Raw genomic sequence first — 57671 nt, forward strand, 5'->3', positions numbered from 1 at the left:
TCTCAGCCTGAATGGATTTTACTTGCGTTTCTTTTGCGATTTTTTTAGCAGATTTCACGGGCTCATCAATAGCCTTATTATTTATCAATAAAGGTGATAAACCGGTGACAACCGTTTCTAAAGTAGCCACATCACTTTCTAAGTTATTCACTCTGTCTACTAATATTTTATTTTCATCAGAGGTTAGTTTCGCGAGTTTAGATACCGTCGCCCATTCTTCATTTAGCTTAGTGTTGATACTAGCTTCGCTAGCTACTGCGTCATTATTTTTCAATTGACTTAGCTCTTCGGCAGTATAGCTAGCCGCTTTGTGTAGCATGGTTTTGACGGTCTTTGTTTGCAATGCTAAGTAGGCAATTGCAACAATACTGACAATAATAAAAAGTGTCTTCATATTTTAGCCCTATATATTTGACGTGGCTTTGCATGGTTAGGCGTAATACTTGAGTGCGAAGTCACGCCTTGTTTGGCGAGTAATATTGCCAGCCATGCTCGAAGTGCAGTCGAGCTTGGCAAACCTACTACCGTGGTCATAAATGCCATTGAAAATTGTGTGGTTAATATCGTAATTATTTTGTTTACATTTTGTGGGGTTAAGCTTTGTTCTGCCAATGCACCTATCCCCAAACTGATCCCCAATAAGGTAAATGTTAAAGCCAAAGTAGAAATACCGTTGGCAGCTTGTGAGCCCACCTGTGCCCAAAAAACAGTCTTTTGTTTTTTACTCACTTTCATGATGGCGTATACTGAAACGATAACTAAGCTCGCAAACAAAACACTAAACGTGACCCCAAAGTAGCGTTCCATCCATGCAATAATATCGCTGATTTCCATTTTTGTGATAAAGCTAATAAGGGCGAATATAATCGCCAAACTACCTATAATCGTGCCAATAGTATTGCTGACTAATTTCGCTTGGTTCACAGGACTAGATGCTTGTTGCTCGCCTAAAGATAAGTCTTTTTGTGCGCTCATTTTCGAAAACTCATGCTTGTATTTAGCACCGCATCAGTAGTGATATTGACTTCATTTAACCAATGCTCACTGGCGCTTTGTTTGTTCTCTGCACCGGCATGTACTAAAAACGTGAGTTCATATTCGTTAAAGGCTTTTTGCACAAACATAGACGATGAAGACATTAAACGTTCATCGCGCATGACCATACGTTCCATGTCAGTCAACTGACGCTGGCGTTTTTTTAGCTGCGCTTGACGTTGCTGAAGATCTAAAGTGGGTGAAAGTATATCTTCTATAAGTGCTGCACGCTCTCTTTCGAGGTTTTGCAGGCTCAAGGTGTTTGTACTCGTTTTTGATGCTGCACTTGCCAAACCGCTACTAAGCACCGTCAAAGTAATAAGCGCAGCGCTAAAGACACATACGCTTTTAGTGAATGCGCGAGTAGATGTCATATTTTTTAAAGTTAACATGCGTATTCCTTATAGAAAAAGTGAAACTGAATTTGCTGGCGTGGTGAATTGCTCTGCACTGGCCGCATCTGCTTCTTGCGCGACGCTAATCGCAAACTCGAGTGACTGGGCATCAAGAGCAACAATCTTGGCCATATAACTTAGCATTAAGGCTTCTTGGTCTAGAAGTGACTGCTCTGACGACGCTTGCATAAGCAATTGGCGCATATACTCTTGCGTGCTCACTTCAACTCCATCAACGGTAGCCGCTAAGTTTGCTTTATGGGCATTAATCGCCGCTTTTAATTGCTCTATTTTTTGTAAGTTACTGGCAAACTCTTGTGCGTATGGACTTTGTTCGTTGTAGCCATCCTGCAATAAAGTTTCATCAACCTGCTGCATCACCTTTTCCATGCGGGCTCGCGCGGCTTCTTGGCTTAATTTAAGCTGAAAAGCAGCACTATTTGCTTGCTGACTTGATTGCTTATATAACTTAGCTAAGACTGCCTGGTACACATCCATTTTGTCTTCAAGCTGAGATTGACGTAATTGTTGCCCTGCATGCATCAAATCAAGAAAGGCTGATTTAAGTTGAATAAGGTCTACTTTTTCATCAACCATAGTGTCATCGCTAGCGTCTGCAATTAAGGCTTTTAACGCTTTAATTTGCTCACTCTTTGCGCTTATCTGCTTTTCTATGTTAAATAACTCAAGGGCCATCGGAGACATTCTAAAATCTTGTTGTATTCTTTTTTCTATTAGATTCGCTGGGAGCTCAACTAAAGCATCGGCTGACACCGGTTGCCAATTTCCCTTAGTCGTTTCGCTGGCATAGGCATTTGCACTGAGCAAAACACATACACTGATACTAGCTACGAATAGACGACATTTATTTGCGAAAAGCAGCGAATTGTTATTTTGTTTATTCATAATTAATCCTAATCAATTGACCATTTGCGCTGGCGAGTAATTTCAGCGCGCAAGGTAGGGTTGATATTTAAGGAGAGCAGTTGGTGATGTGATAGCGAATGCGTGTTCACTAAAACATAGGCTGTATCCACAAAAGAACTGTAGTCTGCAAAGAGTAAGTCTTGCTGAGGAAAAGAAGATCTAAACGTCTCTAGCGTGTTGCGTGCAGAGTCCATATCGCCTGCTTTAACATAACTAACAAAAGCTAAAGCCGTAAACTGCATTGCCGTTTCAACATCAGGATGTTGGGGAGAATACTGAATATCAGAGACACAGTGCTGCGCCGAATGTGCAAGCGAGAGATATTGGCTGAGTGTAGGATTCGTATTCGCCCTTTGCTGCGACTGCACTTGTTCTGTACATTTTGTATCAATGCGTTCAAGTACACTTATTTGCGTGTTTAATTCGCTAACACTCGCAGGCGTAACCGTTGTGCTGCAACCACTGACTAAAACAAAAGCGCTGAGGATTAATGTTTTTAGCGTATAGCGCTTAAGGTTAGCCAATAAAGTCGTCATTAAGCTAATCGGGGTTTGTGAAAAAATAAAATTCATCGCCATCTCCTAAATGTGCTTACACTTAGGTATAAAACGATTTGGCTTCTTTTTTATCTAGTAGTAACAATTTTTGCAAAGATCTTTTGCAATTAATGGATCTAGCAAGCACCAATAAGTATCGGTGACTATTTTCAATTGCCTTAACAGCATCATGCCAAATGTCTTATCAGCTACTATACTGCATAAATTATAACCAACTAGTGATAAAGACTTTGACTACGATCAATATTAACTTCCGCGATTAAAGTAGGCTAAGCTTTTAAAGGCTATTAAAAAGCGTAGATATAATATTAGGATTTACACTACTAAATGTAAGATAACTAATTTATCTAAACAAGCTTGTCATAGTTCAAAATTCCATAAATTGAGGATTAAATAATGGCGACTATCACCTTTCATGGCGGCGCGCAGGAAGTCACAGGCTCATGCCATATGCTTGAATCATCAAGTTTTGGGCGTATTTTACTGGATTGTGGAATGCATCAAGGCGGACATGGAGTCGACCGTATTCAAAAAGAATCTTTTGATTTTTCCCCTTCTACGGTGGATGCTGTTGTTTTGTCACATGCTCATCTTGATCATAGTGGTTTGCTTCCAAAACTCGTCAACCAAGGTTTTACTGGAAAAATTTATTGTACTAAGGCAACGGCTGGTTTGCTTGACGTCATGCTAAAAGACTCAGCAAATATTTATTTAGGTGACTTAGAAAAAGAAAACCTGCGAAGAGCAAGAAGAGGCAAAGCACCTCTTCCCCGTGAATACACAGAAGAAGATGTTGAAGAAGCGCTAAATTTGTGTCGTGGAATTGACTATAAAAAGAAGCAAGAGGTGTTGAGGGGCTTGCACGTGCAATTTCAAGATGCTGGGCATATATTAGGTAGTGCAATTGTAGAGCTTTTTATCGATGAACATCACAGCCAAAAGAAACTTGTATTTTCAGGTGATTTAGGGAATAAAAATGCTGTGTTGATGAAAGACCCTACTGTTATCAAAGAAGCTGACGTGGTGCTCATGGAAAGCACATATGGCGATCGAAACCATAAGAAAATTGAAGATACCTTAGAGCAATTGCGTGAAATTATAAGAGACACACAAGCGCGAGGGGGCAATATTATGATCCCCGCGTTTGCGGTTGGGCGTACACAAGAAATTTTGTTCTATTTAGGTATTTTGCATAAAGAAGGTTTATTGCAAAATTGGCAAGTCGCACTTGATAGCCCAATGGCAATTGAAGTGACGCGGGTATACGACCAATGGTTTTGTTCATTAGACCAAATAGAAATACAAGGGGCTAGCCCCTCGTCTAAATCTATATTAAAAGATTTTATTCCTAATCTATATTTGTCGGTCTCAACCGATGAATCAATTGCTATTAACCGTATTAAAAAAGGCGCAATTATCATTGCAGGAAGCGGAATGTGCACAGGGGGAAGAATTCGTCATCATTTTAAACAACGTATTTGGGATGACCGAAATACAATTATCTTTTGTGGATATCAGGCAAACGGTACCTTAGGGCGTTTATTAGTTGACGGTAAAAAGCATATAAAAATGTTTAGTGATGAATTTGTTGTACGCGCCCAAATAGAGACATTGGGCGGCTTTTCGGCTCATGCTGGGCAAGCAGAATTAATTGAATGGTTGCAAGGTTTTAAAAATAAGCCAAGTGTTGCACTGGTGCACGGCGAGCCCAAAGCAATAGATGCTTTGGCTAACCGTATATGGGAATTGTTGCATATTAAAGTAACCCCCCCCAACTTGGCGACACTATGGTTTTTTGATTAAGTGTCCTGTTGGCTTATTATAACTTTTGTTTAACTTGATTTGATAAGAAGAAAATGAATGAATAATGTTAGCCGCTTAAAGTTAGACGTTTTAAAAGCTCATAAACCGAACGCTTATGAATTTTCTATAGCTTTGTCTGCACTAAACCCAGCTTGGAATATCAAACTTGAACTTGTTGAAATAGATGAAAGCACAGAGTCTATCTACTTAGACATTACCGGCGAGCATGTGAATTTTGACCAAATACAATCCAAATTGAACGAGCTGGGAGCAACCATACATAGCATTGACGTAGTAGAAGTCTATGGCAAGAGCTAAGTATAATGGGAGGCTTACCAAATGTTAACTAAATGGCTTGAACTCATCCGTTTGAGCCAGTCTCAGTCAATTATTCGTCGATATTTTATTGTCAATGGATTTGATGGGGCACTTACCATGTTCGGTTTAATTCTTGGCTTTTTATTGAGTTCAAATATTCAAGTGCCAAGTGTTATTAACGTTTGTTTAGGAGCGGCAATCGCTCTTAGTGTGTCAGGAGTAAGTAGCGCTTATGTGAGTGAGCGAGCTGAACGTAAATTTTTGTTACGAAAGCTCGAAGACGCCATGCTAACTGATTTAAGTAACTCTTCTCACGCTCACGCGGCAAGCTTTGTGCCCATTGTTGTGGCATTGGTAAACGGTTTAGCTCCTTTGTTTATTTCTTTTTTGATTATGCTGCCTCTTTGGTTAAATAACGCAGGCTTTGTGTGGATAAGCGCTCCTTTGCACGCAAGTCTTGGGATTGCAGGACTATTATTATTTGCTTTAGGTGCTGTTCTTAGCAGTATTGCAGGTATTCCTTGGTACCTTAGTGGACTAAAAACCTTAGTGATTGGATTTTCAACAGCATTTCTAATTTATCTTTTTGTCGGTGGCCAGTAATGCAAGATAATGATCGAAAAAAGGATTGGCACTGCATAGGTGTAGAAGAATGTCTAAACGCATTGAGTTCAAATGCCAAGGGATTGTCTACATCTTCGGCTTCTCAAGCTGCTGCTAAATATGGACCAAACCTACTTCCAGAAGCTAAACCAAGAAGCATAGTGATGCTTTTTTCAGACAGTTTAAAGAAATTATGACCATCATCCTTATGATTGCTGTAGTTATTTCAGCTGCTTTAGGTGAGTTTACCGACGCTATAATTATCTTAGTTATTCTTTTTTTAAACGCGGCGTTAAGTACTTTTCAAGAATTTAGGGCACAACAAGCATTGTTAGCCTTAAAAAAATTGGCAAGCCCTCAAGTAAAAGTAAAACGTGACAATTCTATTTATCAATTACCTACCGAATGCTTAGTTCCGGGAGATATTGTTTTATTGGAACAAGGTGACATTGTACCTGCTGATATGCGTCTTATTAATGTACAAGGATTGCAGATAGATGAGTCTGCCCTAACGGGTGAGTCGGTGGCTGTCACTAAACAAGTTGAGTCAATAAAAACAGCAAAGCTACCTTTGGGTGACAAAACAAATCTTGTTTTTAAAAGCAGTATAGTGGTATTGGGGAAAGCAATCGGTGTTGTAACTGCTACAGGCATACAAACAGAAATAGGCCACATTGCTAATTTACTTACCGAAGAAAAACAAGCCAAAACCCCATTGCAAATCCGGTTGAGTGTATTTAGTAAATACCTCGTCATTGCTATTTTATGTGTTTGTACCGTGGTATTTTTTGCAGGCATTGCCCAAGGGCAAGCCTTTTTCTTGATGGTGTTAACATCATTAAGCTTAGCTGTAGCCGCGGTGCCTGAAGCGCTACCTGCTGTTATTACCATTTCCTTGGCTATTGGCGCAAGCAAGCTTCTTAAGCAGCAAGCATTGATCAGAAACTTGCCGGCAGTTGAAACTCTTGGTGCAGTTACCTTTATTTGTACTGATAAAACGGGTACTTTGACTGAAAATAAAATGGTCGCTAACCAAATATTTGATGGAACAGAATGCTTTGACAAGTTATCTGAGGACCATTATTTGCTCGGTGTAGGTTTGGCAATTAGCAATGATGTTGAAATTAACAAAGAACAAACTGTAGGCGAAGCGACGGAAATTGCACTTTTTAATATTGCTCATATTAATCATTTTGAAAAATCAACATTATTAGCTGATTTTGCATTAGTAGATGTACTACCTTTTGATAGTGATCGTAAAAAAATGACGACAATCCATGCTCATCAACAAGGGTTTGTTTCGTTTACTAAAGGCGCACCTGAACGCATTATAGCTAGTTGCAAGGGTGCAGAGTATGGTGCCAATAAGAGTGATTTTAACCAACCTCGTTTGCTCCACAAAGTCGATGAGTTATCTTCGCAAGGGAACCGAGTTTTAGCGCTAGCGATGCGACGGTTTGACATGAGACCTAAAAGTAATGACATTGAGAGTATTGAGGAAGACCTGACCTTTTTAGGACTTGTTGCTATTTCTGACCCGCTACGAAGTGAGGTCCCAGATGCAGTTAATCAATGTATTAGTGCCGGTATAAGGCCGGTTATGATTACTGGTGACCACAAAGGAACCGCTATTGCGATTGCCAAACAGCTAGGGCTAGGAAACGGCGATATCGTTTCTATCAATGGTGATGAATTACAAAGTTTATCAGATGCTGACTTTGCTGCAAAAGTTATTAAAACAAATGTATATACGCGTGTGTCTCCTGAACAAAAATTGAGAATTGTAAGAGCTTTGCAAGAGCAATCACATTTCGTGGCGATGACGGGTGATGGAGTTAACGACGCACCCGCTTTACAACATGCAAATATCGGCGTGGCGATGGGTAAAAAGGGAACTGATGTTGCTAGAGGCGCAGCAGATATGATTTTACTCAATGACGACTTTTCAACCATCGTCAAAGCAGTTGCGGCTGGTCGTAGAATTTACGACAACATTCGTAAATTTATAAAATATACAATGAGTTCGAATTCAGGCGAAATTTGGACACTGCTAATGGCACCAATACTAGGCATGCCAATCCCTTTACTACCAATCCATATTTTATGGATAAATTTGGTTACAGACGGCCTTCCTGGTTTAGCGTTTAGCGCCGAACCGGCTGAAAAAAACATCATGCAAAAAGCCCCTCGAAAACAAAACGAAAGCATATTTGCACATGGTATGTGGCAGCATATTCTTTGGGTGGGATTACTGGTTGGGGCTTTGTGTTTAGGCACCTTGCAATGGGCGCTTAGCCATGAGCTCGCGTATTGGCAAACAATGGTATTTTGTGTGTTGGTGTTTGCACAGTTGTTTCATAGCTTAGCCGTACGCTCCGATACCGAATCATTTTTTACCCAGGGTTTGTTTTCTAATGTGTACCTTTTGGCCGCTGTACTTCTTAGTGCTGCTTTACAGCTAGCCCTAGTTTACACTCCTATTTTTAACGATCTATTCAGTACTCAAGCTTTGCCGCTCTCTCATTTGTTTCTGTGCGTAGCAATTGCTTCGATGGTATTTTTTGCGGTAGAAATAGAAAAACTGCTGATTAGGCGCCAACTGATCTATTCATCGCATAATTGGCTTACAACTTAAAAAAGAATTTAGTTTGTCTAAGTCTTAATTATGAACTGAAATGTAGCATATTGTGTTTATTTAGGTATTTTATTATTTTTGCCGATTTTCTTGTTAGAAATGCAGTTCAATTAAGTAAAACATTTCTACAAATTAATCGTTATTACGCATTCCGCTTTTTAATGAAATTAAATATTGTAAGAACGAAATACGCTTATTTGGACAGGGTCAATTCATGGCTTAAAAGTATCACCTTGTTTTGTTTTTGTGTTTGGCCTATCCAGGTTTGTATATCGGCAATAGTATGTGCCTTGCCTTGCTCGTGTAAGCGCTGCATATAGCTGTTTAATGAACTTAAATCTGCCGCATCACTCGGGTTTGCAAAAGCAAGTAATGTATAGCGACGGGTTTGGCTTTGATTTGTGGGTAGGGGAATTTCCCACAGCTGCGATGATGCCTTCGGGGAAAAAAGTTCGCTGTCCTGCTTAAGTTGTTTTTCGGCAAAATCACCCAGAACATCGAAGCTTAGTTCAATAATCGCTTTTGTGTCACTGAGTAACCATAAACTAGCGATTTGTTTATCACTTAAGAGAAAAAGCTGACAAAGGTGCGTTAAGTTTACGGCATTGACCTGCCCTATTTTAGTTACTCGAGTTTCGTCTATTAAGCTTGGGACTGCATTTGCACAACTGCTTTTGTTCTCTGACAATAACGCAATGAGTGCAAATACGACCGGTTGTGAACTAACTATACGACTGCCTTCTACCTCGCTTTCAGTTGTAATTAGCGTAACTATAACACTGATAGCAAACACTACCACTAGTAAGGCAGAAGCAATGATCAAGTAAGGCTTGTTAGCTTTTTGAGCTTTGTTTGTTGGTTCTGTTAATGACGGCGCAATACTATCGGCTTCAATCAACACAGGCTCATTGTCAAAGTCCGACTGTTTTATATTTACTTCAGTTGCAACTTGGTTTTCGCCTTCACTATTTAAATCAAGGGGGAAACCGGCAGATTAAACACAGAACATATATGCGAAATGTCGCTCACACTTTTTATTGGGGTTAGCTTTATAGCTGCATCAGGCAAAGGCTCGCGTAAATTTTGTTGTGGCGCAAGAAAACACAGCTGTTTACCTTCTGACCGCCACTGTGCAATCTGACTAGTTGCAAGCAAACATTTTTTAGCGAGCGAATCGATGGGTAAAATAGCAAAAGAAAGTGTGTCGATACACCCTGTCGCAATAAATATTAGGTCGTTTTTTTGCTCATCTTGCTGGGAATCATCTTGTCGGTGCATTGCCAAGCAATCATTTTCGAATAAATAATGCGCTAAAAAGACAGCTAATTGCCAACTTATTCCTTTATCTATATCACCTGACAAATTCACTCGGTAGGCCTTGCCACCAAATAAGCGCGTTATTATGCCTTGGGGTTTTTCAACAAAGGCCTGATACTCGCTATTAATACCCGCAACTTGTGAGGTACTACAAATAGTGGCAACAGAACTAAGCTCATCACTTTTAAGCGCAGTAATAGACTGCACCTCTACCAAGCCTTTGGTAGTTGCTATGTATACTTGAGCACGTCGTCGATTAAACGCCTGTCTATTCGATGACTTACCTTCTTCTAACACCGCAAATCCGAATGTAGTGGTTATTTAGCAACACTAATACCTTATGTATGTTGTCAATTGTCAATCGTTAAGCCGAGGTTAAATATAAATGACTTTCATCGTTCACGATAGTGCTAACAATGACATCATTGGCTTTTACAATGCCTTGATACTTAGTGGGGTTTATTTTTGAAAGGCTTATCACCTGTATCTGTTGTGCTAATTCACAATGTAAATACATCAATGATTGATCCTGACCTTCAAAGGCATTTTCTAATGTTAGTACAATATATACGTCGGTTGTTATCGCTTCACTTTCTTGAATCAACTTAATCTCAAAACCATTACCCTTACGAGTATAATTAAAAATGTTGCTGGCTGCGCGATCTGGTGAACTACTTGCCGCAATTTGGCTTTGACTCTGCATGGGGCTTAGTGTTGCTAAGACTTGTTTGTACCGGCGAAAATCACTTAAAGAGCCGTTTATCTTGAGCATAAGCGCTTTGCTTGTTTGGCAATTAGGCGTCAATATGGCATCTACAATGCTTTGCATACTAACTCGCTGACGGTCGCTTTTATCAGAGTTTGCGTTTGGCGCATCAATATCATGCACTAAAAGTAAGCCTTGAAGTTGCTTGTTCACGATAAAAGCACGCTGCGTAAAATTCATATTAATTGGCATCCTGTAAATAAAGACGGGTAAACTCACTGCTAAATATGAAACGGTCAGCCCTATAATTCGCATCTGACTGCTGAGTATTTTTTTTAATTGCGCTAAGCAATTGTTTAATCAATTTATTCAGATCAAATAAATGTTCAGCACAGCGCGTATATTCATGCTCGTCAAGCATGCTTTTCGAAGTAAAACCATCACGATTAATCTTTTTATAGGCTAGCTGAGATTGATTGATGAGCTCTTTAAACCAAGGATAGCTAAGTTGCCACTGAGCAAGCCTAGCTTGACCGAATTCCAGCGATAAGCAGTCATTTCCATCCAACAAGGCACTAAAATCTTCAAAATACATTTTGTATTTAGGCAACGAAGGCATGAGTTTTAGTAAGATTAAACAAGCCTGAGCCGGTGCCCTAGGCAACAATATATGCACTATTGCTAACAAAGTCTGCTGATTACCCGCCATTAGTCCAATACTTGCCTTATAGATCTGCAAGTAATCTTGTTCGAATAAAGCGTTAAATTTATCTGTGGCAATATTCGTATATTGCTGTGTGCGGGTGCGTTGAATTAGTTTATGTTGAACACTAGCAAAGGATTGAAAACGCAACCAAGTTAAAGAAAGTGGCACCATGAACTTAGGATAGGTCGCTGCCAACTCAATTAATTCTGAGGCCTGTTTATTTAATGCTTTGGGAGCTTGGCTTAAGGATTTGATATCAATACTATGCTCATTTGCATAAGCCGAACTCACTTCAAACAGATTTTGCGCAAAGGCGATATCGTTATCACTACCTAAGTCTGTATCAGATTGCGCGTATCGGTGATGCAAACTTGTATCGGTAATCGCAAGGGCCTGCTGATAGGACAAACAGTCCTTTAACACACTAGAAAATTTGGCATATCCCTCTTGCTCATTGTGCGAAAGCCAAAACTGAAGAATACTACCGTCGTTCACTATGCTATTGCCATCGCTATATTGGCCCTGAAAAAAGGTCTGCATCATACGATATCTTAGTTGCAATTTAGCGGGAGGTAAGTTGTCTCCTAGATAGGCATAGATTTGTTTTTGTAAGTGACTCGAAAATTCGCTTATGGCGTTGTGCCCTTTTCCCAGCAAGGTTTGCTCTGCACCAAGTAGTAGATCTGGGATCACGCACACCAACCACTCCATAAAACAAGCCAGAATATTTGCTCTTGATGCATGTATTTTAAAACTATGATCATAAATATTGAGTGATATTCCGGGACTTGAAGACTGCGCTGAATCACCGCTACTATCGATGTCATTCGCTGCGTTGCTTGAACCACAGAGAGTTAGTGATATTGCGGCTAAATTCTGGTCTACCGTCGCACTAAGCGCGTCTTCAAAATAAGCCCTAAATGTAGATGATGAGTGACACTGCCTTATCCAAAAGTAATTCAAAAGCGCTTGCTGAATAGAAGCACTACTGTGGCCTTTGGATTGTAAAAATATGATTGACCACAGCAGATGACTAAGTTCATAACAAAGCTTACTGTAGTGTCGACAGACTAAGTGCTGGGCCAAGCTATCTACGCTTTTGCTCGTAAACTTAGGACTCCCATTTTTATCGCTTACTTCTCGCAGTAAGTCAAAATCACTTTTTAATTGCTCACTTAGACCGTAATTAACGATTGACGATTCAGCGTATTGACCTAGTGCATGCATATTCAACTGCCATTCTCTTTGCTGGCGTCTTTATCAACAATACTAATAGCATCGTTGATTGCGGTTGCTTGGGCGGCATATCGTATATTTTGGGTGTCGTAGTCACTTAATTGGAAGGTGTATTGAGCGTAGCGAATCTCACAAGGTAAAAATAGCGGGACCTCTCCTAGCAGTGCTTGTGAATCAAGTACGAGTTCAGCGCGTTTATCTTTTGAATCAATTGGTGATACGCTCGAATACTCACCTAACAGCAAATTACAAACTGCAACATATCGCGACTTTTCACTGCTTTTTGATGATTTTATAGCGTTGTCACCAGGAAGTTTTCCGATTTCACAAATATGCATTTTTTCCAAAACACTATCAAAAACAAGACAGCACTTAAGTTGCGTACAGACTAAATTAGTCCGCGTAGCGAGAGAATTGTCGGGCCAAAGCTCATTTAATGTTTGTTTATCTAGTAAGGTCATTGGCTTAATATTGACCGCTAATTGTAAAATTGTTTCTTGTTCATTTAATGACAAATCTAAACGTGTTGACAATAAATCATCACTTCCGCCTAGTTGCAAAGTATCCTCATTGTGCAACTTGTAGGGTTGATGAGCCTTAATCAAGGTTTTGTTGATATAGCTACCATTCTTACTACTATCGACCCAAACAAAACCTGAAGCTTGTTTTTGTAAATAACCGTGGCGTCCTATTCTAGATATCGCTTTATGATTGAGGTAAAAAACGCCATCCTCGTTACTTATCCAGGTATCACTGTCATTAGCAGGTCGTCGCCCGATATGTACCGTTTTGTTAGCGCAAATCATCAGGCTAGTGGGGTCTTTGTCACTTGTAATTACCACCGCATAACAAGTTTGTGCGGCCTCCTTCTTGACCTGCTTAATCAGTTTGCCAATTGCTTTACTCTGTTTTTTTAATGATGTCTCACTGCGGATAAGCTCATGTGCGTGATACAACAGGCGTAAGGCATCAATAGGTTGCTGCTGGCGATAATGACTCATGGCATGCGCCAACTGGCTACGTACTTTTTGCTCATTATCAGATAAGGACTTAGACGCGCTTTCAAGTGCTTCGATTGCCTTGACTAGTTTATTGGCTTTTTTATTCGCCGTGTTTGCATGCAGCGCCTTACTAACAAACAATTTACTGGTATTAATGTCACCTGCGTCAAAATAAAGTTTAGCTTTGGTGGCTAATTGCTCTGACTCTTTTTGTAAACTTCGCCAATATGAATATTGAGACGCCCACTTCGTACGCAAACCATAGGGAGTAAAAGACGCTCTTTCATAGGTTCTCAGCCATCTATCTGCGTCTCGCTTTTTAGCGCAAGCAAGTAAATAGCGCTGCAGATATTGCCTACGAATAAACAAAGCAATAAAGACAAGAAAACATAATATAATAAAGGTTCTTGTAATTATCGAAGGAACATAAGGCTGGCCCTCACGTTTGATTGAAAAATGCATATTGGCGCGTTTATCATTAGCATGCTTAGCTTGAGTTGTTTGCCTATAATGTATTGCGCTAGGCACCTGCTGCTTGTTAAAAAAGGTCGCTAGCATTTGCTTTACTTGGCTGGCGCTCATAGAACTTCGTAGCGTATACTCACTAGATGTTAGTGGAAAATAACGATTTATAAATAGGTAAGATGTCGAGGATTCATTTAACACCAGTTGTGTGTTTTGATTATTCGCTAAAACCAGTGTTGTTAATCCATTTAATTCATCAAACAAAAAGTCTTCAAAGTGCAGTGTAAACTGTTGCTGAGGCACAATGGCACTTAGCTTGCGTGCAACAACCATCCCCATATCTTGCCCTAATGCAAAAAGACTGCTTTGACTGGGTTGTTCAAGCATACGTAAACTATCAGACAACAATACTTGCAATGATAAGGGGTCAAGCAAACGTAGATATAGCGTTAAATTATCCTTATCTCCACCAAATGCATACAAGGCGACCAAATGAACATTTGGCGCAGTATTACTTGTAGTGTTCATTAATTGTGTAATATCACTTTGGCCGCATAAATACCGCTCACACGAGCCCAATACTTTTTCAGGCTCAATTACTGTTTCTGCGCTACGCGCAAGGCTCATTGCTAGGCCATTTTCAATGTGAGCGTAATCTGCATTTAGTCTTTGTAAAGCGCTTGATAGCTTTTGTGTGAAAATAATGGGTGGCGAATCTAGTGTTGATTTAGGTAGCAGGTCAGCCTGCTCACTTTGCGTCACTGCATCTTCTATCGACTCAGGTACCAGCATGATTTGCCAATTACGCGCGAAGACCTTGGTGTTTATTAACAAGCTAAATCCAATTACTATTATAAGTTTAAAAAGCCCAATAAATGTTCTTTGGGGTATTGGAAGCTTAATGTCATGCCTAATCATTAATTATCTCGAGCAAGCGGAATCCTGTGGTCGGCGTTTTTGCGTTTTTTAATAACCTTTTCAGGGGCTGTTGGGAAATTTCACTCTGCTGACTTAACCATGAACCTCCAGCAACAATCGCCTGGTCACAGCGCTGTATAAGTACGCCATCTGCGCTTTTTTCCTGCCAACAGCTATCTAGCCATTCTTGTACATTACCTAAACTATGATACATGCCATCTTGTTTCAGGCCAACTGCATCAACAGGCATAGTAACACCCGTATATTGTCTGGCAAGCTTGTGCTCACAGTTTTTACAATGTATCGCCACACCCTTGCTAATTTGCGCTTGAATATTGGGATGCAATGCCAACCATTGATTTCTACTTGGAAGTGAGAAGAGTTTGTTAGTCTTGTTATTTAGCCAAGGAATGAATTGCTCTGTCACTTCGTACCAATCAATGTTGACCTTGGGATAATTGCTTTTTTCAGCAAACGCTAAGGACTTAATTGCGCTAGTAGAAAATTGTTTTTTGTGTTTGCACGCACCTTCTTCAACACACATAGCATAAAACGCATTGCTGACTTCAGTTGTCATCACTTTGGCATTGGGGAGCGTGTCCATAATTCGCCATTCAATTTTTAGTTCTTGACTAGGCTTTGAGATACTCTGAGTATTCTCGGAGCTGTTGGTGAAAGTCGTATTTGCGAAACGGTTGACGGCGCCTTTTAATAAATACGCGCCGTGACTCACTGAAAAATTAACTTCACTAAAATGCTGTGTAAATTCTGCATCCGTCGCTGAACGTGCTTGTTTTGCAGCCATTTCTTCGGTAGCAAGTAAACCTTCTGAATTTTCTTGCAAGCTTTGCTTCGATAATTCCTGACTAATCTCTTGTTTTCCATTAAGTGCGGCCTCCTTCCCCTCTTTTAAGAGGGTAGAGCTTTCTTTTTGTGTAAATGACTCATACGGACTCGGTACCGTAAACCAATAAACTAAAACAATCACGATGGCTAACAAAGGGAGTATATATTTAAACAAAAAGCCTTTGGGCACAGGAAACGAAGATTTTAGGGAAGACGGCGTTTTTCGAGTTGTTATTGCAATCGTTTGATTAACTTCCGGAGCACTAATTTGTTGCAGTATTCGTGATTTACATATGTTTGCGTCAGGACGGCTACTTGGATCTGGGGATAGTAGTTCAGTGATGAGACGACCTGCCCACTCAGGTGCTATGTTTTCAAGATCCCCTGCTATGGTAGTTTGTCCCCTCTGCTGACTAGTTTCAGCCTCGTCCAATACAAATTTACCTGTTAACAATCGATACCACAAAAGGCCCAAGGAATACATGTCACTTTTTGCCGTAATTGTCCTAGATTGTACATTTTGTTCCAAGATCGCTCGTTTATGTTCAGGGCTAGCATAATCTAACGTCCCGCTCATATATTGATTTGCGTCGTCAATACACGTAATCGATAAGCTTGAAAACTGGCTTGCGAAAGGACTATTTTCAAGAATAAATGCGCTACCAAAATCTGCTAGCAAGGCATTATTTTTTTCATCTAATAAAATATTATGCGGCTTTATATCTAGGTGTAGCACCCCTTTAGAGTGCAGTGCTTGCAAAGCATCAATCACTTGATTAACCATATGCAAACTTGTCACAAAACTTAAGCGTTGCTGATGCAAGGCCAACAAGTCGTTAAGGCTATGGGGATAATGTGGCATCACTAAAAAGGGTCTTTCGCTAGCTTCTTCTGGTGGCTCGAGTTTTTGATGATTACTAGGAGCATCATTGATCAGCCCAAAATGGACAACGTCGACGATATTTGCATGGGCCGAAAAAGCCTGTAATAGCTTCGCCTGATTGATAAAGGCGCTTACCTGTGTGTTTAAACAGCTGCCAGCATAAAGCTTGAGCACTTGCTGTTTATGCGCGAGCTCATCTTGTACTAGATACAAATGACTAGTTGCCGTGGTGTTGAGAAGCTTCACCACGCTATATTGGTCAATGCGTTGACCTTGAATGTAAAAATCTATAGTCGACATTTGTTGATGTTTGTAAATACCTTCGCATATGGCGTCAATAATCAGCCATTTTCTTCACATAAACCGGTAATGAGCTTTTATGCAGGTTTTACACCAACAAAGTAATTAGTTAAGAAAATCATATGCCAAAAAAGCACTTTTATTGGATTTTCTATGCTTTTGATGGGATATTCGCCGGGGGAAAGGAGAGGATTAGCGTAAACCGGCTAAACTAATTTTATTAGTCGCTGGGGGAGCATTAAAAACTTGATTCCCATTTTGCTACTAAGGATTGTTTTATTGCTTGGTTTTTCAGAATATTCTCTTCTTCGCTTACGTTTATCAAAGTAGCCTTCGTTTGACTAGCAGATGAATGTAGTGACATTGATGAAGAGAGGGGTTTAGACCTTGCACGTAATACATTATGCATTCGCAAGTTTACAAGACGCTGCCTTTGGTCATCTAAGTCCGTCAAAGATTCTTGTGCGTTAAGCAAAGTCTCGTTTGTTTTGATGGATTGCCCAGCTTTGGTCGACGTACTTGCCGTAAGTTGTGGGTCTAATGCAAAAAGGATAAACAATAATATAAGACCTGCAGTACCCAAGTAAGTAAGTAGCTTGCGTTTTTTGGCACGTTTGCTATTAGCAGACAGTTCTGGACCTTGCTTGTAATCAACAGGTCGCTTATCGACAATTTTCTGGTAAGTAGTTCGAGTAGGTTGTGGGTGAGCAGCCCTTTCACTGTAGCTATAATTCATTTTTTTTGTTCTCATTATTTATTTGGCTAAGAGAAGCTTGCCATTGAGGTGACAGTTTAGTTAAGCGCATCTGTCGTCCTGAAAATTTTGTTTGTATCGCTAATAGTTGATTGAAAGATATTTGAGGACTAACCGCGACGATAAACTCGTTGCTTGCTGAAAGCTCACTAAAATCAACCAAGTTGCCTTGAGTCGTAAAAAACTGTTCATTCCAATAGAGTAAAATGCTGTCTTGTTTTGCTGCTGCGGCCGTTTGCAAATGATCTTCTTGCGAATGGCCTTGAGAGCTCTCAATTGTTAGCTCTATTTGTTCTGAAATATCGACAGCTTCATTACGTGTTTGTGTGCTTGTGGCCGCCAATTCGGCTTCCTGATTTTTATCTTCATTCGGTAAGGTAAGCGATACCAAGGCAATAATGAGGAGAGCAAAAAACGCCATCGATAAGCCCAAGGCTACTTCGGTCATTGCTTGAGTAGAGGTATCTTGCATATTAGTAATGTCGTTGACGCTGTGCATTGCTATATCTCGCTATGGCGTGCCCTACAGTCTCACGCATGGTTTATAAGTATCGAAAACACATCTTTTAAAACTAAGTCTCAAATATGGCAATTGTCACTTTTATTTGTATACTCAATGCCGTCAACTTAGTATGCTAAAAAACAAGCTAGGCATATTTTGAGGCTTTATTGATGCCATGTGCCCTTATGTCGATATGCCTAATTTGGAGTATGAAACGATTAAACGGATTTTTGCTCGCCTTATGAATAAAAGTCCTAAACTAGTTCTAAAAAGACGCTTCTTAGTGCACAAAGGTGCATTTTTCACTTGACTATAACGGATATAAAAATGATAAACCGTAGTAGTTCTTACCCAGTAAAACCCTCCTATATGCCGTTTAAGCCTGTAAGCCTACTCACCATTTTTTGCTTAATATCGCTCTGTTTGAGTGCTGTAGTACATATTGCTCAAGCTAAACAATAAAAGCATTCTCCCTTAAGTTTGGTAGGCGAGGTGAGAACGCCAACGATGCTATTAACCGGAGAAGCGGACTACCGCACACCCATTAGTGAATCTGAACAATATTATCAAGCCTTAAAGCTTGCTGGCGTGCCCACCGCAATGGTACGTATACCTGATTCTGGACATTCTATAGCGGCAAAACCAACTCGCCTGATTCAAAAAGTAGGCAACATTTTGGCTTGGTTTGAACGTTATAAGAACAAACCACAAGCGTAAAATAAAACATATCTAATGGGCCGAAGAAACCCTCTTAGGCCCTACTTTTTTACGACATGCCACAGTACTTTTATATAACAATTTTCGTCAATTTTTATGTCTCTTTTACCCATGACATACACTGTAATTTAATACAAGTAAATCTAGCCCAAGTAAATAACAAAACGCCCCATCCTTTACATTTCATTTACATAATCTACTTTTACGATTAGAGCAATCGCTTTTTTTGTATATCACTAACATTATAAACTCCATATACTGCGAGGCAGTGCTCTAGGTTAACGACCTAAAGACGAAATTTGTAAAGTATAGGCAGGGATCACAACCAAGCCTATTGCCATATACAATTATTTTACATTAACTCACAATGTTAAGGACACTTTGTCATGACAAAACAACTATTTTCGCTAAGTAAGTTAGCTGCCATTACCTGCATTTGTTTAACGGCAAGTAGCACTTTTGTACTCGCCCAAGAAATTTCAAAACCAAAAGGGGCGACTGGCAGTGGCCCTAGCAAAATGGGGCAAGCTAAATCAAACCAATTTTGGTGGCCGGATCAACTCGATCTTAGTTCACTAAGAGATCAAGACCAACGCTCTAATCCGCATGGCCCCGACTTTGATTATGCAAAAGCATTCTCAAAGCTTGATTTGGACGCCGCAAAAAAAGATATCGATACCCTACTCACTACATCACAAGATTGGTGGCCCTCTGATTTTGGTAACTACGGGCCCTTTTTTATTCGCATGACTTGGCATAGTGCAGGCACTTACAGAACCTTAGATGGTCGCGGTGGAGCAGGCGGTGGACAACAGCGCTTCGAGCCTTTAAATAGCTGGCCCGACAACGGTAATTTAGATAAAGCCAGACGTCTACTATGGCCAATCAAACAAAAATACGGTGAAGCTTTATCTTGGTCTGACTTAATGGTGCTTGCGGGTAATGTCGCACTTGAAAATATGGGCTTTGAAACCTATGGCTTCGCAGGCGGACGGGCCGATGATTGGGAACCTGATTTAGTATACTGGGGACCTGAAATTGAAATGCTCGCCAGCGACCGTGAAGATAAAGATGGAAAATTAGAACGTCCTTTAGGCGCCACTCACATGGGCCTGATTTATGTAAACCCAGAAGGACCCAGAGGTGTCCCAGACCCTTTAGGTTCAGCTAAAAATATTAGGGTTGCCTTCTCGCGCATGGCGATGAACGACGAAGAAACCTTAGCCTTAATAGCAGGAGGTCATACATTTGGAAAAATGCATGGTGCGCACAAACCAGCAGATTGCTTATCAGCAGAGCCTGCTGCCGCAGGCATTGAAGAACAAGGATTGGGTTGGAAGAATAAATGCGGTAAAGGTCACTCTGAAGATACCGTTACCAGCGGACTGGAGGGTGCGTGGACGCAAGCGCCAACTCGCTGGACTTCGTTGTATTTAACAAACCTACTGGATTTTGAATGGAAACAAACAAGAAGCCCGGCAGGCGCGATCCAATGGATACCCACCGACGAATCTTTGCACAAAGTAGTCCCTGATGCACATGTTGAAGGCAAGTTTAATCCCCCGGTGATGACAACCGCTGATTTGGCCTTAAAGTTTGACCCTGAATATCGTAAAATTGCTGAACGCTTCCGCGCAGATCCAAAAGAGTATCAACTCGCTTTTGCAAAAGCATGGTATAAACTGACGCATCGAGACATGGGACCAAGTAGAAACTTTTTAGGCGATGACGTCCCCAAAGAAGTCATGATTTGGCAAGATCCCATCGATGCAGAAACCCAGTCTGATATCGATGATGATGCAATTGAAGCTTTGAAAAGTAAGATATTAGATTCAGACCTTAGCGTATCTGAATTAGTTAGAGTGGCATGGGCTTCAGCTGCAAGCTATCGAAATACAGATATGCGTGGCGGCGCAAATGGTGCTCGCGTTGCCCTACTCCCGCAAAAGGAATGGGCAGTCAACAACCCAGATGAGTTAGAGAAAGTATTGAAGGTATTAAGAGAAATCCAAAAAGACGCATCTAGCGGTTTCTTTAATAGCGATAAAGTATCTCTTGCTGATCTTATCGTGTTAGGTGGCGCTGCCGCTATCGAGAAAGCAGCAAAAGATGCAGGTCTGGATATAAGCGTACCGTTTAATGCCGGGCGCGGTGATGCAACACAAGAGCAGACCGACATTAACGCTTTTGATTTGTTGAAATTATCATCTGATGGTTTCAGAAACTACTACAACGCTGAAGAAAGCTATAAATCACCGACCGAAAGTTTAGTGGACCAAGCCGATAAGCTCGGCCTAAGTGTTGCTGAAATGACTGTGTTAGTGGGTGGTATGCGGTCACTAAATGCAAACCACGGGGGAATACAGCACGGCATTTTCACCGATAAACCAGGCACATTAAACAATGACTACTTTGTCAATCTACTTGATATGTCAACAGTTTGGAAGAAAGCAGACCAAGCTGGTTTATACGAAGGCTTAGATAGAAAAACAGGTGAAAGTAAATGGACCGCTACCTCTGTTGACTTAATCTTTGGCTCTAACTCAGAATTGAGAGCCGTTGCTGAGGTATATGCCTACGACAATGCTCAACAAAAGTTTGCACAAGACTTTGTAAAAGCGTGGGTAAAAGTGATGAACGCTGATAGATAAAGCGAGTACCCGATAATGCGGCTTGCCTAAACAGTAAGCCGCATATTCCTGCAACATAAGTTCAGCCAATCATAGTTTACGTATATTGTCTTTACTGTCTCTATCAATAAAGCGTACAAAGGGGTCAACGCCTATGTATGCAGGTTCAACACCCTCGTCAACTCCCTTATCGACATTAATTACTAAGGTATTTTCCCCATCAAGCAATCGATGCTTTTGACGGTATAAAATGCGTGTATTGCTATCAAAATCATCCGGATCATCACTAAAAACGACGATATCAACGAAATCATCGAAAGGTACTTTTTGTTCATTCCCTTTACCGTCAGCAATCAAGCGTGATGTATTTATATTAAGTGAAATTTCAGACTTCTCGGCTTGCCAATTAGCATCTTCTAGTTTGATATTATATAAATTGATCTGCTTAAACTGTTGCTCAATAGAATTATGGTCTTGTTGTGCTGCCACCTCTTTTATTGCCCCTAGTAAATCTAAGGTGGTGGCACGGCGTCCATCGCTAAATTTAAAGGTATCGACAAGGCTTTTTACAGCAGTATTTATTTTGTCAGCGCCCACTCTATCTGCGATTGCCATCATCACAACCGAGCCTTTATTATAATGAATATAGGCTTGGTTTTCGGCTCGCATCAAAGGCATTTCTTCTAAATACTCGTTTGCTCGACCGCGTAAATAGGTATCTAATTCGTAGGTTAAAAATTTACGCATTTTGCTTTCACCATACTTTTTCAACATCAACTGTAAGGCAGCATATTGGGATAGTGTCTCTGACAATACCGCACTTCCCTGCACATTGGCTGCATCTAATTGATGACCAAACCATTGGTGAGCAACTTCATGAGCGGTAATATAATAAACAGAGTCAATTTCATCGCTATTTCGCAAATCGCTAATAAAGCCGATACGTTCAGAGTACGGCACGGTATTGGCAAAACTTTGTGCAAACTGCCGATAACCAGGAAATTCAATGATTCGTAATTGTTTGTGCTGGTAAGGACCAAAGGCTTGACTAAAGAAATCAATAGAATCTTGGGTTGATTCAATCATTCTATCGACATTCCACGCATGGTCTTTGTGATAATAAACCGCTATCTCAACACCATTGTGAGGGAGCGTTTTGACTTTTAGTCGCCCCGACATGATGTTATAGAAATTAATCATGGGCGAGTCCATCTCATATACGAAGTAATTTCTATCGCCCTCTGCCCAATAATCTTTCAAATAACCAGGTGCAATAGCAATTTGGTCGGAACTTGTCGAGAGCGTCGCCTTAAAGTCAATCATGGCCACATGTTCGCCAAAAAAGCTCTCGTAATATCGGCTTTCATCTTCCAGTTTATAGGCGCGTTGAGGAGGCGGTAAATCTTGATTTCGACGATCATGTTGATCAGTCAGGTAACTCGCCTTACTTACACCAAAATACGGGAAAAGCGCATAATTGTCTATAAATGTGCCGTTTTGCAGCAAAGTAACGTCTTCATCACGGTCTTTAAAGCCCATATGTTTGCGCGCAATTCGCATCACTATCTCGACTTTTTCGTTTGCTGCCAATGGCGTATCAAACGACATCCACGCTGTTTTGAAGGTGTTGTTATAGTCACTAATTTTTGCGCCCTCAATTTCAACAGCACTGTATCTAGGGTAATTTATTAAAAAGCGTTGCAGGGGTTCTTTCTCTTTGTTGGTCAAGGTCAATTTTGCAACAAGCTCAAGCTTTCTGCGTTCAGGAAATATCGCAACGTTAAGGTCAACGGCAGTTACCGTTGGAATAGGATCTTCACTATATTGGTCGTAGGTTTTTTCATAATCAGCACGAATTTGTTTTAGCTCCTTTGCGCTTACAAACTCATTTGTTACTTTTGTGTTGTAGTGAATAACAGTCCCTAAACTGATAAAAGCAACGGTGCCAAATACAACCGCTGTTTGTCCGCGCCGACCAAGGCCATAGCCAATTGAGTAAATTCGGGACTTTATATTTGTATCAGCCCCTCGTTGCCACAGTGCATAACTAAATGCCGATAAAACTAAAGCAAATGCTCCCCAATAAGCCATATAATAGTGCTGGGTTTGCATAAGCCAGCCGTAGCCATTCATATCTGAATACTGCAATATTGGCGCAGCACTATAGTTAAACATGTTGTGCTCAATACCAATTTGATTAAATGCTAAGGAAACAAAGAAATACCCGACAAAAATCAGCATGCCTACATATTTATTAGGACTTATTGCTTGGATGAAGAAAGCCAGTATAACCAAGTAAATTTGCGGCAAAACCGTGAAGTAGAGCAAGCTGACAAAATACTGATAGAAATCGAAATTTAGATAACCTTTACTGAGCTGATTAGCAAGCGTAGCGACCATACCCACGAGCATTAAACTGACAATAATCAAACAAACCGCAAAAAGTTTAGACGACCAAAAGATAAAGTTATGCACGGGCATGCTATCAATAATGTCACCCATTCCATTTGTGCGTTCACGCCAAACGACTTCTGCGCTATAAAATGTAATCACAATAACAACCGCTAAAGAAAAGGCAGCTTGAATGAGTTCGACCATATATTGTGTTAACGGCCAGTTGCTAGTGCCAAATGCACCTTGCGGACTCACAAACTCTTTGACAATAATGACCGCCGCGATAAGCAACAACACAACAAAACCTGGGCTTAAAATGACTTGTTTAATTTCAAACATAACACGCGTTTTAAATTGGCTAAGCCCAGCCCCTAATCTATATTTGTAGCGAATATTATTGTCTAGCGCTTGGGTAAAGCCATAGCTTTTTTTCACTCTATTTTCTTTTCTGGAGTATAATTTAAGCGGTGACATCACCCGTCCTAAACCAAATAAAATCGCGATACTAATACTAAGCCAAAGCAAGCGGTTGATCAGAATATTGCCAGATAAACTTAACAGTTCAGTGTTCTTTTGCACCGGCGACCAATAGCGCGTAGCGTCCATAAAAGCGCGTATACCGAAAGGATCCCCAATAGCTAGCATATCTCGTTGACTGGGGTCATTGAATATAGCCCCTGACGCACCGTGTAATACAAACAACGCTAAAGCGAATAAATACACAGCCATCATATTTCTAAACCGTAAGGCGGCGGCATAAAAAATAGCGGAAAGAATAAATGTAGTAGGGATTGTGAAGTATAAATAAGGAAGTAGATAAGCCAAAACATTGATACTGCCTAAACGTTCAGAATCAAGCCAAGGCATTAAACTACCAACAAATAGACCCAAAGGGACCATGAGCGAAACGGTGAGCACCATTAGATAGGCACCAATAAATCGACCACCTTGGTAGGCAAATGGTGCAATAGGTTTCGTATAGAGAATTTCACTCATTCCCATGGCGTCATTTCGCACTGCAGTACTCGCAACAAAATTGACCACCAAGAACATCGCAAAGATACCAAAAATGAGCATGATTTGCGCGGTCGAGAATGTGCCGTTTGCATGCACATTGCCGCCGCTGGCCACTTGAATTTGTTCTACGGCTATCACTAAAAAAGGTAATAGAAAAAAAATAAGGCTAGTCACTATAAATGACGGCTGTTTTGAAAAATAGCGCCACTCAAAACAGAGCATATTTACAAACATCATTGACTGTCCTTATATGTGCGTGCTGTTAGCTTCGCTTGACTTATTGTGCGCTTGCGACATTTCTTCGCCAGATTGGTTTTCTAAAGTATTGTCTCTTTGCCGCTTTAATACATTGAAGTATGCGTCTTCGAGGGTTGCCGGCGCTGATTCGAAGCCCTCAGGTGCACTTTTGGACATGACATGCAAAACGGTACGTCCAGCAAATAAACGTTTTGATATAACATCGTACTTGTCTTCATAGGCTTCCATTTCTTCGGGCAGTATCGTCTTGCGCCATACTTTACCTTGTAGCGAATTAGTCACTTCCACAGGATTACCCTGCAATAAAATTTTGCCTCCACCTAAAATAGCCATATTAGGACAAAGTTCAGACACATCGTCTACGATGTGCGTCGATAAAATAATGACTTTATCTTTACCTAAACTAACCAACAAATTATGAAAGCGGTTTCGCTCTTCTGGATCAAGCCCCGCAGTGGGTTCATCAACAATCAATAAGTCTGGGTCGCCCAGCAAGGCTTGTGCAATGCCAAAACGCTGCCTCATCCCCCCTGAAAAAGAACTAACTGCATTTTTCCGATGGGCAAACAAATTAGTGTGGGCGAGTAGACCTTCTACCGCTTCGTGTCGTTCACTTTTTAGCGTAATACCTTTTAAAATGGCTAAGTGATCGAGCAAGTCATACGCACTAATACGAGGATAAACACCAAATTCTTGCGGTAAATAACCCAAGCGTCGACGCAATTCATTAGACTGCTCTATCACGTCGATGTCGTCAAACTTGATAAGGCCATCATCAGGTTGTTGCAAAGTTGCTATCGTTCGCATTAGTGTAGATTTACCTGCGCCATTAGGCCCTAACAAGCCAAACAAGCCTTTGGGGATATTAAGTGATACGCCATCTAAGGCTTTAATGCCATTTGAGTAGGTTTTATTCACATCGGTGATAGTGAGCATAGAATTTCCAAGAATAAGGCCAGTCACAAAAAGCGTTTTTTAAACGCCCTACTTATAAGCTCTAAGGTAACAATGCAAAGAAGGAATGGAAAGTAGCATTATGCCTAGAAGTGTTTCGAAATGTGTTTGCTTTTGCATCTAAAGTCACATTGCTTAGCTTATTTAGCGGGCAATGTACTTAATCGGTCATTTCTCCACGCAACGCTCTACCCATATCGTGCCGCATTTGCGCTAAGTTAAGGTCATTTTTACTTAATAAATAATGTAATTTCGCCAAGGCAGCTTCAGGCGTGATGTCTTTACCTGAAACAACACCGGTTTCCTCAACGTATTTGCCGTTAGCATAGCCCGACATATCAACCGTACCGCGAATACACTGTGTACAATTAACCACAATAATACCTTGTTGAGTAGCTCGTTCAATTTGCGCCAATAGCTGTGGATTTTGTGGTGCATTACCCACACCATAGCTCAGTAAAATAAGCGCATTTACGGGTTGTTGAACAATGTTTGTAAGCACGGTGCTACTAATACCGGGATACAAACTTAACATCCCTACTGGTTGGCTCTTAATAGGGCTTACGACTAATTCAGATCCAATATTTTTTAATTTAGGGATACGGGTATTAACTTCTATATTTATACCCGCGGTCAACAAATGCGGGAAGTTAGGTGAGCCAAAAGCATCAAAACCATCAGCGTCTACTTTACGCGCACGGTTGCCGCGAAACAATTTGTTGTTGAAAAATAAGGTCACCTCACCAATAGGATAATTTGCCGCGATGTACAGGGCATTTAAGAGGTTGGCTTGGCCATCAGAGCGAAGCTGTGCTAGCGGTATTTGCGAGCCTGTAATAATAACCGGCTTTTGCAAACCTTCAAGCATAAAGCTCAATGCTGAACTAGTGTAGGCCATAGTGTCTGTGCCATGCAATATGATAAAGCCGTCGTATTTTGCATAATTGTTTGCAATATCTTGGGCGATTGTCTGCCAGTCAGCTGGCACCATGTCACTCGAATCGAGTAAATTATCGTATTCATGGATAGTAAAATCAGGCATTTCGCTGCGGTGGAACTCGGGCATCTTTGCCAGGGTCTCGCTCAAATAGCCGGCAGCGGGCACGAAGCCCTTAGCAGAGGGTTTCATGCCAATGGTACCGCCAGTATAGGCAATGTAGATGTGCTTTTTTATGTTCATAAATGTCATACCTCGCAGATAAGGTGAGCGATGCTACTTAACAAAAAGCGTCTTCATGGCTTGTAGACTTGCTTCATCAGCTTTATTTACCGGACCTAAATTAACCCATTTAGCCAACACAGATTCGGGACTTATTTCACTTTCACCTTGTAGTTTTGAGGCCATTATCTTCAATTGTAACTCTTGCCGAGACGATTCTTCCCCAATCGGCATTTCAACAAAGGGAACATTTAACAGAATGCTTGCCACTTGGCATAAAGCAAGTCTGTCTAAATTAGTGAGCAATTCGTGCTCTGAAACTTTTCCTGTTACCCAAGTTTTATACTTGCCAAGTAGATTCTCATAGGCTTCAGGTAACTCTTGACTGCTGTAATTTTCTAAGAAGGTAAATAGTTCACTTAAAGCCGATGCCTCTCTCACTTCTCGTAACGTAAGCGACGTTTGTTCATAAACATCATCCAATTTGCTCAACTTACCTTGTACTTTCGCCGAATTTCCTTCGTCAGTTTCATTAGCGATAGCGAGTAACTTTGCTCGCTCTTGCTCATAAAATTGTAAATCACTTAGGGATTTGGCCGATTTCACCTTTGTGATAATGCCATTTATCTCTTTATCAATGGCAGCATACTCAGCTTGTTGCGCATCACGCTTTTCGTTAATACTTCTGTGATACCTATTGAACAATGCATCATTCGCTTGTCTAAATGCTTGCCATAATGCATTGTCAGTGTTTTTACCTGCAAAACCTATTTGCTTCCATTTTTGTTGTAGGGACTTTGCTTTTTCAATCGCATCTAACAAGGCCTCGTCATCTGTAGATTCTTGGTCTAACTTTTGCGCTTGATTCACTAAATTTTGTTTTTGGGTAGCATTTTGCTGCTGGGCCTCTGAAATTACTGCACTAAGAGGCTTAAGAACGCGACTAAACTCACGTTTAACCTTGTTGACAAGAGGCTTTTCTAGCTCTCCTACCGCACTGAATTTTGATTTCAAGGCACCCATTTTTGATGCCAATTCAGAAGCTGGTAAATTCGCATCTAAGGCTTTCGCTTCTTCGATTATAGCGAGCGCCTTTTGATAATTTTGCTCGCGCTGTCTTTCTAATTCAGCAAAAAAAGCCCTGCAAGGTACAAATGCTTTTTCTATAAAAACATCAAAGGCTTTATTGTCGGCTTCGTCTTCAGCGGTATGAAGCTGGCCTAAACTATTCCATTGTTGACGCAACTCTTTAACGCTATGGGCACGTTCAAACGGGTCTTCAAACTGGCTATTGGCTAAGGTCTCGGCTTGCTTTAACAATGCAGGTTTGCGAGGTTGTGCAATGTATGCCTGCCAATCTTGGAGTTTACTCACTTCCTCATTGGTGTCTTCAAACGCTTTTTGCAAACGCATTGATGCATTTTCTGAGACTGATTGATAAAGCTTTTGCACCTGATGAAACATCGCCATGGCGGCCTTAAACTTACCATCTTTTATCATTCTATTGATGGCTTTAAGTTTACTTTCACATTTCGCTTCTAATTGACGGTAATACTCATTCAAGTGCTTCACTAAGCGATTTGCAGTGCTTAACACATGCGAAAATTCTTGCGATGTTTGCTGCGGCAACAAGCCTTTAGCCTCAGTTTTCAATGTAGAGAAGGCATTCTTGAGATCATCGATTTGCGCTTTGAGTGCTACGATTTCCTGTTTAGATACTGTCGATGGTTTCGACGCCGAAACGGGATTTTTGTCTTTATTTGCTAATGAGGATTCAATTTCTGTTTGTTCAGAACTTTCTTGTGCTATCGCGCTACCATCTTGATAGTTGCTGACAATATCATTGAGTGTTTCGATTATGCTTCGACCTTTTTGCGCAAACGCACGCACATCAAACACACTCGATAACTGTTTTTGCTGTTGTCTGATAGTGTTATTCAAGCGTTCAATATGATGCGCATGCGCTTGTGTCTGTGCACGCTGCTTTACGCCATCAAGTTCATCACTTGCATCGCTCAATGCCGAGGATAAAATTTTCACCTCTGCATCAATATTATTGCTAATACTGTCGCTATTTTCTACTGTGTGAACCTGCGCTAATAAGTCAATTTGATTTTGAACTTGTGCGCACCTCTCTTGGATTTCGCTAATATCGTTGGTCGTTTGCTTCAACAACAATTGCGCTTTATGAGTCTCTTCTAGCTTACTCAACTTTTGCTGAACATCTACTTTAAGACCCAAGTATTTTTCTGTTAATGTCGCTTGTGATAATTCGTCTAGGTAATGAAAATCGGCCTTAACTTGGTCAAATTCGTTGCTAAGTTGCTCGTATTGGTGACTAAGGTGTTCATAGTCTTGGGCGTCTTTTAAGGCAAGAAGCCTAGAATTGATCATCGTAACTTGTTGCTTTATTTTGATTGGTTTTTCGACAATCATGCTCAACTTAGTTAACTTGTCATCAATCCTTTTGGCTACATTTTCGCTTTCAGTCGATTTACCTAGCCTGCTTAATAGTTTCGCATCATCAACTCTTTCAACAATCTCTAGTTGCTGAGACTCACTTGCATGTTCTAAGAAAAAACGGCGAAGATGATTGCTATTGTTCAAAGAGAATAAAATCTCTATGCATAAACTGTCGTGAGCTTGTAGGCGTTTACTAGAAAATAACAATTGCTCAAGCAAAGGTTTGTTCTTACTTTCACTTACATAAGTCTTAAACAAGTCCTCTGACACTGCGTTAGCGTCTTCAAGAAGTGTTTGACACATATGTTGCGCTTGCTTCTTAATACGCGTTGAAGCCGATGATTCAGACGACTTCATCCATAAGGAAAAAGAGTTAAGTTTATGAAGAGCGGCGAGTGAAACCTCATCATTAGCGTCGTTAAAGGCAAGTTCATGTAAAATTCGTTTGTCTTTTTCTGCTTTCGCGTTTAATTTTTCAATGCTTGCAATTCGTTTATCGGGGTCATTGCTTTTATAATTTGGGGAAAATAACTGACTAAAAATCATCCTGTTTGAACCGCGCTATATTTGTTTCGTTAGATTGTGCTTGTTTAAGCTCTTGTTGTAATTGTTGACGTGATTTCATGACGATATTGCCGTCTTTTCCAACAGTCATATGCTGATCAGATTGCTCTACCTTTGCTTGGTAAAGCAACACCGCCTGCATAACTGTCTCACGTTGTTCATTGCTTAACTCGTTGCCATCAAGCCATTTGCCAGTTTCTATTGCTTGTTTAAATTTGTTATAAACGTCTTCAGTCATCATCGCTAAAAGCTGTTCAACCTGCATGGGGTCCCCTTATCCTAAAAAAAGATTTACAATAGCGCGTGATACTAGAGGATATGTCAGCTATGCGCATTCGTGTACAACTCAACTTCGTTTGGCGAGCGTAATCCTTACTCGATTTACCGCATACCAAATAAAACCAATCGTCGTCACGCCTATCGAAGCATTGTACATCATAATGCCCTTTTCACCTGCAGGGAAATCACCTAAAAACACAAAATAACACCCTATGATGAAAAGCAACATTGCCAGCATTGATTGATTTTGGATTTTCTGTAATTTTTTATACCTTTGCATAGACAGTTTACGTCTAATGTCATCAGCGCTGGCTTGACCAAATTCGTAGTCACAATGTGAGCAACTTTTCGCTTTGTCTGAGATTGCTTTATTACAAGCGGGGCAATTTACAATAGCCATACTATTTTTCCAAATTTAATAACAGAGACAAGCGCTTTGCTAGCTATAATAGGCAGCTATATGGCTACCCATAATTGTAGAAGCATTTGCCTTATTTATTTACTCTGCTCCAGTACTCTTTAATTGAGTCTTTCATTTCTTTACGAAGCAACAAGATACCTATTAAGTTAGGTAAGGTCATAACAACTATAGCAACGGCCGAAAGCGTCCAAACTAAGGTGGTATCTGAAACAGCCGCCCATAAGAAACCAAATACGTAAACAACACGATAAGGCATTACCGAGCTAGGCCCTAACAAATAAGTCATGGCTCGGTCACCATAGTATGACCAAGCGATTGCGGTCGAAAAAGCAAACAATAGCAGACCAATAGATACAATATACTGGCCGTAGCTACCAAAAAATCCTTTGGTAAAAGCGAGCGTGGTGAGTGTTGCTGAGTGAATCAATGATTTACCTTGTACGATAATATTGTCGCGCTTAATACTACCGTCAACAATGACCAATGTGCCGCTAAACAAATCTTCTAACGAGCCTACGTGGTAGCTTACTTCTTCAGCAAAAGAACGCGCATTAATTAAAGTGAATCCGCCTGTTACTGCGACACCATTGACTACCCGAATCTCTCCATTAAAGGGCTCTACGTTAGTGCCGTCAAGTTTGTTTAAGTACTTAAACACATTGCTAGCATCTTCGCTATCGTCTTGCGATAGTTCACCTTGCACGTAATACATATCAGAGCGTTCAAATACGTTTTCATGTTTCTCGCTCCACACGCCTGAGCTTAAAATCACAAGCCCAGTAATCGTACAAATAATAATGGTGTCGATGAAAGGCTCTAATATAGAAACCATGCCTTCAGATACGGGCTCGTCTGTTTTTGCAGCAGCATGGGCAATAGGGGCTGAACCTTGGCCTGCTTCGTTAGAGAACAATCCGCGGTTTACGCCACGGTTAAAAGCATATGCAAATGTTGCACCCAAAAAACCGCCAGCGGCAGCTGAACCGGTAAAGGCATCAGTAAAAATTGAAACGAAAGCAGGGCCAACATTTTCAATATTAGCAAAAATAACCGCAAACGCACCGATTAAGTATATAAGAGCCATAAGCGGCACTACTTTAGACGTCACTGCGGCTATGCGAGTAATACCACCTAATATTACCAAACCAAGTAAAACAGCTAATACACTACCTACTAACCAAGGCTCAAAACCAAAAGTAGCTTCCATCGTAATCGCAATACTATTACTTTGCGGTAAATTACCTGTACCAAATGAGCTAATGACCGTCGCGATGGCAAACACAACAGCCAACCATTTCATATTGAGGCGCTTATCCATATAGTACATAGGGCCACCTGAATAAGTACCATCAGCAGTTTTATCCCGGTACTTGTGCGACAGTGTGACCTCAACAAACTTTGTCGTCATGCCAAAAAACGCTGTCGCCCACATCCAAAACAAAGCTGCAGGACCACCTAAAAATATAGCCAGTGCCACACCACCAATGTTACCCGTCCCGACAGTACCTGACAGCGCCGTGGTCAACGATTGAAAATGTGTGGTGTCACCAGGTGCATCTTTTTTATCAAGTTTTCCTGATACGACTTTCCAAGCGTGCTTAAAGTAGCGTATTTGAGGGAATTTTAAATATATCGTAAAAAAAGCACCTGTTCCTAATAATACATAAGGGAACCAACTGGCGGATCCTAAAAAGCTATCTAGAAGTTTAAAAAAATCGTGTAATACATCCACTTTGGTTTTCCTTTTTATTATTTGCGTAGCGAAATTAAGGTTACGCTTATTGTTTTTATACTAACATTTTCAGTTGTCGTACTTTTTATTTTAATTTTTTTACTACCGCAGTAATTGCTACTAGCACGTCTTCGCCCAATTGACAGCATCGCGGTATTGACCAGCCAAAACTCGGGTCTGGAAGATTCGCATTGTCTTTAAAAGGCATTTCAAGCGTATAAGCAAGGCAGTCGAATTTATGCCCTACTGCGTTACTGGCTACTGTTAGGTTTGCTTTTCCTGGTTCGTCTTTATCATAACCGTGAGTATCTTGAAACTCAGGGCTTACTGCTAACAAAGCCTGTTTAAAAGTGTCTTCGAGCATCTTTAGACGCTCACTGTAGTTAGGCAGACCTTCACTACCTGCAACAAAATTATATGGTAGAGCTTCATCACCATGCACGTCTAAATACATATCAACACCGGTTTGCGACATTTTGTTGAGCACGTGAAAGACCTCGGGGCTTTTGTCCGCGCTTGGTGACTGCCATTCTCTGTTTAAATTTACACCTAATGCATTTGTACGTAAATGACCTCTTGCTCCACCATCGGGATTCATGTTCGGTACGATATAAAATATACAATTCTGTAAAAGCGATTTAGCTACGCCATCATCTTCATCTAGTAAACGATCGAGCAATCCTTCCACAAGCCATTGCGCCATGGTTTCACCAGGATGTTGGCGTGCTGTTATCCAGACTTTATGCTTGGCAACAGAAGCTGCTTCAAGTTCGCTATCGTTGACATCAGGCTCACCAATAACGAGTAAATTTATTTCTCTTCCATCAATGGTGTGACCAAGTAACTCGTGACGACAATCAAAACTCATTTGCGCATTGGCGATTAAATCTAAGTGTCGCTCGTAACTGTAGGGTGCAAAATATGCGAAGTAGACGCTGTCATACTCAGGAGTAAATTCAATAACAAGCTGATCACCTGTAAACTGAGTATCTACTCTAAACCATGTTTCTCGATCGTAAGATGCCACTGCTTGATAATCTTTCCAACCATCCGGATAAGCCGATTTAGCGAGATCATTAATGTGTAATTTGTGCTCAACAAAAGGTGTAGAATGCAGTTTAAAGTGAAACCATTGATAATAATCTGATTGATTGTCTTTGTTTATGGCAAGGTGAATGTCACTAGGCGACGCTAGCGACAATACTTTTATATTACCACTGTCGAATTGACTGTTGATAAACATAGGCTGGTCCATTCATTGTTATTATTCTTTGAGTGCATCTTAGCAAACAATATAGAATTGCAAAACCTGAAATAAAAAAAGCCACTTGATTTAACCAAGCGGCTTTTATTGCTGCTGTTTATGCACTCATAGTTAGCTTAAGGCAAAATAGGCACTGTTAACTCAGCCATGTCGTTAACCACGTGCATCACCTGGCAACTATAGCCAAATTCATTATCGTACCAAACGTATAAAGTCGCACGGTTTTCAGCAACAATTGTTGCTTGCGAATCAACAATTGCTGGCGCCCGCGTGCCGACTAAATCAGTAGAAACGATTTCAGTAGATGCAGTGTAGTCAATTTGACGTTGTAAATCGCTGAACAAAGAAGTGTTACGCAAAAACGTGTTTACACTCTCCTTATCCGTACTGCTTTTTAAATTCAAATTTAGAATCGCCATTGACACGTTTGGCGTGGGCACACGAATCGCGTTTCCTGTTAATTTCCCTTCTAATTGCGGGTAAGCTTTGGAAACTGCTTTTGCTGCGCCTGTTTCAGTAATCACCATATTCAAAGAGGCAGCTCGTCCTCTTCTCTCAGCTTTGTGATAATTATCAATCAGGTTTTGGTCATTGGTAAACGAATGCACAGTCTCAACATGACCACTCGCAATACCATATTCTTCATCCAAGGCTTTTAGCACCGGCGTTATAGCATTTGTGGTACAACTCGCTGCAGACAAAATCTTGTCACTTGCCAAAATATCGTGATGATTAACGCCATGTACGATGTTCTTTATGGCACCCTTACCAGGGGCAGTAAGCAACACTTTGGCCGCACCTTTAGCTAATAGATGTTGTGACAAGCCCTCTTCGTCACGCCACATACCTGTATTATCGACGATGATCGCGTTATTTATACCATATTTTGTATAATCTACTTCGCTAGGATGATTTGCATAAATGACTTGAATAAATGAGCCATTCGCTTTTATTGCTTTGCGCTCTTCGTCTATTGTGATGCTGCCATTGAAAGGACCATGTACTGAATCGCGGCGTAATAAGCTTGCGCGTTTGGCTAAATCACCATCTTTACCGCCGCGTACTACAATAGCTTTTAAACGTAATTTGTTTGCTTTTCCTTGACGTTCTATCATCAACCTTGCTAATAAACGTCCAATCCTACCAAAACCATACAGGACAACATCTCTAGGTTCATGTTCATCTAATTTGTCAACCACGGGGCTAAGTTTAGCGCGCAAAAACTCATGCAAATCCTTGCTTTCAAGTGTGTCTTTCGCGTAGTTAAATTCATAAGCTAATTTACCAATATCGATTTGGCATGGTGCTAAGTTCATCTCGCTTATTGCTTCTAAAATAGGCCAACTCTCGCGCAGGCGAAGTTTAACACCTTCAAATTGGCGAACGCTGCGATGCGCTTTTATGAGATCAATCACGCTTGCATTTAATAATGTACGTCCATATACCAAAATTTCTATTGCGCTGTTGCGATACAAACGACCTACGATTGGCAGCATTTTTTCGGCATATTCCTGCCTTTCTTGCCAACTCGACTGTAACTCTTGTTCAAACTGCTGATTCATCTACTTCACCTTTTGCTTATTGCGGTAACTAAAATGGAGCCCGCGCGCATTCTAAGCAATGTTTACAAAAATTCCAAATTGGTGAAAACTTTCAGATTATGGCAATTTGAGTGGATATGGCGCAATAGTTTTGTAATTCGTTGACAATAACGAATATAACTAGGCTCTGTGCAGCTGATTAATCTCGTCACTGCCGCAATATTCGCAAAATAGGCAAGCGTATTTCGTAATTAAATTACATGAAAAAAGACGCGATATACAACTAAGGTCGTTATTAGCTGACTAAGTACAAACGACGCGCGCACTATATTACAACTTAGAAGCAGCGCCTAGTCTGCGCTTATTTATTGCGAATTCTGCTTTGTAAGCGCTGTGCACTCCCCCAAGCTAAATGGTATTTTTGATGCTCAGGCTTATCTGTCCGTGAATAAGTATGGGCGCCAAAAAAATCTCTTTGCCCTTGGAGTAAATTAGCCGGGAGCACATTGCAACGAAATGAATCATAGTAGTTAAGTGCGCTACTTAAGGCTGGGGTTGGAACACCCGCAAGCGTAGCATTGGCAACCGTTCGTCGCCAATTGCTTTGATAATCTTTTATTTGTCTAGCAAAAAAGGGGTCTAACAATAGATTTTCTAAATGTTCGTTATTTTCATAGGCATGGCTTATTGACTGTAAGAAAATCGCGCGGATGATACAACCGGCTCGCCAAATTTTAGCAATCTTGGCAAAATCTAGTGTCCAATGATGTTCTTTTGCTGCAATAGCCATTAACTGAAAACCTTGCGCATAAGCACAGATCTTCGCACAGTAAAGGGCATCATGAAGTTGTTGAATAATGAGATGCTTGTCAATCTCACCTTTATTCGTCCCTTTAAGTTCATCTAACAATGCGATATCAGGTTTCGCTAAAACACTGCTCGCTTGGACTCTTTGTTCCTTAAAGGCTGACAAACTTCTCGCAAAAACAGCTTGTACAATTGTTTGTGCGGGGCTGCCTACCTGCAGTGCACTTACCGCTGTCCATAAGCCTGTTCCTTTTTGACCGGCCTTATCAAGAATAACATCAACCAGCGCTTGATCTGCGTTTTCAGGATCTTTTTGCGCAAGTACTTCAGCGCTTATTTCCATTAAATAACTGTCTAGTACACCTTCATTCCAAGTAGTAAATACTTGGCTGACTTCTTGTGCACTCATACCTAACATTTCGCGCATCACATGATAGACTTCGCAGATTAATTGCATATCCGCATATTCAATTCCATTGTGAACCATTTTGACATAATGTCCTGCGCCGGCAGGCCCAATATAGGTCGTGCATGGTTCGCCTTGCGTTACCGGTTTGCCTATCTCATAGTCTTCGATAGGTCTTCCCGTCACTGGGTCGACTTTAGCAGCCATCGCATTGAACAATGGCGCCACACGTGTCCAGGCATATGGATCGCCGCTAGGCATAAGTGAAGGCCCAAAGCGAGCACCTTCTTCGCCGCCCGACACTGCTGTAGAAAAAAATATGAATTTACCTTTATAAAGCGTTTCACGCTCGACCGAATCGGTCCATAAACTATTACCGGTGTCTACCACAATGTCATCTGCTTGTATGCCAGCATCAATAAGATGTGAACAAACGTGATCAACCGGCTCGCCGGCGGGTACCGAAACAATGATAGTGTGTGGCGATTTTATCTGAGCAAGTAACTCGGTATAAGAAGTACATCCGATGAGTCTTGCACTTGCTGTTTTATTTTCGAGAGCATCTTGGGATAAAGCTTCATCTACTTTGCCTTGATCTAAATCGAAACACGCCACTTTGTAATGATTGTCAGCCAAATTTAAGGCCAAATTTTTGCCCATGACGCCAAGGCCTATAAATCCCACATCACATAATGCATTTGAAGAAGCAGTCATAAGGCTATTCTCTTTATTAGTTTTTTAGTTTTTTAGTTTTTTTAGTTTTTTGTAAATTCGCATGGACCTCGCTTGCATGATGAACAGAGGGTCAATTGGAAAGTGTACATAGCTTTTAACATCCACAACAGCTGTATTCAATTGGCATTCCCAATCGCTATTTTTTTGTAGAATGGGTAAATTAAACTCACGATTTTTATCTAAACTATTAATACAAAATAACCACTCTTGCTGCTCAAAGCCCATACCTTCAACGATTTCTCCGACCACATGCAATGCAAAACAGTGATGCTCATGATTCACCCAATCGATATCAGATTTGTGACTACCATCGCGCCGATACCAATCCGCACTTTTCACATTTTGTTTATTGTCATACAGATCGTCAGCGAAATTCATTTGCTGTAACAGCGGGTTCGTATTTCTAAGTGCAATGACATATTTGCAAAAATCTAAAAACGCCTGTTTACGCGAGTCTAGCGTCCAATCATACCAATTGATATTGTTGTCTTGGCAATAAGCATTATTGTTTCCGTTTTGGGTTCGACTTAATTCATCACCACCTAATATGTGTGGTGTTCCTTGACTCAATACCAAGGTAGCAAAAAGATTTCTTTTTTGTAGTTCTCGTATGTTTAAAATAGCGCCATTTTTGGTCGGGCCTTCTACTCCATAATTGGCGCTTAAATTATGATTGTGCCCATCACGGTTTTCTTCAAGATTAGCTTCGTTGTGTTTGTACTCGTAGCTCACAGTGTCGTGAAGCGTGAAACCGTCGTGGTATGTCACATTATTTACACTTGCATGCATTGGCCTGACGTTTTTTCTAAATATATCTCGAGACCCCATCATGCGAGTGGCAAACTGCCCTTTTAAACCCTTATCACCACGCCAAAATCCGCGTACAACATCTCTAAATTTATCGTTTACTTCTAGCCAATAATTAGGATATTGCCCCAACTGGTAGCCGCCAGGTCCAATATCCCAAGGCTCAGCTAGCATTACTGCATTTTTAAGAATGGGGTCTTGGCGTAAAATTTTAAAAAAGGTCGCGTTACTTTTAAAATCGTAGACTTCACGGCCTACAATACTGGCTAAGTCAAATCTAAAGCCACTAACACCCATCTCACTTACCCAGTAACGCAAGGCATCAATGAGCATTGCCATCACGAAGGTATCAGAGACTTTCAAAGTATTTCCGCAACCTGAATAATTAATGTATTGGGGAATATCTGATTCGTCATTCTGTTCAATCAAATAAGCATGAGATTCAAACAAAGCTTTAAAGCTCAACACAGGCCCGTCATAGCCACTCTCACAGGTGTGGTTGAAAACGACGTCTAAAATGACTTCTATGCCTGCATCTCGGTAACTCTGGATCATCTCTTTACATTCAGCTAGTGCATCAGAGACTGCATATCTCGGCTCTGGGGCAAAAAAGTTTACTGGATTATAGCCCCAATAATTAGTAAGTCCCTTGTCAGTAATGAAGGGTTCTGGCATGAATGCCATTAAGGGTAAAAATTGTACGCTGCTCACACCTAAGGCTTTTAAATGGCTAATAATGGCTGGATGACAGGCGCCTAAATATTTTCCCTTTATCGCATCGGGTACTTCTGGATGACGCGCGGTTAAGCCTTTTATATGGGTTTCATATATCACTCGATGCTCGGGTTTTATATTCAGGGGCATAAGTTGATTGTTAGATCTATCCACTATATGTGCTTTTGGAACTAAAGCATGTGAGTCTCCCTGGTATAAACTCGCCTTCCATTGCAATGGCCGATTTAAAGACCTCGCATAAGGGTCAATCAAGAGTTTGTTTACGCTCGAGTCAGGATGAGTTTGCCTGTTTTTCTTAGGCCGGATGCGAATACCGTAAAGGTGTTCATGGTGCACCTTGCTTATCATCCCGCACCATTTTGATTGGTTTCGTTGTTGCAACGCTATTTGTGCTAATACTTCCTCGTTTTTATTAAACAAGCAAATAAACACCTCTTCTGCATCGGGTGCATAAATTGCAAAATTACACCCTTGTTCGCCTAAAGTAGCACCTAGTTGATCAAAGTTTCCGGGAAGTAGTTCAAATGATCCTGCCTGATCATTTCTTTCAATATTCGACAGTAGAGACTGCTGACTCATTCTATTATGACACTCTATTGTAATTGTTGATTAAGACGCACTAAATTTAAAAAACACGGTTGCTAAAGGCGGTACAACAATTTCTATACTGTCAGTTAAACCATGAGATGCAATCGCATTACTTTTGATCGTTTTTTTGGTTTTATATCCACTACCGCCAAATTTTTGATCATCAGTATTTAACACTAACTTATAAGTTCCTGAGTGTGGCACACCTATACGAAAACGTTCATGAACTAGCGGTGTAAAATTGGTAACCACAACAATTGTTTCATTTTTCTTGCCACTAAAACGAGCAAAAGAAAACACAGACTGATCACTATTATGTAAATCTAACCATCTGAAACCGGCATGGTCATGATCAAGTGCATGCAAGCACTTTTCTTTGACATAAAGTTTATTCAGTGCCTTATATAAACTATTGATACCTTGATGAGGGTTGTTTTGCTTTTCGTCTAAACAATGCCAATCGAGTGAGCTATCATGATTCCATTCTGTGTATTGCCCAAATTCATTGCCCATAAATTGAAGTTTTTTACCCGGATGGCCAAACATAAATCCATAATAGGCACGCAAGTTAGCAAATTTCTGCCATTCATCTCCCGGCATTTTTTGAAGCATCGAACCTTTACCGTGCACAACCTCATCGTGGGATATGGGAAGCACGAAGTTTTCGTCGTAGGCGTATACCATTGAAAAAGATAATTCAGAATGATGATATCTGCGATATGCAGGATCTTTGGCTATATAGTGCAACGAATCGTGCATCCAGCCCATATTCCACTTGAAACCGAAACCTAAACCACCACCAGATACCGGTTTAGACACGCCCGCAAATGACGTAGATTCTTCTGCTATGGTGATGGCGTTAGGGAACTTCTCATACACCGCCGTATTCATCCATTGCAGCAGACTGATTGCTTCATAGTTATGATTGCCGCCATCCACATTGGGGATCCATTCACCATCATTGCGTGAATAGTCTAAATACAACATAGATGCTACCGCATCTACTCTTATGCCATCGACTTTGAATTTGTCAAACCAAAACAAAGCATTTGCAACCAAAAACTGGCGCACTGTGTCCTTGCCGAAATCATAAATACATGAATTCCAATCTGGATGCCAACCTTTGCGAGGGTCTTCGTATTCGTAGATATGCGAACCATCAAAACGCGCCAAACCGTGACCATCTTCCGGAAAATGTGCAGGCACCCAATCTACAATCACGCCAATATTTTTTGGTGACACTTGTCAACGAAGTACTTAAAATCATCGGGCGTTCCAAAACGACTAGTTGGTGCAAATAAGCCGACAGGTTGATAGCCCCAAGAACCATCAAAGGGAAATTCAGAAACAGGCAATACTTCTATGTGCGTATAAGCCATTTCTTTCACATAAGCGACTAGGTCTTCCGCGAGGTCTCTGTAACTTAAATATGTTTTATTGTCATCACCTGGACGTTTCCACGAACCTAAATGTACCTCGTAAATGCTCATAGGCGCATGATAAGGGTTCGTTTTAGAAGCATGCCATTTAGCGTCTTTCCACTGGTAAGCGTTATGATCGTAGACCACAGATGAATGCGAAGGATATTGGTGTTGACTAAATCCGAGTGGATCAGATTTGTCAGGTAATTGATTGCCGTGCGCGTCTTTTATCGAATATTTATACAATGCCCCAGCTTGTAAGTTTGGCATAAATAATACCCAATAACCCATATCGGTTTTTTGCATTGGGTGGCTAACTTTATTCCAATAGTTAAAATCACCAATAAGCGATACCGCACTTGCGTTCGGCGCAAAAACAGCAAAACGCACGCCGTCAATACCGCATTGTGATGTAAATAACTGTGCACCTGCTTGTTCATACAAGTTTGCCGGTGCATGATCAATAAAATGCACGGCACTATATGCCTCGTCAGAAAACTGGTACGGATCAGTGTAAATATATTCTCCATCCACAGTACTCGCAACGACTTCATATGGCCTATACTTGGCTGCATTTCCTGATAGGCTTAGGGTAAATAAACCCAATTTAGATTTTTTCAAATCACCAATTTTTTGCTTGCTGCGAATATCCCGAATAAATAGCGCTGAAGCCTGTTCAAACCAAATGCTTACTAATGCATTCTGACCTTTATTGATCCACCCTAATTGTGTGAATGGGTGTGGGCAGCGCCCTTCTACAAGTTGTTGCTCAAAATGCATTTAAAACCTCATTATTATGATTATGTTGTCTACTAAATTCACCTAAGCACTTTGGCTAAGGCTTCTAATTATTTACTCGCTAGTCGTCTACGCTCACTAATCTGGTTAGCAAGAGCCTTAACTTCAGGCTTATCGAAAATATCTTCTAAATTATGGCTCAGTTTTCGACGCCAATTTGGATATTCACTGTAGGTACCAGGGATATTAACAGGTTTATCCATCTGCAACCAATCTTCTAATTGTAGACTAAGTAACGCACTGGACCCAGTTGCCATATGATTTTGCATGCCAAAATTAAGTTGCGTTGTCATTCCCACATGGTGTACATCATGACTAATCGAATTTGTAATCGATCCATGTCCGTGTAAGGTATCGAGTATATGCTGTTTATTTTCGTGACGGGTGTCGTACAAGGTACCTAGTACTTCGTCATCAGGATATAAACCAACCTCTTTACCCAACGCTAAGTCATCGCAATGCCAATAGCCTATTAAAGTAGGCATATCATGTGTAGTTAATGTTGCCATCGATTGCTCAGGATAATGGGCAGGTGAAAAGAATCCACCATCTTTTGCCTGTTCAAAAAAGAATACGCGATATGAGTACATTCCATTTGCATGTAATTTTTCGCGAATGGAATCAGGCACAGTACCTAAATCTTCACCGATGACTAAACTTTTATTGCGCACACTTTCAAGAGCTAATATAGCAAGTAAATCGTCGACAGGATAATTGACGTAAGCGCCGTCACTTGCGTGATCATCTTTGTGCACCCACCACAACCTAAGTAAGGCCATCACATGATCGATTCTGAGCGCACCCGATGCGTGCATATTTGAAGAAAATAAATCGATAATCGGTTGATATTGTTGTTCTACTAAAACGTTAGGATCCATTGGCGGCAAGCCCCATTTTTGTCCTAGAGGCCCAAGTATGTCAGGCGGTGCTCCCACACTTACATCGGTACAATAAAGCTCTTTATTGCCCCAAATTTCGGCGCCACCTTCACTTACACCTACAGCCAAGTCTCGATAGAGTCCAATTTCCATACCGGCATCGGTGGCGGCTTTGCTTGCCTGTTCAAACTGTAAGGCAGCATGCCATTGTAAAAACAGATAAAACTCAACGAGTTTCTTTTCGCGTTTCGCAAACGCGACAACCTCTGGTAAATCTGCACTTTGATATTCTTGTGGGAACGCAGGCCAGCCCCAACATTCTTTTCCTTCTTGTTTTAGAGTATTTTGTAAAGCCTCAAAAACAGCCAAGTTTTGTAAGCTTTCGCCCCCGTTCTCAATAAAGGTCTTGAACGCATCTCGTTGAGCACTTTTTTTAGTTAGATATTTTTTGCGATATTCGACAAAGACGAGTTCTAAGGCTTTGTGCTTTATGTCAGCTACGCCTGCATAATCTACAAAAGCGGTTTCACGCAAGGCGGCAAGCTTTTGTTCAATTTCATTCTCTTGCATCCATGCTTGCACAGTTTGAGATTGAAAGCCCTCAATACACGTAGCATCAATGTAAAGATAGTTTAACCAGCGACGTGAGCTAGGCCCATAGGGGCTGCAAATATCGGGATTTGCTGGGTATAAAGAATGGATGGGATTGAGGCCAATAAAGTCTGCTCCTAAAGCGGCAGACTCTTTTACTAAATTGCTTAAATCCGTAAAGTCCCCTATTCCCCAATTTTTTTCGCTGCGCAAACAATAAAGTTGCACACTCAAACCCCATATCTTTTTACCCTGCTCAATTGATTTGGGTATATAGCAGCTTTTCGGAGCCACAATAAAACGACATTTGGCAAGACCTTTTCTGCCCAAAAGCAATTGCAATTCGTGGTAACCGAGAGCTTTACTTTTACCAGCGTAAATTTCTTTTTGAACATCCTTTGGCAATTCAACCGCATACTCTTGCCATTCAAGCCCATCAATTTCTTGTGAGGCAACTAAAACAGTGTCAACTGGTAGAAACTTATGCACAACTGCCTTGCCTGATTCTAAACTGAATTTTAGCGTATGCATTTTTGCCGCGTTGTTTATGGGCGTATGCACGCTAATGATGAGTTTTTCGCCAATGCGCACGACGATCACTGGTGACAGTGGATTTAACCAATATTCAGCGGCTTGCGCTTCAAGCTGTTGGGCAAGTACTTTTTCGTCATCTAATTGATAACCCATCGCCTGCAATAGTTTTTCTTGATTTTCGCGTTTGATGGTTGCTGGCTTGCCCCATGCGTCTACAAAATTTGAGCCTATTCCTCTTTGCTCAATTAAATAGTCAACTAGTTGTGTCATTGTGTAAGATTCCTGGGTGATAATTGTTTGCATGGGAAAGATTGATACCTTATACCCACAGCCAAGGTTAGTTAAATAAAAGTCGTACCATTTTTGCATTATTCACCAAAGTGTCAGAATTCTAAACTGAATACGAATGCATAAGCAACAAGACGAGTATTATTTGTAATAAAACAACAGATGATAATATTATTTTGCTTTATTGCAAAATATTGTGCATAATTTTCGTAATTTAATTACAAAACAAAACTAGAGGGCGTTATGACTACCAAACTAGGTATTAATGGCTTTGGCCGAATTGGCCGCTTAGTGATGCGTGCTGCCATTGCACGAGGCGATTTTGAAGTTGTTGCAATCAATGACCTGTTAGACATTGATTATATTGCTTACATGCTAAAGTATGATTCTACTCATGGCCGCTTTGACGGTTCCGTTGAGGTGAAAGATGGAAACTTAATCGTTAACGGTAAAACAGTGCGCGTAACCAGTGAGCGCGACCCAGCTGATTTGGCGTGGAATGATGTTAATGTTGATGTAGTAATCGAAGCAACGGGTCTATTTTTGACAGAAGAAACTGCACAAAAACACATAGACGCTGGCGCCAAAAAAGTGGTTTTATCCGCACCAAGCAAAGACCATACGCCAATGTTCGTTATGGGCGTAAATCATAATGAATATGCAGGTCAAGCTATTGTATCAAATGCATCGTGTACAACTAACTGCTTAGCACCCATTGCTAAAGTGCTGAATGATAATTTTGGCATCGTTGATGGATTAATGACAACGGTACATGCAACAACCGCCACACAAAAAACGGTGGATGGCCCATCGCTTAAAGATTGGCGCGGTGGACGTGGAGCTCTGCAAAACATCATTCCATCATCTACTGGTGCAGCAAAGGCAGTGGGCAAAGTAATCCCTGCACTTAATGGAAAACTTACTGGCATGGCATTTCGAGTGCCGACAGCCGATGTTTCAGTCGTTGACTTAACGGTTAATTTAGCCAAGCCGGCGAGTTACGAAACAATCTGCGCGACCATGAAAGCCGCCGCACAAGGCGAATTAAAAGGAGTGTTAGGATACACAGAAGACGCGGTAGTCTCGAATGACTTTATTGGTGACACCCAATCTTCTATTTTTGACGCAACGGCTGGTATCGCACTTACCGATACATTTGTTAAAGTAGTTTCGTGGTATGACAATGAAATGGGCTATTCCCATCGTGTCTTAGATTTAGTGGCGCACATTTCGAAATAAAATAATATTGTATTAAGAAATAAACTCTTATAAGAAAAAGCGACTTGTGTCGCTTTTTTTGTTTTTATTTTTGATAACATAGACGTCTTACTAAACAATCTTGATAATGCAGTCGTCGTTTTTGTATATATAGCTTTACAACGACGTTAAGGGATTAAAAAATATGCTCACAAACACATCCAAATATTCACGCTTTTTAGAAAAATTACAAAACACCTTACCCGAAACACAAAGCGTGACAATCGAGAACTCTGCGGCAAAAGGCTTATTATTAAACGTCAGCAATAAGCACGCTTCTCTTACCCTAAGCCTTTTTGGGGGCCACGTTCTTTCGTTCATCAACAAAGCAGACAATAGAGAACGCTTATGGTTGAGTAAAGCCGCTATTTTTGACAGGAAGACTCCCATTCGAGGAGGCATTCCTATTTGTTGGCCGTGGTTCTCTGAGCATCCCAGCCACAGTGATTATCCCAGCCACGGTTATGCTAGAACGCAAATGTTTGTACTCGATAAAGTCGAAGAAAATACAGACGATGCTGAGGTGATAGAAACTAAGCTCACATTATCGCTTCTGGAGCCAAGTCAGTTTGATTACTCAGATATCACGATGAAACTAGTCATTACGGTTGCTGAAAGCCTCACAGTCAGCATAATTAGTATAAATGCAGGTGAGACCCCTTGTGACCTCAGTCAAGCCTTGCATACGTATTTACTTGTTGAGGATATAAGCTCAACTCAATTGCTAGGTGTCAATACGCCATATGATGATAAGCTAAGTGCTAAAGCTAAGCTTTGCGCCCCTCTCACCTACAAATTTTCGAGCGAAGTCGATAGAATTCATCACTTTGCACATGCCGACTATACTAAAGCTCAAACTATTGAACTATTAAAAACAAGCCAAGACAGTACGGCACAAACAAGACAAGAGCGATTGCAAAAACTAATACAGTCAGGACATGATTCAACCGTGGTATGGAATCCATGGCGCGAAAAATCCAGCAGTATGAAAGACATGGAAGCGGATGCGTATTCGACTATGTTATGTATTGAAGCCGCAAATACTCGTAATGCGGAACAAAAATTAATACTGGAACCTGGGCATATCCACAAACTTTCACAGACAATCTATTAGGGCCTAATGAACTACCCGGCGACATCGCGTCGCTCTGAGCGCGGGGTTTTCTCAATATATTTAGATATAACAATATGAAAAAAAACCGACATGTGAAATGTCGGTTTTTGATTGGTGCAGTTAATGGTAGTTAGATAGCAACGGCTTTTTTGGCCAGTTCAGTCAATATGTCCCATTGTTTATTTTCTATAGCGTCATTTGGTGCAACCCAAGAGCCACCAACGCAACGCACGTTAGGCAAGGCTAAATATTCTAAGTAATTATCTGGACCAATGCCGCCCGTTGGACAAAATACTATATTAGGGAATGGACCACCAATAGATTTAAGTGCCTTTACGCCACCGGCCGCTTCTGCTGGAAAGAACTTAAGATGGTCATACCCAGCATCTTTCGCTTTCATTAGGTCTGAAATGTTAGAAATACCTGGGATTAAAGGAATGCTTCCTTCTAATCCGGCTTTCAGCAAGTCTGCGGTAAGGCCTGGGCTAATAGCAAATTTTGCACCCGCATCTGTTACCGCTTTTAATTGATCTCTATTGGTTACTGTTCCAGCGCCTACATAGGCCTCTGGTAGCTCTCTCGCAATCGTTTCGATAACTTCTAAAGCAGCCTTTGTGCGCAATGTGACTTCAAGAACATTGATCCCTCCATCCATCAGAGCCTTGGCAATAGGTACTGCATCTTCTACTCTTTCGATTACAAGTACGGGTACCACGGGTCCCTGACTAAATACATCCGCTGAAGTGATTTTCCAATTATTCATCATCGTTTATTCTCTGAGTGTGTTGTGTAAGGTAAGCCAAAGCTCCTAACAAGCCATGGTCTGGTTCATTGATTAAATATGTCGGGATATCTTGTACGTAATGTGCAAAATCACCCTTTGCTTCAAATCTTTCCCTAAATTCGCTATTTAAGAAGTAGTCACCAAGATGACTTGTGACGCCACCACCAATAAAGATGCCGCCAGTGGTACATAAATTTAAAGCTAAATTGCCGGCAAAACTGCCCATTACTCGACAAAATTGTTTTATGGCTAAGGCTGCCATTTCATCATTCCCTTCTAAACCGGCAGAAGTCACTTGCGATGGACTAGATAAGGTAATTTGTTTTTGGTGATGTTGACATAATGCGTGATAAATATTTACTATCCCTCTGCCCGACAACACCTCTTCTGCAGAAGCTCTGCCTAATTTTTTATGTAAATATTGCCAGACGATAATATCGGTATCATCGGTAGGTGCAAAATCTACATGTCCTCCTTCACCATCTAATGTGTGCCAGCCATTGGCCACCCATGTTAGATGCTCAACTCCCAAACCCGTACCAGGGCCGAACACAGCAATATTACCGTGTTCTTTGGCATGCCCACCACCGATTTGAATAACTTGTTTGTGGCTTAAGGTCGGCAATGAATGAGCAACTGCAGTAAAATCGTTAATGACATAAAGCTGGTCAAGTGACAGCTGTGCTTTTAATGCCGTTTTAGAAAATACCCATGAGTGATTAGTCATCTTCACCATGTCATTATTCACGGGACAAGCAATCGCTATGCACCCTGCGCTAAAAGTGGCTTCTATATTGTTTTTCTGGAAATGTAAAATCGCATCGCCGATGGTATCGAAGTCGGCACACAAGTATTTTTCAATTTTCGCAATTCTGCCGTTTTCTAAAAGCGCTAACCTTATGTTAGTTCCGCCTACATCGGCAACAAATCGATGAGCCATATTACAAAGTTCCTGAGTCTAAGCGATCTTGCTCAACAAAGAGTGAACATGCACCTTCTTCAGAGCCGGTTAAGGTTGAACGCATGCCAGCAAACAATTCACGCCCCATGCCCTGATGACTTTGAGTCAAATCGATGCTAGCTTGTTTCCTAGCGGCTAAATCAGCCTCGTCTACATGCAAGGTCAATTCACCCGTTGCAGTATCGATTTCAATCATATCACCTGTGTTTACTTTTCCTATCGCGCCACCTTTGAAGGCCTCAGGTGTTAAGTGAATCGCCGCAGGCACTTTACCTGACGCACCAGACATACGTCCATCGGTCACCAGTGCAACTTTAAAACCTTTGTCTTGCAGCACACCTAGAGGTGGTGTAAGACGATGTAATTCAGGCATACCAATTGCTGCGGGCCCTTGAAAACGCACCACAACAATGCAGTCTTTATCTAAATCGCCTGCTTTAAAAGCGGCGTCTAAGGCATATTGGTCCTCAAATACAACAGCGGGCGCTTTTATTTTGCAATGCGGTTCACGCAGCGCAGAGGTCTTCATTACCGCTCGTCCAAGATTGCCAGACAATACAGATAGGCCACCGTCAGGTTTAAAGGGTTGCTCAATATCTGCTAAGACTTGTTTATCAAAGGATTCACTAACACCGTCTACCCAAGTCAACTCGCCATCATTTAAGCGTGGCTCTTTAGTATATTGTGCTAAGCCTTTGCCACAGATAGTAGTCACATCATCGTGCAGTAAACCTTTGTCTAACAACTGTTTAAACAACAGCGACATTCCGCCGGCAGCCGTGAAGTGGTTAATATCAGCAGAACCATTCGGGTATATTCGTGTAATTAAAGGCGTTGCGCTAGACAAGTCAGCAAAATCATCCCAGTTAACAATCAATCCAGCAGCACGCGCAACAGCAACAAGGTGCATTGTGTGGTTTGTAGAACCGCCAGTGGCTAACAAAGCAACAATACCGTTTACCATTGCTTTGGCGTCAACAATATGCCCAATCGGAGTGTAATTGTCGCCTAAGTCAGTTAAGCGTGTGACTTGTCTGGCAGCCGCTTTGGTTAGTGCATCTCGTAATTCGGTACCCGGATTAACAAACGACGAGCCTGGTAGATGCAATCCCATCACCTCTACAACCAGTTGGTTACTATTTGCGGTGCCGTAAAAAGTACAGGTCCCCGCAGAGTGATATGATTGAGACTCCGCTTCTAAAAGCGCATCACGGCCAACTTTCCCTTGTGCAAATTCTTGACGAACACGTGCTTTTTCTTTATTCGGTAAACCTGAAGGCATTGGTCCGGCAGGCACAAAAACCGTTGGTAAGTGGCCAAAACTCAAGCCCCCTAACAGTAATCCGGGTACGATTTTATCACAGATTCCAAGCATCAACGCGCCGTCAAACATATTATGAGATAAACCGATGGCGGTGCCCATCGCAATATTGTCTCGGCTCATTAAACTCAATTCCATGCCAGCATTACCTTGCGTAACACCGTCGCACATAGCGGGAACACCACCGGCAAATTGGGCGACACTACCCACTTCAGAAATTGCTTTCTTTAAAATTTCTGGGTAATTTTCATAAGGTTGATGCGCACTCAACATGTCATTGTAAGAAGATACAATCGCAATATTGGCTTTTGTCATACTGCGTAAATCTGCTTTATCTTCTTTACCACAAGCGGCAAAACCATGTGCTAAGTTACCGCACGAAAGCTCCCCTCTGAGTGGTCCCTGACGGCGTGCACGATCAATTTTTGCGAGATACGCCGCTCTTGATACTTTGCTACGTTCAATAATGCGATTGGTTACGTCTTCTATGATGCTATTCATTTTAAAAAATCCTTATGGTGCCCACATTAACTCAACGTTTGTATGCTTACAAACAGCGGTTATGGGCTTTTCTAATTCACTATAGTTTGCCAACGCGTCTTCTAGCACGGCTTTTTTCTTTTCGCCAGTCAGATGTAAGAATACGTGTTTGGCTGCGACTATTTTTGCTAAAGACATCGATATTCGCTGATATGGTGCAGTTGTAGGTTGTGTAGCAATTGCGCTCAAATCACGAGTTAGATTTAAGCCTTCTTTGATTTGCGCTGAGCACGGGAACAAAGACGCAGTATGTCCATCTTCGCCCATCCCTAAAATCAATACATCTATTTGTGCATCGAGTTTATCTAAACGTTTACTAATCTCGAGCTCGGCATCACTTGCGTTTTGGTCTTTGGTCAGCAAGCTAATAAATTCGGCCTTGGCCGCTTTATTTTGCAGTAAATTTGTACGTACTAAATTTTCATTACTATCGGGATGTTTGCTGTCTAACCAACGGTCATCCACTAACGTGACACTGACTTTTTCCCAATCTACATCAGCATTGGACAAGGCCAAAAACAATGGCTTTGGCGTTGACCCACCGCTTACGGCTAAAGATGCTTTGCCTTTCGTCGCAATAGCGTCATTTAAGACCTCAACAATAGCTTGGGCAAAGACCTTGTTAAGTTCGTCAGTACTAGTGAATTGATTCATTATAAGTGCCATAACTATATCCTACTTCTTTTTCACTTTACTTTCATACCAACTACGGTCTTCGCGCGCTAGCAAGCCGATAGACGAGACGGGTCCCCATGTGCCTGCTTGATAAGGCTCTGGGGTTTCGCTATTGTTGTTCCATGCAGCTATAATGGAATCTGCCCATGTCCACGCTTGCTCTACTTCATCACGGCGCACGAATAGTGCTTGATTTCCAATCATAACTTCAAGCAGAAGTTTTTCATATGCATCGGCAATCCTGCGATCCCCAAACTCCTCTGAGAAACTTAAATCGAGCTTACTTTTTTGTAAATCCATTGAACCTGAACTCGTTAATCCAGGTATTTTATTCATTACGGTAACCTCAACGCCTTCTTCAGGTTGTAATCGAATAACCAATTTGTTTGCTGGAAGATCTGCAAAACTGTCACTAAATAAATTATGCGGTTGGCGTTTGAAGTAAATGACAATTTCACTTACTTTTTTCGGTAAACGTTTTCCAGTGCGCAGATAAAAAGGAACTCCAGCCCAGCGCCAGTTATCTATTTCGGCCTTTATCGCGACAAAGGTCTCTGTTCTGCTTTTTTCGTTGGCATCGGGTTCTTCTAAATATCCGGGAACTTCTTTTCCTGCAACAAAGCCTGAGCTATATTGCCCGCGAACAGTTTTTTGACTAACGTTACTAGCATTAATGGGTCTTAACGCTTTCAACACTTTGAGTTTTTCATCCCGAATACTGTCGGCGTCAAGTGTGGTGGGAGGTTCCATCGCAATCAATGACAATATTTGCAACAAATGATTTTGTACCATATCTCGCATTTGACCTGCATCATCAAAATAGCCCCAACGCCCTTCTATTCCGACTGACTCAGCTACACTCACTTGTACGTGGTCGATACAATTGTGATCCCAATTTGTCGCAAAAATTGAATTGGCAAAGCGAAGCGCAATCAAATTTAGTACGGTCTCTTTACCAAGGTAATGATCGATACGATAAATTTGTTTCTCTTGAAAGAACTCAGCAACTTGATTGTTGATAACTTCAGACGAAGCAAAATCATGCCCAATTGGTTTTTCTAGCACTACGCGCACGCTTTCATCAATGACACCAGCTGCGTCCATACCTTTGCATATATCCCCAAATATTGACGGGGGTGTTGCAAAATAACAAACCATTACACGATCTTTGTCTACATGCTCACACAACTTTTTATAATCGTCATGAACAGTCATTGAAATGGTCGCATAGTCAAGACGTTTAACAAAACGCTTCCAAGTGGTTTCGCAAATTTCTTCGCCCAAGAATTCCACAATATTCTCACGCACAGTTTTTACGTATTTAGGGGTAGTTAGTGTGTGGCGTGCAACACCAATAATTTTTGTGCCCTCGTGAAGAAGATTCGCTTTATCGAGTTGGTATAATGAAGGAAGTAATTTGCGTCTAGCCAAATCACCTAAAGTACCAAACAAGACAAAATCAACCGGTTCATATTTCTTTTCTAAAACCATTTTTCGCCTCAAATTTGTTAAACACTGTGCTATTTTTTCACAATGTTTTTAAGAATAAGTATATAACTCGTAGTAAACTACAAATGTAGTAAAATTACAAATTAATTTATATAACATCCTGTTGTGTAATTTGCGCTAAATATAGCCTTCCAGTGACGCACACCATCTTACAAAGAGCCCACTTTAAATATAAATTTCAACCACTTAAAATAAAATTAATTTAAATAAAAAGACCTGTTTATTTTTAAAACTGTGACTTTGCTTATCAAAGAATTGTTAAAACTTTCAGTTTTTTCGTCAAAAAGTTACAACAAAAATGACAAATCCAGAATTTAACTCTATTATATATACTTTCATTAACGATATGTTGCACAACGATGAATGTATTAGAAAAAATATCAAGTGACATGGCGGACTTCAGTAAGTCCGAAAAAAAGGTCGCTGAGGTTATTCTCGCTAATCCGCAATCGGCTATCCATTCAAGTATAGCTACTTTAGCAAAGTTAGCGAATGTAAGTGAACCAACCGTCAACCGTTTTTGCCGTCGCCTCGATACTAAAGGTTACCCTGACTTTAAACTGCACTTGGCGCAAAGTTTGGCAAACGGCACACCTTATGTTAATCGCCACGTAGACGAATTTGACAGTCCAAGCGAATACACTAACAAGATTTTCGAGTCGACGATGGCCTCTCTTGAAGTTGCACGACAATCTATAGACATAGCAATGGTAAATCGTGTGGTTGACTTACTTACTCAAGCCCGAAAAATTTCATTTTTTGGCCTTGGGGCGTCTTCGTCAGTTGCCCATGACGCGGTTAATAAATTTTTTCGTTTCAATGTTCCCGTTATTTATTTTGAAGACATATTAATGCAACGCATGAGTTGTATGAATAGTAGCGAAGGTGATGTTGTTATCTTTATTTCGCATACAGGGCGCACTAAAAGCCTTGTTGACGTTGCCCATATCGCCCGCAGCAACGATGCAACCGTGATTGGAATAACAAGCGCTGATACGCCCTTAGCTAGAGAGTGCAATTATGTTTTATCACTCGCGGTACCCGAAGATACTGACTTATATATGCCGATGGCGTCTCGTATTGCCCAATTGACCTTAATTGATGTACTTGCTACTGGCTTTACGCTACGAAGAGGAAATAAATTCAGAGAAAACTTAAAACGAGTAAAAGATACCTTACGTGGTTCTAGGTATGTAAAAGACAACAATGACGCAAATTAAGGTCTAACGACCGCGCAAACCTAAATACTAAATTTAAACCATAAGAGAGAAAAAACGATGTCTCGAAGAACGAAAATATTGGCTACTCTAGGGCCGGCAACCGACACCACTGAAATGATAGAAGCCATCGTCAAAGCTGGTGCAAACGTAGTGCGTATGAATTTTTCCCATGGCAGTGCAGAAGACCACATTGAACGTGCACAGCGAGTTCGCAACGTAGCCAAGAAACTGGGCGTTTATGTTGGCATACTAGGTGACTTGCAAGGCCCTAAAATTCGCGTTTCACGTTTCGTTAATGATTCGGTAATTTTGAAGATGGGCCAAGACTTCATACTAGATGCCGAATTAGGAAAGTTTGACGGTGACGAAAAATCTGTTGGTATCGATTATAAAGCCTTACCCGACGATGTACGCACAGACGATATCTTGTTACTTGATGATGGGCGCATCCAACTAAAAGTAAGCCGTGTAGAAGGACGCAAAGTACATACTGTTGTTACTGTTGCTGGCAAATTATCAAATAATAAAGGTATTAACAGATTAGGTGGTGGCTTATCAGCAGAAGCCTTAACAGAAAAAGATAAAGAAGATATTAAAACCGCAGCCAAAATGGATGTAGATTATTTAGCGATCTCATTCCCTCGTTCAGGTGCGGATTTAGATTATGCCCGCAGTCTCGCTGAGGCAGCTGGTTGTTATGCCAAAATATGTGCAAAAGTTGAACGTGCTGAAACCGTCGCTTCTGACGCCGCTATTGATGACATCATAAGTGCCTCTGATGCTGTAATGGTAGCGCGCGGTGATCTTGGTGTGGAAATTGGCGATGCCGAGCTTGTCGGGGTTCAGAAAAAACTTATTGCTCGTTCTCGCCAACTAAATAAAGTGGTTATTACCGCCACACAAATGATGGAATCAATGATAGAAAGTCCAATGCCAACAAGGGCTGAAGTCATGGATGTAGCAAATGCTGTACTAGATGGCACTGATGCGGTAATGCTATCAGCTGAAACGGCGGCAGGTAAGTTCCCGGTAGAAACGGTTGAGGCCATGGCGCGCGTGTGCGAAGGTGCTGAAACGCATACTAGTGTTAAAGTGTCAAAACACAGAATTGACGAACATTTTAATGATGTTAGTGAAACAATTGCGTTGTCAGCAGTATATGCAGCAAATCACTTACCGAGCATCAAAGCAATCGTAGGCTTAACTGAGAGCGGCACAACACCCAGACTAATGTCCAGAATTACTACAGGCTTGCCCATAATAGCGATGTCTAGACATGCACATACGCTTAATATAATGGCCTTATATCGTGGTGTTAAGCCCGTTTATTTTGATTCTACTGATTGCTTACCTGGATTTTTAACCAAAGAAGTTGTTGATGTATTAAGAGACAATAAAATGTTAAACGTTGGCGACAAATTCATTTTAACTTATGGCGATCAAATGGAAACAGTTGGCGCGACAAATGTATGTAAAGTCGTAACGGTGTCTTAAGATTACTAGATTTCTTGCATTAATATACCCTCCTAAATACATGCCTATCAATAATTGATGGGCATGTATTAAACAAAATAATTATCTTTTTCCCTCCTTTTTCGTATATCTTACTAATAATTCACACCTATTTTAGATAGAGGTAATACGATGAATACACATGCAAAATATGATCTAATTGTGTTTGGCAGTACCGGCTTTACAGGCAGACTTGTTGCTGAATATTTAGATAACAACTATGGCGCTGACCACCAGCAAAAAATTTCCTGGGCGATGGCTGGACGCAATCAGACCAAGCTTGAGCAGGTTCGTAACGAAATGAACATATCAAACGATATCGACCTCATTGTGGCTGATAGCGATGATGAAACAAGCATGCAATCATTAGTTACGCAATGTAAAGTCGTTTTGACAACTGTCGGCCCATATCAAATTTATGGTGAAAAGCTCTTAAAAGCCTGTGTTGAAGCCGGTACTGGCTACGTAGATTTATGCGGAGAGCCTGCTTGGATGCACCAAATGATTGCTAAGTATAAAGACAGGGCAGCACAAACCGGCGCGGTGATTATATTCTCCTGTGGTTTTGACTCTATTCCCTTTGACCTTGGCGTTTTCCATTTGCAAGAACATGTTAAACGCGTTGCTGGTAGCCCGCTGAACTATGTGAAAGGACGTGTTAGAAAAATGCAAGGCACTTTTTCAGGTGGCACAGCAGCAAGCTTAAAAGAGACAATGAAGGCCGCAAAGCAAGACAAAAGTGTACTACAAGCGCTTATTAATCCATATTCCCTGGCTACATCTGAGGTGTTATGCGAACAACCTAGAGGTGATAAACCCTACTTTGACGAAGCATTGCAATCATGGGCAGCGCCCTTTGTTATGGCCGCCATTAATACTAAAAACGTGCACCGTTCTAACTACTTGCTTAACTATGCTTACGGTAAAGACTTTAAGTACGACGAAATGATGCTAACCGGCCCCGGAGAGAAAGGAGAAGCGATTGCAAATCACGTAGCCAACGATAAATCATTGGGCGGCGACGGTGGTCCAAAACCCGGTGAAGGCCCGAGTAAAGAAGAGCGTGAAAATGGATTTTATGACCTATTGTTTATTGGCACACATGAAAACGGTGAGACTTATAGTGCAAGCGTAGCCGCTTATTTAGATCCAGGATATGGTTCAACCTCAAAAATGATAAGCGAAAGCGCAATCGCGCTTAGCCAGCATAAAAGTAGCTTAACGGGAGGTTTTTACACCAGTGCGCCTGCGCTAGGTAATGCACTAATCCAAAGGCTTGAGAAAAATGCAGGCTTAGTGTTTAACCTAGAATCGTAGGTAAAATAGCAAAGGCTTGTATCTGCAAGCCTTTGCTGACTATTGCGCTCACGCTTGCCTTACTTCCAATAGTCGACAAACTCGCTACTGTCGCGAGCTTGGCGAGGCATCAATTTTAAAGGTGTTGTTCCTAGGTACAAAAACCCCAAAATCTCATCTTCATCTTTACACTCTAATGCGCGCTTTACATCATCATTTTGCGCATACCATCCTGTTCGCCAAATACCTTGAAATCCTTGTGCTAATGCCGCCATTTGCATAGCATGGACAGCACATGCCGTAGACGCTATTTGTTCGACTCTGGGGACTTTTTCGTCTTCTGTATAGTCACATATGGCGACAATAACCATTGGGGCACGCAGAGGTAATTGAGGAGCGCGCTCAATCGTTGTTTGTTCACTGCCCTTGTTGATAGCGGCTCGTTCAAATATATCCCCGAGTTTACTCAAGCCGTCATCGGTACAAACAATAAAGCGCCACGGTGCAAGACATTTATGGTCTGGCGCACACAAGGCTGCCTGAATGATATTATCTAATGCCTTACCACTTGGGGCAGGAGCTTGAAGTCTTGGTTGTGAACGTCGATTAAGCAATAATTCTAGTGCCTGCATGTATTATCCTTTTATGTATTAACGCTATGATTTGTGTACGCAAGTATAGCTTGCATAGTTCGCATAGTTTGCATAGTTTGCTTCAATTGCTTATGGTGATTCGTGTTAGTAGATAATTATTGAACGCTTATCACGCAAGCTTATTTTAAACGCTGTTAATTAATGTAAAAGAACGCGTACAAACTGCCGATACTTATAAATATAATAGTATCAGGAATCTAAAAGCGATGGCGAGTAGCTTACACAATATATTTCACAAACAGCAGAACAAGGTAAAGTACTCTCACCAAAAATCGGCCCTGTTAGTTGTGTTTGCAAACGGCGATCATAAAGCCATGGCAACAGTGATAAATGCATGGCTTAGCGATAATAAAAATAAACGATAGGCTCAAGGCCACGATAATATTGTCAGCGTTTACTCAAATTCTGTAGTGTAAAGGCAATGAAAATGGCAAATAAGCAATACAAATAGTAACAACTTATTACAATTTAACACTGTGTATCTTACATCGCTTTTTAGTAGACTGGGATATAGAAATAATCAAAAGGTTTATATTAATGTCAGGAAAAAGTAGTTTCACCAAATCGTTATTTGTCGGAATTTGGAATGGGCTTAACTTCGGTCGCCGTTTGGTACTGAATATTTTATTTTTAATTATTATCATTGCAGTTGTTATTGGGATCTCAAACTCTGGATCTCATGCCCCCAAAATAAATAACAGTAGCGCACTAGTGTTAAACCTAACGGGTAACTTGGTAATTCAAAAAACGTGGGTAGACCCCGCTGAAGCTTTTCTTTCTCAAGCCTTCGGTCAAGGCCAAGAAAATCCTGAAATATTGGTCAGAGAGCTCACAAACGCCATTGACAACGCTGCACAAGACAATCGCATTAAAGCCATCGTTCTGCAATTAGACCGTTTTGGTGGCGGTGGCATGGACAAACTGAAAGAAGTTGGAGAAGC

43 protein-coding genes and 2 pseudogenes (2 of these 45 running past the window's edge) are annotated in these 57671 nt (G+C 41.0%); 13 read left to right on the plus strand and 32 right to left on the minus strand.

Translation table 11 applies throughout. The features are described 5' to 3' along the window. The 5 genes in view from AC0L6H_RS17240 to AC0L6H_RS17260 are tightly spaced (at most 9 nt apart) and all read right to left on the minus strand, a layout consistent with a single transcriptional unit that may run on beyond the window. Positions 1–394: the 5' portion of a hypothetical protein gene (locus AC0L6H_RS17240; protein ID WP_473390430.1), read on the minus strand. It extends 176 nt beyond the left edge of the window; the window shows 394 of its 570 coding nt (coding positions 1–394); it begins with the start codon at positions 392–394; its stop codon lies off the left edge, out of view. Next, the gene (locus tag AC0L6H_RS17245; RefSeq protein ID WP_473390431.1) at positions 391–975 is read right to left on the minus strand and encodes a hypothetical protein; all 585 of its coding nucleotides are present in this window, start codon (positions 973–975) and stop codon (positions 391–393) included. The genes AC0L6H_RS17240 and AC0L6H_RS17245 overlap by 4 nt, the downstream gene beginning before the upstream one ends. Then, entirely contained in the window at positions 972–1427 is a 456-nt protein-coding gene (locus AC0L6H_RS17250; protein ID WP_473390432.1) for a hypothetical protein, read from the minus strand. Before AC0L6H_RS17250 ends, AC0L6H_RS17245 begins: the two co-directional genes overlap by 4 nt. Positions 1428–1436: 9 nt before the next feature. After that, positions 1437–2336, minus strand: coding sequence for a hypothetical protein (locus AC0L6H_RS17255; RefSeq protein ID WP_473390433.1), 900 nt, complete (start codon positions 2334–2336; stop codon positions 1437–1439). 8 nt (positions 2337–2344) lie between these two features. Continuing rightward, positions 2345–2929 carry a hypothetical protein gene (locus tag AC0L6H_RS17260; protein ID WP_473390434.1) on the minus strand — a complete coding sequence of 195 codons (585 nt, stop codon included), beginning with the start codon at positions 2927–2929 and terminating at the stop codon, positions 2345–2347. Positions 2930–3310: 381 nt separating this feature from the next. Here AC0L6H_RS17260 and AC0L6H_RS17265 point away from each other — a divergent pair, with 381 nt between their 5' ends. The 5 genes from AC0L6H_RS17265 to AC0L6H_RS17285 are packed head-to-tail and all read left to right on the plus strand — an operon-like array spanning position 3311 to position 8273. Continuing rightward, complete coding sequence (locus AC0L6H_RS17265) at positions 3311–4717, plus strand: MBL fold metallo-hydrolase RNA specificity domain-containing protein (protein ID WP_473390435.1); 1407 nt, start codon at positions 3311–3313, stop codon at positions 4715–4717. Positions 4718–4774: 57 nt separating this feature from the next. Beyond that, positions 4775–5035, plus strand: a complete 261-nt coding sequence (locus AC0L6H_RS17270) for a DUF211 domain-containing protein (protein ID WP_473390436.1) — start codon at positions 4775–4777, stop codon at positions 5033–5035. A 21-nt stretch (positions 5036–5056) separates the two neighbouring features. Next, entirely contained in the window at positions 5057–5638 is a 582-nt protein-coding gene (locus AC0L6H_RS17275) for a hypothetical protein (protein WP_473390437.1), read from the plus strand. Next, positions 5638–5835: a cation-transporting P-type ATPase gene (locus AC0L6H_RS17280; protein ID WP_473390439.1), complete on the plus strand. Its 198-nt coding sequence runs from the start codon at positions 5638–5640 to the stop codon at positions 5833–5835. The genes AC0L6H_RS17275 and AC0L6H_RS17280 overlap by 1 nt, the downstream gene beginning before the upstream one ends. Beyond that, entirely contained in the window at positions 5832–8273 is a 2442-nt protein-coding gene (locus AC0L6H_RS17285) for a cation-translocating P-type ATPase (RefSeq protein ID WP_473390440.1), read from the plus strand. Before AC0L6H_RS17280 ends, AC0L6H_RS17285 begins: the two co-directional genes overlap by 4 nt. Before the next feature lie 193 nt (positions 8274–8466). Here AC0L6H_RS17285 and AC0L6H_RS17290 read toward each other — a convergent pair whose 3' ends face one another. The 8 genes from AC0L6H_RS17290 to AC0L6H_RS17325 form a co-directional block, all read right to left on the minus strand. Next, a complete protein-coding gene (locus AC0L6H_RS17290) occupies positions 8467–9171 on the minus strand; it encodes a hypothetical protein (RefSeq protein WP_473390442.1) in 705 nt (234 codons plus the stop codon). 71 nt (positions 9172–9242) lie between these two features. Further along, positions 9243–9887: a hypothetical protein gene (locus tag AC0L6H_RS17295; RefSeq protein WP_473390443.1), complete on the minus strand. Its 645-nt coding sequence runs from the start codon at positions 9885–9887 to the stop codon at positions 9243–9245. A gap of 67 nt (positions 9888–9954) precedes the next feature. Further along, a complete protein-coding gene (locus tag AC0L6H_RS17300) occupies positions 9955–10536 on the minus strand; it encodes a hypothetical protein (RefSeq protein WP_473390445.1) in 582 nt (193 codons plus the stop codon). 1 nt (position 10537) lies between these two features. Beyond that, positions 10538–12229 carry a hypothetical protein gene (locus AC0L6H_RS17305; protein WP_473390446.1) on the minus strand — a complete coding sequence of 564 codons (1692 nt, stop codon included), beginning with the start codon at positions 12227–12229 and terminating at the stop codon, positions 10538–10540. Positions 12230–12231: 2 nt separating this feature from the next. Further along, entirely contained in the window at positions 12232–14538 is a 2307-nt protein-coding gene (locus AC0L6H_RS17310) for an FHA domain-containing protein (protein ID WP_473390447.1), read from the minus strand. 76 nt (positions 14539–14614) lie between these two features. Next, entirely contained in the window at positions 14615–16651 is a 2037-nt protein-coding gene (locus AC0L6H_RS17315; RefSeq protein ID WP_473390449.1) for a protein kinase domain-containing protein, read from the minus strand. 238 nt (positions 16652–16889) lie between these two features. Next, positions 16890–17387, minus strand: coding sequence for a hypothetical protein (locus tag AC0L6H_RS17320; protein WP_473390450.1), 498 nt, complete (start codon positions 17385–17387; stop codon positions 16890–16892). Further along, entirely contained in the window at positions 17377–17904 is a 528-nt protein-coding gene (locus AC0L6H_RS17325) for a hypothetical protein (RefSeq protein WP_473390452.1), read from the minus strand. The genes AC0L6H_RS17320 and AC0L6H_RS17325 overlap by 11 nt, the downstream gene beginning before the upstream one ends. A 465-nt stretch (positions 17905–18369) precedes the next feature. Between AC0L6H_RS17325 and AC0L6H_RS17330 the strand changes: the two are divergent. Together AC0L6H_RS17330 and katG are read left to right on the plus strand one after the other, a co-directional pair. Next, positions 18370–18624, plus strand: a pseudogene (locus AC0L6H_RS17330) (alpha/beta hydrolase family protein); the annotation flags it as partial. A gap of 386 nt (positions 18625–19010) precedes the next feature. Then, complete coding sequence (katG, locus tag AC0L6H_RS17335; RefSeq protein ID WP_473390453.1) at positions 19011–21275, plus strand: catalase/peroxidase HPI; 2265 nt, start codon at positions 19011–19013, stop codon at positions 21273–21275. 69 nt (positions 21276–21344) lie between these two features. Here the strand turns inward: katG and AC0L6H_RS17340 are convergent, their stop codons facing one another. The 13 genes and pseudogenes from AC0L6H_RS17340 to malQ all read right to left on the minus strand — a co-directional run bounded on the left by AC0L6H_RS17340 (position 21345) and on the right by malQ (position 43870). Beyond that, on the minus strand, positions 21345–24902 hold the full coding sequence (locus tag AC0L6H_RS17340) for an ABC transporter permease/M1 family aminopeptidase (RefSeq protein ID WP_473390455.1): 3558 nt from the start codon (positions 24900–24902) through the stop codon (positions 21345–21347). 9 nt (positions 24903–24911) lie between these two features. After that, on the minus strand, positions 24912–25859 hold the full coding sequence (locus AC0L6H_RS17345; protein ID WP_473390456.1) for an ABC transporter ATP-binding protein: 948 nt from the start codon (positions 25857–25859) through the stop codon (positions 24912–24914). 178 nt (positions 25860–26037) lie between these two features. Continuing rightward, positions 26038–27051, minus strand: a complete 1014-nt coding sequence (gene ansA / locus AC0L6H_RS17350; protein ID WP_473394571.1) for an asparaginase — start codon at positions 27049–27051, stop codon at positions 26038–26040. Between the two features lie 39 nt (positions 27052–27090). Further along, on the minus strand, positions 27091–30045 hold the full coding sequence (locus tag AC0L6H_RS17355; RefSeq protein ID WP_473390457.1) for a DUF349 domain-containing protein: 2955 nt from the start codon (positions 30043–30045) through the stop codon (positions 27091–27093). After that, complete coding sequence (locus tag AC0L6H_RS17360) at positions 30035–30328, minus strand: YeaC family protein (protein ID WP_473390459.1); 294 nt, start codon at positions 30326–30328, stop codon at positions 30035–30037. The genes AC0L6H_RS17355 and AC0L6H_RS17360 overlap by 11 nt, the downstream gene beginning before the upstream one ends. Before the next feature lie 81 nt (positions 30329–30409). Further along, on the minus strand, positions 30410–30742 hold the full coding sequence (locus AC0L6H_RS17365) for a hypothetical protein (RefSeq protein ID WP_473390460.1): 333 nt from the start codon (positions 30740–30742) through the stop codon (positions 30410–30412). Between the two features lie 91 nt (positions 30743–30833). Beyond that, positions 30834–32495 (minus strand): alanine/glycine:cation symporter family protein, encoded by a 1662-nt coding sequence (locus AC0L6H_RS17370; protein WP_473390461.1) that lies wholly within the window; start codon positions 32493–32495, stop codon positions 30834–30836. An 85-nt stretch (positions 32496–32580) separates the two neighbouring features. Beyond that, the gene (locus tag AC0L6H_RS17375; RefSeq protein ID WP_473390463.1) at positions 32581–33738 is read right to left on the minus strand and encodes a M14 family metallopeptidase; all 1158 of its coding nucleotides are present in this window, start codon (positions 33736–33738) and stop codon (positions 32581–32583) included. Positions 33739–33875: 137 nt separating this feature from the next. Next, positions 33876–35321: a glyceraldehyde-3-phosphate dehydrogenase gene (locus AC0L6H_RS17380; RefSeq protein ID WP_473390464.1), complete on the minus strand. Its 1446-nt coding sequence runs from the start codon at positions 35319–35321 to the stop codon at positions 33876–33878. 340 nt (positions 35322–35661) lie between these two features. Beyond that, the gene (gndA, locus tag AC0L6H_RS17385; RefSeq protein WP_473390465.1) at positions 35662–37227 is read right to left on the minus strand and encodes an NADP-dependent phosphogluconate dehydrogenase; all 1566 of its coding nucleotides are present in this window, start codon (positions 37225–37227) and stop codon (positions 35662–35664) included. A 24-nt stretch (positions 37228–37251) separates the two neighbouring features. Next, on the minus strand, positions 37252–39369 hold the full coding sequence (gene glgX / locus AC0L6H_RS17390) for a glycogen debranching protein GlgX (RefSeq protein ID WP_473390467.1): 2118 nt from the start codon (positions 39367–39369) through the stop codon (positions 37252–37254). A gap of 30 nt (positions 39370–39399) precedes the next feature. Next, positions 39400–41579, minus strand: a pseudogene (glgB, locus tag AC0L6H_RS17395) (1,4-alpha-glucan branching protein GlgB). Between the two features lie 68 nt (positions 41580–41647). Further along, entirely contained in the window at positions 41648–43870 is a 2223-nt protein-coding gene (gene malQ, locus AC0L6H_RS17400; RefSeq protein WP_473390468.1) for a 4-alpha-glucanotransferase, read from the minus strand. A 261-nt stretch (positions 43871–44131) separates the two neighbouring features. Here malQ and gap point away from each other — a divergent pair, with 261 nt between their 5' ends. Together gap and AC0L6H_RS17410 are read left to right on the plus strand one after the other, a co-directional pair. Then, positions 44132–45127 (plus strand): type I glyceraldehyde-3-phosphate dehydrogenase, encoded by a 996-nt coding sequence (gap, locus tag AC0L6H_RS17405; protein ID WP_473390470.1) that lies wholly within the window; start codon positions 44132–44134, stop codon positions 45125–45127. Between the two features lie 163 nt (positions 45128–45290). Beyond that, complete coding sequence (locus AC0L6H_RS17410) at positions 45291–46259, plus strand: D-hexose-6-phosphate mutarotase (RefSeq protein WP_473390471.1); 969 nt, start codon at positions 45291–45293, stop codon at positions 46257–46259. A 130-nt stretch (positions 46260–46389) separates the two neighbouring features. Here AC0L6H_RS17410 and AC0L6H_RS17415 read toward each other — a convergent pair whose 3' ends face one another. From AC0L6H_RS17415 to zwf, 5 genes are read right to left on the minus strand one after another with little or no spacing between them, the layout of a single operon-like run. Further along, complete coding sequence (locus AC0L6H_RS17415; protein WP_473390472.1) at positions 46390–47025, minus strand: bifunctional 4-hydroxy-2-oxoglutarate aldolase/2-dehydro-3-deoxy-phosphogluconate aldolase; 636 nt, start codon at positions 47023–47025, stop codon at positions 46390–46392. Then, positions 47015–47983, minus strand: coding sequence for a glucokinase (gene glk / locus AC0L6H_RS17420; protein WP_473390474.1), 969 nt, complete (start codon positions 47981–47983; stop codon positions 47015–47017). The genes AC0L6H_RS17415 and glk overlap by 11 nt, the downstream gene beginning before the upstream one ends. A 1-nt stretch (position 47984) precedes the next feature. Beyond that, positions 47985–49826 carry a phosphogluconate dehydratase gene (gene edd, locus AC0L6H_RS17425; RefSeq protein WP_473390475.1) on the minus strand — a complete coding sequence of 614 codons (1842 nt, stop codon included), beginning with the start codon at positions 49824–49826 and terminating at the stop codon, positions 47985–47987. 12 nt (positions 49827–49838) lie between these two features. Then, positions 49839–50531 carry a 6-phosphogluconolactonase gene (gene pgl / locus AC0L6H_RS17430; protein WP_473390477.1) on the minus strand — a complete coding sequence of 231 codons (693 nt, stop codon included), beginning with the start codon at positions 50529–50531 and terminating at the stop codon, positions 49839–49841. 9 nt (positions 50532–50540) lie between these two features. Next, positions 50541–52031 (minus strand): glucose-6-phosphate dehydrogenase, encoded by a 1491-nt coding sequence (zwf, locus tag AC0L6H_RS17435; protein ID WP_473390478.1) that lies wholly within the window; start codon positions 52029–52031, stop codon positions 50541–50543. A gap of 377 nt (positions 52032–52408) precedes the next feature. Here zwf and AC0L6H_RS17440 point away from each other — a divergent pair, with 377 nt between their 5' ends. The 3 genes from AC0L6H_RS17440 (at position 52409) to AC0L6H_RS17450 (ending at position 56098) form a co-directional block, all read left to right on the plus strand. Next, complete coding sequence (locus AC0L6H_RS17440; protein ID WP_473390479.1) at positions 52409–53269, plus strand: MurR/RpiR family transcriptional regulator; 861 nt, start codon at positions 52409–52411, stop codon at positions 53267–53269. Positions 53270–53326: 57 nt separating this feature from the next. After that, entirely contained in the window at positions 53327–54763 is a 1437-nt protein-coding gene (gene pyk, locus AC0L6H_RS17445; protein ID WP_473390480.1) for a pyruvate kinase, read from the plus strand. Positions 54764–54913: 150 nt separating this feature from the next. After that, the gene (locus AC0L6H_RS17450) at positions 54914–56098 is read left to right on the plus strand and encodes a saccharopine dehydrogenase family protein (RefSeq protein ID WP_473390481.1); all 1185 of its coding nucleotides are present in this window, start codon (positions 54914–54916) and stop codon (positions 56096–56098) included. Positions 56099–56157: 59 nt separating this feature from the next. Here the strand turns inward: AC0L6H_RS17450 and AC0L6H_RS17455 are convergent, their stop codons facing one another. Then, a complete protein-coding gene (locus tag AC0L6H_RS17455; protein WP_473390482.1) occupies positions 56158–56709 on the minus strand; it encodes an NAD(P)H nitroreductase in 552 nt (183 codons plus the stop codon). Positions 56710–57267: 558 nt separating this feature from the next. Between AC0L6H_RS17455 and sppA the strand changes: the two genes are divergently transcribed. Beyond that, on the plus strand, positions 57268–57671 hold the 5' portion of the coding sequence (gene sppA, locus AC0L6H_RS17460) for a signal peptide peptidase SppA (protein ID WP_473390484.1). It continues 1465 nt past the right edge of the window; 404 of the gene's 1869 nt are visible here — the first part of the coding sequence; the start codon lies at positions 57268–57270; the stop codon falls past the right edge of the window.

It is taken from the genome of Glaciecola sp. G7-5, assembly GCF_055808975.1.

Excerpts from the sequence above, each read along its gene's own strand:
- AC0L6H_RS17245 (WP_473390431.1), bottom strand. The coding sequence starts at position 975 with ATGAGCGCACAAAAAGACTTATCTTTAGGCGAGCAACAAGCATCTAGT.
- AC0L6H_RS17250 (WP_473390432.1), bottom strand. The coding sequence starts at position 1,427 with ATGTTAACTTTAAAAAATATGACATCTACTCGCGCATTCACTAAAAGC.
- AC0L6H_RS17255 (WP_473390433.1), bottom strand. The coding sequence starts at position 2,336 with ATGAATAAACAAAATAACAATTCGCTGCTTTTCGCAAATAAATGTCGT.
- AC0L6H_RS17260 (WP_473390434.1), bottom strand. The coding sequence starts at position 2,929 with ATGAATTTTATTTTTTCACAAACCCCGATTAGCTTAATGACGACTTTA.
- AC0L6H_RS17265 (WP_473390435.1), top strand. The coding sequence starts at position 3,311 with ATGGCGACTATCACCTTTCATGGCGGCGCGCAGGAAGTCACAGGCTCA.
- AC0L6H_RS17270 (WP_473390436.1), top strand. The coding sequence starts at position 4,775 with ATGAATAATGTTAGCCGCTTAAAGTTAGACGTTTTAAAAGCTCATAAA.
- AC0L6H_RS17275 (WP_473390437.1), top strand. The coding sequence starts at position 5,057 with ATGTTAACTAAATGGCTTGAACTCATCCGTTTGAGCCAGTCTCAGTCA.
- AC0L6H_RS17280 (WP_473390439.1), top strand. The coding sequence starts at position 5,638 with ATGCAAGATAATGATCGAAAAAAGGATTGGCACTGCATAGGTGTAGAA.
- AC0L6H_RS17285 (WP_473390440.1), top strand. The coding sequence starts at position 5,832 with ATGACCATCATCCTTATGATTGCTGTAGTTATTTCAGCTGCTTTAGGT.
- AC0L6H_RS17300 (WP_473390445.1), bottom strand. The coding sequence starts at position 10,536 with ATGAATTTTACGCAGCGTGCTTTTATCGTGAACAAGCAACTTCAAGGC.
- AC0L6H_RS17305 (WP_473390446.1), bottom strand. The coding sequence starts at position 12,229 with ATGCATGCACTAGGTCAATACGCTGAATCGTCAATCGTTAATTACGGT.
- AC0L6H_RS17315 (WP_473390449.1), bottom strand. The coding sequence starts at position 16,651 with ATGTCGACTATAGATTTTTACATTCAAGGTCAACGCATTGACCAATAT.
- AC0L6H_RS17320 (WP_473390450.1), bottom strand. The coding sequence starts at position 17,387 with ATGAATTATAGCTACAGTGAAAGGGCTGCTCACCCACAACCTACTCGA.
- AC0L6H_RS17325 (WP_473390452.1), bottom strand. The coding sequence starts at position 17,904 with ATGCACAGCGTCAACGACATTACTAATATGCAAGATACCTCTACTCAA.
- katG (WP_473390453.1), top strand. The coding sequence starts at position 19,011 with ATGACAAAACAACTATTTTCGCTAAGTAAGTTAGCTGCCATTACCTGC.
- AC0L6H_RS17340 (WP_473390455.1), bottom strand. The coding sequence starts at position 24,902 with ATGATGTTTGTAAATATGCTCTGTTTTGAGTGGCGCTATTTTTCAAAA.
- AC0L6H_RS17345 (WP_473390456.1), bottom strand. The coding sequence starts at position 25,859 with ATGCTCACTATCACCGATGTGAATAAAACCTACTCAAATGGCATTAAA.
- AC0L6H_RS17355 (WP_473390457.1), bottom strand. The coding sequence starts at position 30,045 with ATGATTTTTAGTCAGTTATTTTCCCCAAATTATAAAAGCAATGACCCC.
- AC0L6H_RS17360 (WP_473390459.1), bottom strand. The coding sequence starts at position 30,328 with ATGCAGGTTGAACAGCTTTTAGCGATGATGACTGAAGACGTTTATAAC.
- AC0L6H_RS17365 (WP_473390460.1), bottom strand. The coding sequence starts at position 30,742 with ATGGCTATTGTAAATTGCCCCGCTTGTAATAAAGCAATCTCAGACAAA.
- AC0L6H_RS17375 (WP_473390463.1), bottom strand. The coding sequence starts at position 33,738 with ATGTTTATCAACAGTCAATTCGACAGTGGTAATATAAAAGTATTGTCG.
- AC0L6H_RS17380 (WP_473390464.1), bottom strand. The coding sequence starts at position 35,321 with ATGAATCAGCAGTTTGAACAAGAGTTACAGTCGAGTTGGCAAGAAAGG.
- gndA (WP_473390465.1), bottom strand. The coding sequence starts at position 37,227 with ATGACTGCTTCTTCAAATGCATTATGTGATGTGGGATTTATAGGCCTT.
- glgX (WP_473390467.1), bottom strand. The coding sequence starts at position 39,369 with ATGAGTCAGCAGTCTCTACTGTCGAATATTGAAAGAAATGATCAGGCA.
- malQ (WP_473390468.1), bottom strand. The coding sequence starts at position 43,870 with ATGACACAACTAGTTGACTATTTAATTGAGCAAAGAGGAATAGGCTCA.
- gap (WP_473390470.1), top strand. The coding sequence starts at position 44,132 with ATGACTACCAAACTAGGTATTAATGGCTTTGGCCGAATTGGCCGCTTA.
- AC0L6H_RS17410 (WP_473390471.1), top strand. The coding sequence starts at position 45,291 with ATGCTCACAAACACATCCAAATATTCACGCTTTTTAGAAAAATTACAA.
- AC0L6H_RS17415 (WP_473390472.1), bottom strand. The coding sequence starts at position 47,025 with ATGATGAATAATTGGAAAATCACTTCAGCGGATGTATTTAGTCAGGGA.
- glk (WP_473390474.1), bottom strand. The coding sequence starts at position 47,983 with ATGGCTCATCGATTTGTTGCCGATGTAGGCGGAACTAACATAAGGTTA.
- edd (WP_473390475.1), bottom strand. The coding sequence starts at position 49,826 with ATGAATAGCATCATAGAAGACGTAACCAATCGCATTATTGAACGTAGC.
- pgl (WP_473390477.1), bottom strand. The coding sequence starts at position 50,531 with ATGGCACTTATAATGAATCAATTCACTAGTACTGACGAACTTAACAAG.
- zwf (WP_473390478.1), bottom strand. The coding sequence starts at position 52,031 with ATGGTTTTAGAAAAGAAATATGAACCGGTTGATTTTGTCTTGTTTGGT.
- AC0L6H_RS17440 (WP_473390479.1), top strand. The coding sequence starts at position 52,409 with ATGAATGTATTAGAAAAAATATCAAGTGACATGGCGGACTTCAGTAAG.
- pyk (WP_473390480.1), top strand. The coding sequence starts at position 53,327 with ATGTCTCGAAGAACGAAAATATTGGCTACTCTAGGGCCGGCAACCGAC.
- AC0L6H_RS17450 (WP_473390481.1), top strand. The coding sequence starts at position 54,914 with ATGAATACACATGCAAAATATGATCTAATTGTGTTTGGCAGTACCGGC.
- AC0L6H_RS17455 (WP_473390482.1), bottom strand. The coding sequence starts at position 56,709 with ATGCAGGCACTAGAATTATTGCTTAATCGACGTTCACAACCAAGACTT.